This is a genomic window from Cupriavidus sp. GW823-FHT06D04 (assembly GCF_058795055.1).
In genome coordinates this window covers 1-55,873 of sequence record NZ_JBXAHL010000005.1, presented here as the reverse complement: position 1 = coordinate 55,873, position 55,873 = coordinate 1, and the positions used below count along the sequence as shown (strand labels likewise).

The following is a 55,873-nucleotide window of genomic DNA, read 5'->3' as shown; positions in this document are numbered from 1 at the left end:
CATGTGCGAACTTATCCTTCGATGATGGGGATGCGGCCCTGGTAGACAGCGCCACCGGAAACCCGCAGGAAATATTGCAAATTGGGGAGCTGGGTAATCAGGCGCACCGGGATCAGGGGCACTTTCTCCAGCTGCCGGGAACGGGACACCGACCCGCTGAATTCGCCCACGTGGGCCTCACTGCCGGTGCTGGTGGTGCTCGACTGGACGATGTTGGTGATGCCGGTTTCGCCCACCTTGTCGGAGAACCACTGCGCCGTGTCGGTGTCTTCCAATCGTAAGATGATCTGGTTGTTGAGGTTCGCCAAAACCTGCAGCATTTTTGCTGCGTTACCGAGTTTGGCCTCTAAATCGGAACGGCTTTGGAAGGCAACAAAGGCCTTGAAGCCCGCCCCGCGCCCCTTATTTAGGATCTGGATCACCTGCTCGTTGATGGCCTCGGCCACCTCGTCGATGATGAGGACGACACCGGGCGGCTTGTCATAGAAGTTGTAGATCGTGCCGGCGACCGATGCGATATCGGACAGGATCATCGAGGCGATGGCCTTGGCGACGATGCTGTTGGACATGGAATCGAGCCCGACGCACAGCACGGCCTTCTGCTTGATGATCTTGTCGATGTCCCAGATCTCGCGGTCATCCTCGAAGTCATCGGCCTTGGGCGCGAGCATCAGGCCGGTCTCGCCGGTGGCCAGCATCTGCAATAGCGGCAGTGCGGAGGCGATGATCCGCATGTAGTGATCACGGTCATGCGTGAACGTCGAGACAAGGCCGTCGATCGATTCGTGACCGCGCCCGACGTTGACGAAGCGCTGCAGGTAGAGCTGCACCATGCCGTCGAGGAGCGTCGCGCCGCTCTTCTGGCCGAGCTTCTGCATGAAGCCGTTGACTTCGTCCTCCCAGTCCGCCATGCCGGATTCGGGGAAGAAACGCTTGAGGCAGCGCTCCAGAAGGCTGTTGATGCCGGACTGCGCATAGTTCAGGATCGAGCGCAGGTTGGGCTTGTCGCCGACATACAGTTCGCCCTTGACCGCCCGGTCAATGAAGAGGAAGGCGAAGTCGCGGAATGGCCCTTCTTCCATCAGTTGGGCGATGCGGCTCGGAATTTCCGAAGGCTGCGACCAGTTCTCCAGCGGGTTCAGGCGGATCGACTCGGAGGGCGCGGCTTGCTTCCAGTACAGAAATTTGCGCCCCGTACGCTCGCATTCCTTCTTGACCCGATCTTTGAGGTCGCGATCATTCTTGGGGTCAATGATGATCAGCACGTCTTCGGCGTTGTGAATCACCTGCGTCGCGATGATCTCGTAGGTACGAGTTTTGCCCGCGCCGGTGGTACCGCCCACGGCCGTATGGCCGCCCAGCGCCTTGTAGTGCAAGGGCACCGGTGCCTTCTTCGGCTCCATGCCGTGGATCCACGACTGGCCTTGTGGGGTGTGGTCGCGAATGCTCTCGGGAGGCGCAAACCGCGCTTCGACGGCCCGTGCAATCTTCGTCGGCAGCCAGCGCGGCAGGCCGGGGATCTCGGAGGCCGGCATCCGCAGAATGTCGTGCGCGATCTGGCAGTGCTTCTGCGTCCATTCGAAGCCGGTGCCGAGGTACATGGCATCGTCGCTTTCGCGCAGCGTGGCGCTCGCGGTGAGCAACCGGTCGATGCGGATCTTGGCGAGCCACTTGGTCGAGATCGCTATGCGAAAGGCCAGCGCCCGCCATACCTGTGTGCCACGTAGCAGAAGCATGCCAACGCAGAGAGCGGCGAAGTAGCCGGCGTGCGGCATCCCTGAGGTGGCGATCAGCATCAGGGCCAGCGCCCAGCCGGCGGCGGCGCGGGCCTCGAACATCGGGCGAAAGTGATTGATGTACTTGACCATAGGTTCAGGCCGGGGTGTTCGGGCGGGGCAGAATCAGCGTGCCAATACGCTCCGCCAGGATCAGGTCAGTGCCCTGCATGGCGTACAGGAGCGAGAGCTTGCGCAGGTTCTCGATCAGCGTGTCGCTGGCGATGCCATAGTTGCCAAGCATCTTCTTGGGCAGTGCGAGCCCCTTCTCGGCCCACACCACCTTGATCTTGCCGGCGGTTACGTCCTGGGCGAGCGCGCGGAAGAACTCGCTCATCATGCGCGAGCCGCCCAGCAGCGCCATGAATGGATCCGCCGCGTCGCGGCGTGCCCGGCCAATGGCGGCGGCATCGATGGCCGCGGGTGCGGGGGTAGCCGGCGCCAGTGGCGTCGCAGTCTCCGCATGAGTGGCGAGAGCCGTGGCCACAACAGGTTCGGCCGGGGCGACGGGGGCCTGGAAAAGCGCCGCTGCACCTGCGGCCGCGCTGGGTGTCGGTGCAACCGGTTCAGGCACCGGTGCGGCCGGTCTGCGCGTGCCGCTGGCCGCCGGTACGCCTGGGGTCGCCGCCGCGGCAAGCTGTTCGGCCGAGGGCGGCACGATGGTATCCGGGGCGAACACCGCGCGCCGCGCCTTCTGTTCGTAGTCGCGGGCCGCGGCAACCGCCTGACGCACGTTCTTGTGCAGTTGTGCTTCGAAGCCGGTGGGCATTGGGGCAGGATTGATCGCGCCAAACAGCTCCGACAACACCGGGCCGTCCAGCCACGACAGCGATTCGGCGCCAAGGATCGAGCGCGCCAGCAGGGCGCTGCGCATGCGCTCCACTGGCAGCGGCGCCTCCAGCCGGATCACGCGGTAGGCATTACCCGCGAGCCAGGTGTGAAAGGCGCCGTGCGCGGCCGGCAGCCACTGCTCGCCCGTATCCTCCCGCACGAAGTGGAAATGCCGGCAGGGCTCGTCGAGCCACGAACAGCACGCGGCCAGAAACAGCGCATACAGATACTGGGGCTCCAAGCGCCGGCGGCGCTCCGACGGCTGGTCTGCGGCGAATTTCTGGCCGCCAGAGAGGCGCATTGCAAAATAGGCCACCTCGACTGTTGCGCGGAACGCGCCACCCGGCTCAGAGTGCTGGTCCGGCTGTAGCGGCATGGTGGAGAACCAGCTTGCACAGGCGCGCAACACGACTAGCCATTTCGCATCAAAGTCAGCAGGGTTGGCCTCGTTGGCATACTGGCGAATCAGAGCAATGCGCTGCTCGTGGGACGCCAGCAGAGTGGACGCATCTTGCGGAAGGTGCTGATTCATCTTCACTTCCCTCACTTTCCGAGCTTCCACGCACCCTTTGCCAGTCCCATTGCTGCGCCGACAGAGACGCCGCCACCAGTACCGAAGAGCGAGCCGGCAAGCTTTGGAATCTCAATCGAGATCAACAGCACCAGGACGGACAGCGAGGCCGCTTTCCATCCCGCGGCAGCCGTGCTGGTACCAATGTCGGCGACCTTCTGGATGGTTTCGCCTGTTGAGGCCGCGACCAGATTCGCGATGATCGCAGCGGTAACCACATACATGGAGGCTGTGGCCATGAAGTCGAACCACGCCCAGAAGTATTTTCGCGTGTACTCCGAGAATCCAAGAGAGACAGCGATCAGGCCGATCGCAAGCCCAACAGCGGCCTGAAGCTGACCGATCATCACGAAGTATGTGTAAACGATGGACGCGGCGGCGGTCAGGGCAAAGGCGATGAGCAGCCCGAGGCAGGAGAAGATTACGTCGAGCTTGTCATACCAGGCGGCTACCCGAAACGCCTTGAAGAAGGAATCGAGGAACTTGCCGGCGGTGTACGCCAACAGCGAGCCGGTGTCGTAGGTCCCTCCACTCATGCTGCGCGCAAGCTGATCGAACCACTTGAAGATTCCAGTGCCGAAGCTATCGAAGCTGAGGTACATCGCGGCGAAGATGCCAAGAACCGTGAGCGATTCAATGAACTCCACCCACGCGCCAACGGGATTGCGATGCGCTGTGAATCGAAAGCCGGCGATCACCAGGGTGAGGACGGTGAGGGCCCACGCGAACTTACCGGCTTCAGGAGCCGTGGTTCGGCTAATGGCGATCCCGCCGTCGAGGAGCCCATCACGCAGTGAAAGCAACTCCCTGACCGTCGAAGACAGAGCCTCTCCCGTTGAACCGGCAGCCGGCGTCAGGGTTGAAGCGATATTCGGAGTCTCGTCGCTCGGTTGTGCCGTCGCTGGCCCAGAAACCAGGGAAAGTGCGGCAAGAATGGCGCACAGCAGAAGCCGCAGGGGCGCGAGGTATGTCATCTCACTTCCCCGACAGGGTGCCGCGGTTGAAGACCTGTTGGCGCAGCTTCTGAAGCTCGTCTGCCTGCTGTCGAGCCAGTTGCTCGGCCGCAGCCGTTTTCTCGGCAGTATCCGCGTTCACCTTCTGGTCTTTCACCGCATCCGCCTGGGTCTTCGCACCGATCAGTTGCAAGAGGTCGGCGTTCTGCCCGGCCATCACGTCCAGCATCTGGTTGGTGAGCTGGGCGGTGGCCTGCGCGGTTTGGTTCATGTTCAGATCCTGCTGCAGATCGCGGCGGCGCTGGGCGAGCTTCTCATTGTTCTTGGTCACGTCCTGACCAAGCCCAAAAAGGCGCTTGGCGGTCTTGTCGCCGGTTTCGAGCAAGGTACGCTGGTCGCGGAACCACTGGTCGGGTGTCTTGCCCGATGACGCCACCAGACCCTGTACGTTTGAGAGAAAGTCGGCGTTATTGGCGAGGCTACCGTACAGCTCCTGCATCGCCTGCCCGTAGCGCTGGTGCTTCTGAATGTCTTCCTGGATGCCCATAGCCTGCGTGGCCATGGCGACGGAATCCAGTCCCACCGCCTGCTGGAGCTGATTGAGCATCATCTTGTTCTGGTAGACGATGTTCGTGTTCTCGTAGATCTCGGTCTTGAGCGCCTGGGCGGCGGTCATGGTGTTCTTGATGAAGTTGGCCGCATCGAACACCGGCCAGCCGCTGGCATGGGCCAGGGACGAAGCGGTCAATGCTGCCGAAGCCAGCACGCCTGCGAGGACGTTTTTCATGGGAAGGTTCCTGAGTGTGTGATGGGGAACTCGGGGCGCTATCTACTAGCCGCGCGTCAGCACTTCGCGCACGTACCGGTCTTGCCAGTCCGGTAGCCCGGACGCGTGGTGGCGGTCGAGCACTTCCTGCGCATAGCCGTCGGAGCGCAGCATCGCGACCATTTCCTTGCTGAACGCTGTCTGCAGCATTCGGCTCTGGGTCTTGGTGGTCCAGTAGTAGTCGCGGTTGGGCACCGCCTCGGTAATCATCTTCACTTGATCGAGCGTGAGGCCGAACACATCGCAGTACAGCTCCTTGCTCGTAATGGCTTGGCTGTTGGGCAGGTAGATGATGTTGGCGATGTTGTCCTTTAGGATCTCGAAGTCCGCCACCCGGGCAACCTGCTGGAGTGACTGCGTCGCCATCCAGATCGCGCCGTTGAGCTTTCGGATAGTCACAATCCACGTTTCCAGTCGGGCGTAGAACCGCGGGTTGGTGAAGAAGAAGCCAGCTTCCTCCACCTCGATGATGGTGTAGCGGGTTCCCATGGACTGGCTAATGCGGTAGAACGCATAGTCCATGAAGAGGGCCGCAGCGCGCGGGAAATTGGTGAACAGGTCGCCCATCTCGATCGACAGGTCGTCGCTCACCTCGAAGGCATCCTCGACGTGGTCGAAGAAGTGGCCATATTGCCCGCCCTTCACCCAGATCTGCAGGCGCTCACGCAGCGTGGCGTGCAGTTGCGTGCAGAGGTTGGACAGCGTCCACCGCTCGCGCGGAAAGCGCGCGAGGATCTGCACGGCCTGAAAGAGGTCGGTGCGCTGCTGCGGCGTGCAACGGAAGTTATCGTCCTCGATCGCTAGCACCAACCAGTCCGTGACGTACGCGAAGTTGGCGGCATCCGTGAGCAAGGACAGCGGATTGGTCTGCGTGGCCGCCTGGAAGCGCCCGGTCACATCGACAAACTTGCCACCGGCGAGCAGCGTAGGGATTCGGGTCGAGCGGTCTTTGTCGAAGCGGATGCGGCGCGCGCGCTGGCGGCTCGCCTGCGCGACAAGGAAGTTGAGCATGACCGACTTGCCGGCCCCGATGGGGCCGAGCACCAGCAGGTGGCCATTGCCGCCCGGCTGGTGCATGTCCACGCGTTGCGCGGTACGGTGGCGGGTTGGCAGGTAAGTGAGCGGCGGGGTCTCCACGCCAGACAGGTTGGTGAGCCAGTTGTTGCGGGTCGGCCCGGGGCGCACCGAACGCAGCGGGGCAATGTCGGACACCGCCGGCGTTTCGACGAATTGGAGGCGGCGCTGCTTGTCCCAACGGCCAGGCAGGGTGCTGTTCCAGGCCGGCAGCAGGTTGGCCTTCTCCCGGATCGGGCCGAAACCCGCGTTGGTGATGGCACCCACCACCTCGCTCACGGCATCCTCGCATTCGGCCTTGGTGTCGCCGTAGACGATCACCGAAATATTGACGAAGCCGTGCTGCTGCCCCTCGGCGGTCAGGCGGCGCAGCGCGTCGCCTGCTTCGGCTGCCAGTTGCTCGCGGCCTTCGTCGTTCTGCGTTTCCTCCTTGGCCGCCATCTGCTTGACGATCGACCAGAGGTTGAAGCTCGCCATCTTGTAGAAACGGCGGATCTTCTCGATGTAGTGGGTGGCCTTGTGGGTGTCGAGGAATCGATAGAGGATGCAGATGTCCAGTTCCGCGTCGATCTGCGTGAGCACGTCGAGCGCGGCTTCCTGAAAGCCCATCCATTCCTTGATGGCCACCACGGCGGCGAAGCGTTTGCCGTGGGCCGATTCGAAGAACAGCTTGTCGGCGCCGCTGGTCACTTCCGACTCGGTGAGATGCGTATCCAGCAGCGTGACGGGAAAGCGGACGCGGCGCGGCGGCACGGTCGGATTGGCCGTCTGATGCAGCGCAGCCAGGCTGTCCTGCATCGACAGGCGGGTGAGGCCGAGCTTGCTCACACCACCCGTGAAGGCGTCCAGCATCGACTCGAAGCGCTTGGCGTCGGCCTCGGTGCGTTGCAAGTCGAAGGCGAAGGCATTGCGGGCCAGCAGCACGTCCTTGGCGGTTTCGAAGGCGGCGATGGCGAAGTTCTTGCCACCGACCGTCATGTGATAGGCCATGCGCTCGAACACCTTGTCGATGCCGTTCTCCGGCGTGTAGGCAAGCGCGAGCGAATGCGAGTTGCGGAAGTACTTGCCGCTGGTCATGTGCTGCCGATTGAGCGCATCGAGCCGGGCGTCGGACGCGGCGGGGAAGGTGCCGCCGATGTAGTCGCGGGTGCGCCGGTGGCGTAGCCGCCACCATGCGGTCACACGGCTGTCGAAGCTGCGGCAGGCCTGATCGAGCTGGTCGCGGGCGGCCGACACGTCCAGCGTGTTGGGGCTGTCTGCGTCGATGCCATCGAAGTCAAAGGTCGCCAGCAGCGAGCCATCCTTGTTTAGCACCAGGTCGGGGGTAACCAGCGTCATCCACGGTGCAATTTCCTGCATGGGGCGGCGTTTCAGCATGGCAGATCGCTATCAAAGCCGTAGGGGCGGCGAAAGCGGGGGCTGAATTTGCCGTGCCACGGGGCCGACTCGTAGACGTCGCCGTAGTGGTTGTAGACGTTCAGCACGAGGTTCCACCATGGGTCGCTGGTGGTGAGCCAGCGCAGGAACAAGTGGACACACAGGCCAAGCAGGAAGAACCCGGCCACCGTCCAGAAGCCGCCCGTGTAGGTGGCATAGCACAGCAGGGCGGTGATGGTTCCGTTGGCGATGGCGAGCCCGCGCACAGCGCCGCCGAGCATGCGCGGCAGAGAGAGCGAGCGGCTGACGGCGTGCTGGCGCATGATCAGCAGTACTGAGTCAGGCCAAGGTTTTTGGCGATCGGAATGGCGGCAGCCGCGAGCCCGATGCCGACGATGGCCGTCATGACGACCTTTACGATGGTCGACTCGGAGTTGGCGATACCAATTGCGCCCAGAATGATGACCACCACGCCGATCACGAAAATGATGGGGCCGCTCACCAGTGCCTGGATCGAGCAGATCATATTGGTCAGGCCGCTGAAGATCCCGAGGTCGGCTGCCATGGCGCTCTGCGCGCACAGCATCAGTGCCGCGCCCATTACCAAGGCTGTGTGTTGGGAACGGGTCACGGTAGTGTTGGACGGCATCCCCGGTTGCGGGTTGGATCGAAGCATGGTGTGGCGAACTCCCAGTTAGAAAACGCGATTGACGACGTAGTCGTTGTTCTTGAAGCCCTGGATCTCCAGGATTTCCGACACGTGCCGCATCTCGCCGGTACGACGCAGGTGCAGCACGTAGTGGAAGCATTCGGCGATGAGCTTGCGCATGTCATCCAGCTCCCAACGGGAGCCGGCGGGGATGCCGAGCATCGCCAGACTTTCGAGCCGCGACAGGGCGGAGCGGGCGTTGTTGGCGTGTAGCGACGCCATGCCGCCATCGTGGCCGGTGTTGAGCGCCTGCAGCAGGTCGTACGCCTCGCCGCCACGCACTTCGCCAACGAGAATCCGGTCGGGGCGAAAGCGCAGGGACAGGGCGACCAGTTGTTGCGTGGTCACGCGGGTGTCAGCGTTGGACAACAGGCGGACCTTGTTGGGCACCGTCATCTTCAGTTCCATCGTGTCTTCGATGGACAGCACGCGGTCGCTGTGGGGGATCTCGGCCACCAGCGCGTTTAGGAGGGTGGTCTTGCCCGAGGACGTGCCCCCGGCGACGAGGATGTTCTTGCGCTGCACGACCAGTTGGGTGAGCGCTGCCTTTAGCGGTTCATCCTCCACTGGGCCGTCAAAGATCGGTTTGTCGTCGGCGGTGTTGCGGGCCACTCGGGCAGAGAACGCGCCCATCTCGACGTAGTCGGAAAGGGAGAGGTTCTGCTCGCGGTGTCGGCGGATACTGAGCGCGTTTCCGTCGATGGCGGTGGGCTGCATCACGGCGGCAATCCGCATGCCCTGGTAGCCGGCGTTGATGATGCCTTGGTCGGTGCCGCGCACCGCGGACTTCTGCACCGAGGCGGCGAGTGCACGCACTGCACCTTCGAGCATGGCCGGATCGAGCCGGATATCGAGTTTGAGCAACTCGCCGTGGCGCTCAATCCAGACGCTATCAGCGTGGTTGATCATGACCTCGGCAACGTCCGGCACTTCGACATAGGGCTTGATCGGGCCAAGAGCCTCGAAGAACATTGCGACCGCGCTCGCTTCGAGCTGGTCGAATTGCAGGGGGGAGGAGGCGGCAGGTGCAGACATGCCGCTATTGTTCTCGTTCAGCGTCTGCGTGTGCGGCCGAAAGCTATGCGATTTTCGTGAGCTTTCTACGGGGTGGCAAAGTGACGTTGCGCCTATTCGTGAACTGGAAGTTCTCGGCCAGACAGTCTGACCCGATGCGAAATGGCGAGATGAAACGGAGTATCCGGGCGCAGTCCAACCGGTTGGACTGGGATTCTGGGAAAGACGATACAAATGTGTGAGCTTTCTCAGGATTGGCCGGCGGCTAGTTCGGAAGCTTCTCGACCCACGGCGCTGTGTCACTGCGAAAGCTCCCGAGCATCCACGTGCAGGGCTGCGGTCGAAGAACCTGCTTCGTGGGTTGCTATGGTTGAGCGGCACACCAGACTCGCGAGCCGTGGCGCAGATGGAAGGTGCGTTGCGGCACTGTTGCACTCACAGTAGCGTGGGATTCGCGGAAAGCTGTCAATAATCGTATAGCTTTCACATCTCAACCTGGCCTGATTCACTGGTTCAATTAGCGGCATCCAAACGGGTGCCGTATGCCACTGTTCTCACGCCGCAACGATTCCAAGAAGGTCCTCTCGCCAGCGCCCGGCATGTATGCGGGTGAGGACGTCACGCTGTTCCTGTTCGACCGCACGGCGCGCGTGCTGGTCGAGCGCAATCACTGGAAGCTGGCAACGCTCGTCGCAGCGCTGGTGGCCGTAGCGGCTGTGATGACGCGCCAGCCGCCCGAACCAGTCGTGCGCGTGGTGGGGGTGTCGGCCGACGCCAACGGCAAGCCGGTGGCGCGAGAGCTGGAGGCCTACCAGCCAAAGGCGTTGGAAATCCAGGTTGCCTTCAAGGACGTGGTGATGCGCATGTTCACCATCGAGCCGGTGCTCACCGCCGAGATCGAAGACTCGCGCATCTTCCAGAACATCAACAGCGTCAAGAAGCAGATGGTGGGCGCCGCGCGCAAGCAGTTCGAAGACTGGCTGTCCGAAGATGCGCCGTTCCGCGCCATCGCGCAGAGCCCGTCGCTGGTGCGCGAAGTGCAGGTCACCAACATCGCCCTGCTGCCGGACAACACGGTTGCGGTGGAGTTTGTCACCGCAACCCGCGATGAAGGGGCGAAGCCGCGCAAGCAGCGCTACGCCATGACCTTCCGCTACCAGATCGATCCCCCGAAGAGCGACGCGGCACTGACCGCCAACCCATTTGGCATCTACCCCGTGTTCTTCAGCATCCAGAAGTCTGCCGCCTGAGTCGGCCACCTACGCCATGTCCCAATCCCTGCGTTCCCGTTTTTCCGTCGTTGGCCTGACTGCGGCCATGTGCCTGATGCTGTCGGCGGGCCCCGGCTTTTCGGCCGACAAGCCATCGCGCAAGGCGCCGCTGCCCGCACTGGGGATCGGCGACATGGCCGACGCCATGAATCCGATGAACCCGTTCAACGGCGGGGTCGAGCCGGTAGCCTTGCCCAGCGACTCACGCCTGGTGGTGTTCCCCTACAGCGCCGATCAGATTTTCCGCGTGCTGACCGCACCGTTGAAGGTGACCACCATTGAGTTCGCACCCGACGAACAGATTGTGGGCGATCCCGCGTGGGGCGAGAACATCCGCTGGAGCTTCGAGACGGACGGCGCAAACCACCTTTATGTGAAGCCGAGTGGACCCGGGCTGGTCAATACGCTGTCGGTCAATACCAACAAGCGCAGCTACGAATTCACGTTGGTGTCTTCGCCGCTGGGCGGGATCTTCTACCAGAAGGCGCGCTTTCGCGTGCAAGAGCCGTTCGGCGCGAAGGCAAAGGCGCGGGCGGAGCATGGCGCAGGCGCGGCCGAGCGGGAGCCGACAACGTCGGCGCCGGATGCCGTCGCAGTCTCACCGGACAAGCTGAACTTTGACTACCGCGTGGACGGTAGCGCCGCGTTCAAGCCGGAGACGGTGTTCGATGACGGCACCGCCATCTGGATGCGCATCCCCCGCGGCGCGGACTGGCCGGTGGCACTGTACAAGGACGGCAGCGACTTCGTGGTGGCGAACTTCATTCGCCGCGGCGAGTTTCTCGTGATGCAGCGGCTGGCCGACGAGATCGCGCTGCGCTCGGGCGACACGGAAGTCAAAGTGCTACGTGGCAAGCGTCGCTTCCTCGGCCTGTTCTGAGTGAGGCGCACATCGTGAAGCAGCCCGTGACCGACGTATCCGACGCCAAAGAGCATCTGACCAGCGGCAAGGTGCCGCGCAATATCGTCACCACGCTTGGCGTGGTGGCGGCCGTGCTGGTGGGCACGCTTGGGTATTTCTACCAGAGCAACATGGAGTCGGACCTGGCCAAGCAGGCCGAGGAGAAAAAAGCCAAGAAGCTACAAGAGCGCACCAGCACGCCCGACAAGGGCGGATTGGATCAGCTCATTCGCCAGCAGCAGGAGGAAGCGCGCAAACAGGCAGCGTTGCAGGCAGACCAGGCGACCAAGCCGGAGCCGGCCACGGCACCAGTGATGACCGCAAAGGATTTCGTGCAACCCGCGACAGCCGCTGGCGCGTCTGCCGGCGAACTGAAGCAGGCGAACGATCTGGATACCGTCATGACCTCGCCGATCTTCAAATCGGACGGCAAGGCCATGCGGCGCGACGTTAAGCGCCAGCCGGACCTCTCCGGCGTGGTCGATCCCGCGCAGATGCGCGCCCAGCAGCAGGCCGCAGTGGCCGGCATAAATGGGGCGGGTGGCGTGGGTGGCGCTGGCGGCACGCCTGGCATGGGTGAGGGCGGTGACGCATCGAGCGACACGCAATTCCTGCGCGGCGCGGCGGGCACGAGCTTTACCCGTACCGGGTTCGCCGGCAAGCTCGCGCCGTGCACGGTGAGCCAGGGCTTCGTGATTCCCGCCACATTCGTCGGTGGCCTCAATTCGGACAAGCCGGGCGAGTTCCGCGCGACCGTTACCAACGATGTGTACGACACGGTGAATGGCACGTGCAAGGCGATCCCGGCCGGCGCCACCCTGGTTGGCACGTACAGCAGCGACATTGCCATAGGGCAGGAGCGCATCCTCGCCGCGTTCGTGCGCATGCAGTTGCCCAATGGCAAGTGGGTACCGCTGTTAGGCATGGGCGGCGCCGACCCCAATGGCCACGCGGGTATCAGTGGCGACGTCAACAACCATTTCTTCAAGATCTTTGCCGGCGCATTGATCATTGGCGTGCTCGAGCATCGCTTTAACGATACCGCCACCGCCACAACGGTCGGCCCAAATGGCCTGACCACCTACGGCAATACGGCGGGGCAGGTCGCTGCGCAGACCGCGCAGACAATCCTGAACCGCAACCAGAACATTCGCCCGACCATCACCACCAAGCCCGGCCAGAAGCTGCTGGTGCAGGTGAAACACGACATCGTGCTGGAGCCCTATCGTGACTAAGGGGGGGACTAAGTATGCTGTCGCAATCCTGCTGGCACTCGCCGTGGGTGTCGCGGGCGCGCAGACCATCGAAGCGATGGTGAGCCCCACGGCGCTGGTCGTGCGTGACGCGGCGGGTGCGCGCGTGGTGACGATGCCGGGCAAGCCGGTGCTCTACTGCGGGCTGGACTCATTTCTGGGCTGGTCGGCGCGATGGATTGGCGCGACGCTGCGCACGGAAGCCGGCCAGGCCCCTGCCGTGCTGATGCAAGGGAAAGCTGTGCCGCTCGCCGCGCTCTTGGCACGCGACGGCTGGCTGCGCCCGGAACGCCTGGACGATGGCGCACAGGTGGCGCTGGTCGAGCGACGCGGTGGCTGGGCCTGCGCGGCCAAGACCGAGGCCTTCACGCAGATGAGCCAGAAGGTCGAACCCCGCATTCTGGCGGGCATCGCCATGAACGAATCGGCCTATCGCGGCCGTCCATGGCCGTGGACGCTCAACGTTGCCGGCCGCGGCATGTTCTTCGCCACCCGCGAGGATGCGCACGCGACGATTGAACAGCTCCTGGCCGCCAAGCGCTGCGACTTCGACGTCGGAATCATGCAGATCAACTGGTGCTACCACGGCAAGCGCTTCGCGTCGGCGTGGGATGCGCTGAGCCCCGCGACCAATATCCGCGCAGCCGAAGCGATTCTCACGGAAAACCTGCAGCGCAGCGGCTCCCCAATGAAGGCGGTGGCCTGGTACCACAGCGCCGATCCGGCGCGCGGCGGGCCGTACTTCGCCCGATTCATGACTCACTTTCAGCAACTGAAGGCCCCTCAACCATGAAGAAGCCGCTTCTGAGCTCCGTGCTGGCCCTGGCGGTGAGCGGCGCTGCCGTCGCGGCGGATACCGACCCGCTCGATTTTGACTATCAGGTGGTGGCGCGCGCCAGCGAGCGCCCGGCGCTGATCTTCAACGATGGTCAGTCCACCTATATCCAGCCGCGAGCCGGGCAGCCCGTGACGGCCGATGGCGCGCAGCAAAACGGCCCGTATTGGGTCATCGACGGCGTGCCGGACGTGGTGCGCTACAGCGTGAACGGCCAAAGCGTCGTAGCTCGCTGGAAGCGCGCCAACGGGTTCACCGGCGAACCGGCCAATCCGGTGGGCGACCTGCCGGGGAGCCTCGCCGGCTTCTCGGGACGCATCGCCTTGATTGGTCAGCATCGCGACCTCGCGCTGGTGCGCGCCGGGCGGTCGGTGATGCCACTGGCCGCGATGGTGAAGTCGCTCGCACCGGCCGGTTGGTCGGGCTCGGCACAGAAGGACATTGCGCTCACCGAAGACGTATCGCTGCAAAGCGCCGCCGGGGAGAACTGGCTGCAGGCGCTTGGGCGGGTACTCGAGCAACGCAACCTGTACGCCGAAGTGGAATTCGAGCGCCGGCACGTCGCCCTGCGCGCCACCGCGCCCAAGGCATTTGCGGTGGATAGCCGCCGCGGCGCCGATGCTCCGGCCGCCTCGTTGCTGGCCGTGACCGCACCGGTGGCCGCCGAATTGGCACCGACGTCCGTCCGGCCATCGGCTACGGCTGCGTCCGCCACAGTCCCTGCCGCGGCGCCAGCACCGGCCGCTGGCGCTGCCGCCGAGCCGTTGACGCTCGCCAATGCCTTCGACGCCAATGCGATCCGCGATACCAAGGCGGGCCGCATCGAGATTCGCTTCTTCCAGAAGCCGGGGGACCTGCTGTTCCAGGATGCGGCGGGGAAGCGGCTCTCCACCGAGTGGCGCGATGAGGACAAGACGCTATCGCTGGCCACCGTGGACCGCTTCACCGTGCGCGGCGGCGGCAAGGCCGTGGAAGTGGCCCGCGTGCCGGGCATTCACTACCTCTTTGCGCAACAGAACGAGGCGGGTCTCTCGCGCGTGTTCGAGAAGGATGGCGCGACTTATCTGAGCTTTGACAAGTCGATGGGCAGCATTTCAGTCTTCGACGAGAGCCGGCGCGGCACTGGCGAGCACAAGGATCGCTACTACAAGTTCAACGGCATATCGGCGCATCTGACGGTCGTGGCCGATGGCAATGTAGTGCAGGTTGATCGTGTGCCGGAAGTGCGCTTCTACGAACGGGCGGTGACCCAATGATCCAGCGCTTTGCGACCGGTGTCGTCGCCCTCACGCTGTGCGCAGCCACCTCGGCGCTCGTGAGCGGTAACGCCCATGCCGATTGCATGGACGACGCCGCGGCCTATCACCAGCTCAGCGCCTTGCTGCTGCGGACTATCGCCCGACATGAGTCGGGCATGCGCGCCAATGCGGTCAACCGCAACACTAATGGCACCGAGGATATTGGCCTCATGCAGATCAATTCGGTGCATCTGCCGCGCTTGGCCCGCTACGGCATCACGCGCGCCAAGCTCTTCGAGCCGTGTGTGAGCGCCTATGTGGGCGCATGGATCCTGCGCGACTGCCTAGACCGCGTCGGCGCGACCTGGGCGGGTGTGGGTTGCTACAACGCCGGCGCCCACGACAAGCGGATGCGCTACGCGAACCGCATCTACCAGACCCTGCTCAGCACGCAGCCAAAGTAACGACAAGCATCCCGATTCCAGATACGACACATGTTCCAGCCTCTTTCTCCTGCCCGGTTGAGCCGGACCCTCTTCGCGGCGAGCGCTCTGTCCCTGTGTGCCGTGGCGCATGCCGCTGTCCCTGCCAGCACTTCGGCCAGCACCTCGCCGTTTGGCGTTGATGCGGGGGGCCATTTCGAGCCGACCGCGCCGCTGGCAGGTGCCGGCTGGCAGCTGCTTGCCGCCAATACCAGGCGTGCCGCTGACAAGCCCGCCTCGACACCGCCATCCATGGTGACTGCGAAGCCGGCCACCGAGCTTGCGGCCGCGCCTGTCCCGGCCACCCAGGTTGCCACCGTCGCCGCCACGATCCCGGCCGCCACCCCCGCGCTGCCCGCCGCGTCGAACACGTGGGCGGTGTCGCCGGTCGACGGAAATTTCCGCCAGTTGATCGAAGCCTGGGCGTCGCGCGCCGGCTGGAGCGCTGCGCCGTGGGAGCTGGAAAAGGACGTACCGATCGTTGGCAGCGAGGTGTTCGATGGCAACTTCAAGGCCGCCGTGCGCCGCGTGCTGTCTTCCACCGAGATGACGGACTACATCATCAAGCCGTGCTTCTACTCCAACAACGTCGTCCGGGTCGTGAAGCTGACCACGAAGTGCGACCTCAGCCAGTGAGCCGATATCCCATGAAATTGACCCGACTCTTTTGCCCGACCGCTGGTGCTGTGCTGGTGTGCTCGACCCTGGCCGGTTGCGTGTCGCCACAGCTGCAGCGGGACACACGCCAGGCCGCCGACGACGCACGCGCCGAACAGATGGCCCGCACCGAGAGCCTGTACGCACAGATGCGCCGCGATCGCACTGCTGTCGAAGCTGAACAGGAAGTCTTGAAGCCGTACCTCGTTGGGAAGCCCGTGCCAACTGCCCGCAACGTAACCCTGCCGGTCGCGCTGCGCAACAATGTCGATACCTGGATCATGTTCCCCGAGCGCGTGATGCCGCTGGCCGTCGCTGCGCAGCGCATCACGATGGCGACCGGTATCCCAGTCAAGATCGAGTCCGACGTGTATCTGCCTGCCAATCTGCTGATGCCGCGCAGCCTGATGACGCAGGCGGGCGGCCAGTTGCGCAGTCAGAGCCAGAACGGCGCCGCAGGCGCCCATCCGCTTACTGCGATGGGCCTGGGCCCAGCGCCGGCCACGAACGGCCCGCTGCCCGGGGCGCTGCTTGCCGGCGGCGCGAGCCCGGCTGCCGCCAATCAGGCCACTCCGCTGATTGAGACGGCGCTCAACGTCGAGTTCAAGAACAGCGAGAAGATGCCGCTGGCGAATATGCTCGACCTGATTGCGACGCGCCTGGGGATCAATTGGGAGTACAACGCCGCCAAGGGCGTGATTCGCTTCTACCGGCTCACCACCAAGATGTGGCAGCTGCCGATGAAGGCGGGTACCAGTTCGTTCACCACCGAGTTCAAGCAGAGCGCACAGGGCAGCAGCAACGCCAACGTGGGCGGCGGCGGGCAGGCCACGCAGATAGATGCAGCCGTGAAGTCCGAGGCCAAGGAGCTGGACGACATGGACGGCATCCGCAAGAGCATCGAGCCTGCACTGACCATGGTCGGCCGCGCCGAGCTGAACCCGGCCACCGGTATCCTGACCCTCAAGGACACCAAGGAAGCGGTCGAGGCGGCCGACGAGATCGTACGCAAGCAGATTGCCATCTACTCGCGCATGGTGTACGTGAAGTTCCAGACCATCGACTTTACGGTGACTGACAATGGTGAAGCCGGAGCGGACTGGAACGCGGTGCTCACCAAGGCGCTGGAGCACATTCCGAGCTTCACATTCACGGCGCTCTCGCCCGCGTCGCTTGTTTCCTCCAACGCCGGCAGTTTCGGCCTGGGGATCACATCGGGCGGATGGAATGGCACGCAGGCGATCGTCAATGCGCTCAAGCAGTACGGCACGGTCACCACCTCCGTCACGATCCCCATGGCGCTGCGCAATCGCCACGGCGCTCAATACAACAACCGCAGGCAATTCACCTATGTGTCGTCGACGACGCCAGCCTCGACGACGGTCGGGGGCACCGGCGGCATTCCCGGCATCACCACGTCGACCGGCACGGTCGGCTTCAAGCTGACCCTGTTTCCAGACGCGACCACCCGCGACGACGTGAACCTCACGCTCGCCTTTGACCAGTCGGCGCTGGATGGTCCGATCGAGACCTTTACCTCTGGCTCGGGCAGCAACCAGCAGTCGGTGCAGGTGCCGAAGATTGTGGCGAAGGGGATCCCTGCACAGGACCTGATCGTACGCAACGGCCAGACCGTGATTGTGACGGCATTTGATCAGACCGATTCGCAGTTCTCGCACCGCACGCTCGGCGAATACTTGCCGACCATCCTTGGCGGGTCGCTGACTGCCAGCAAGTCGCGCACGTTCACGCTGGTGCTGGCGACCGTGATGGTGCAAGACCAGGGCGAAGCGCAATGATTCTCGACATCCAGGGCAAGAAGCTCGTCTTCGGCATGCAGTGGCGCACGCTGACGGGCAGCGATGCCCCGTCGGCGCTCGCGGCGAACATTGCCCGCGAGGTGCGGGCCGCACGCATCTGGCACGATGACCAGGCGCTGCACATGGGCTATCTGGACACGGCCGACGCCCAGGCGAAGATCAAGGACAAACTGTACTCCGGCGCGGCGGCCATCGCTCGCCTGCCGGAGTTGGTGCCCAATGCGTTGTTCGTGTTCCGGCTGGAAGCACCGGGCCAGGCACCGGTGTACCTGGTCTGCGGCATTGTGAAGGGCCGCCCGCGGGTGGGCTTTGACCAGGTCGTGCGCGACGAGAAGACGCTCGCCCAACTGGCGGCGGACTTCCCGGCCAAGTGCGACGGCGAGTTCAAGTTGGTGGGCAACGCGCCCGAGCTGTTGCCATTGCTGCCGCCGGAACGCCATGTCACGCACGTGCCTTACACGCTGGACATGCTCGTGGCACATGCCGGGCCGGCTGCGCTCCTCAAGAAGCCCCGCGCCACGAGCCAACGAAAGTGGGTCCTTACACTGGCCGTGCTGGCGGCCGCAGCGGCCGTGGGTTGGCCGTATGGCAAGGCTGAGTACGTTGCCTACCAACGCCGTCTGCATCCGCCGCCGCCACAGAAGACACCGGCAGAGCGCTATGCGGACGATCTGGCCGCGCGAGCCGCCGGGCCGGTGGCGCTGGCTCGCGCCGCACTGCCCGCCTGGGCGCAGTGGTTCGCCAACGATGTGCCGATGCAGGTTGGGGGCTGGTCGCTCGCTAGCATCCTGTGCGCGGACGTGGTGACCCCCACGGCCAACTGCACCCTGACCTATGAGATTCGGCAGGGCGCGAAACGCCTCACCAACCAGACCTTCGTGGCCGCGCTGCCGGACGCCTTCGGGGCGCCGGTGTTCCAGGCCAACGACACCAAGGCGGTCGTGAGTGCGCAGGTGCCGGTGGGTGAGGCGCGCAATCTCGGTGCGGTGCTGGAACAGCCGCCGAAGGCGATGGCGCTGCGGGTGGGCTTCGGCTCCCAGTTGCAGACGCTGCGCCCGGTAGCCACCAAGGCGGAGCTGAAGGACCTGTCGATCTTTGGCACGGTGCCGCCCGAAGGGCCGGCCTCGCTCCTTCCCCCGGTGCTGTCGGCCCCGTGGGAGATCTCCGGTCCGCTGCGCAACGTGACCGAGTTCGCGGCTTTCCCGCCGAACGTCACCGTCAAGGCGATCGACCTCATGGTGAATCTGGACGCTGCGCCGGATCTCAAGCAATCGAAATTCATGTTGACGGTCAATGGCGATGCGTTCGCCCGCGACTGATAAGGACTCTCCCATGCGTGCAACCCCGTTCCCGATTCGCGCCGCCGCTGTCGCCGCACTCGCCTTGCTGGTGGCTGGCCTGGCACTCGCCGACGATGACAAGTCCCTCACCCAGAAGCTGATTGATGCCGACGCCAAAGTGGCGCTGCAGAAGCTCCAGCAAGAGCTGGACAAGAATGCGCCGCCCGCCGCGGTGTCGGCCGCTCCGGCTGGTGTGGCAGTCAAGTCCGCGGTCCAGCGCGCTCCGCAGACCATCGCCCTCTATGGCGTGGACGGGCGTGGAGCGGGCGGTGCGATGACGCTGCGCAGCTACGTGCGCTGGGGCGACCAGGTCTACCCGGCCAAGGTGGGCGCCAAATGGCGTGGCTATACCGTGTCGGCCATCACCGAAAACGGTACCACGCTCACGCGCGGCAAGGCCCGTGTATTTGCGCCGGTGGTACAGGAAGATGCGGCAGTGCTGGTGGATATGCTGCAGCCGGGCGGCGCCGGGACTGCACGCTCCGGCCCGCTTCCGACCCAGGGCGCAACTTCAGCGCAAAACACGCCGTCGTTCTTCCCGTTGCCGTCGATGGGCCCGGTGCTGGGCGGCGCCTCCGTGCCCACGCCGCTGCCCACCTTGCCGCCTGCCCTGGTTTCGCCGATGGGTGCGTCGACGGCTTCTGTACCACTTTCGGCCACGGTGGCGCAACACTGAGCGCGGCCATGGGACTCTTCAGCAAACGCGAGAAAGCCGACGGTTTCACGGGCGGCGGCACCGGCGTCACGGTCGTGACAGGCGGCGCGGCAGCGTTCGTGCCCGCGGCGCCCGGCGCACCGTGCGGTCCGGCGGCGGCAACGCCGCTGCCACGGGCTGGCGAAGGCCGCGTCGACGAGATCGCGACGGTCGACGACCTACCGGAGTTTGTGCGGACGCTCTATGACGAACTCGACATGGCGCCGTCGCTGCGCCACGTCATCTGCCCGGTGCTGGTCGAGGCTGCGGCCAGCGCCGACGGCCGGGGCCGGTTCGCCCTGATCCTCACGCGGGATATGGCCAATTCGGACGTCACCGAAGAAATCTTGCGCCAGTTGCGCCTGCGCTTCGACCCGGCTGCGCCCGCTATGTATCTGGCTGCGGCACAGGTGATGGTCGCGCTCTCGCGCGGCAGTGTCGAGCCGACTGGTGGAAGCGACAAACTGGCCGTCGGCGCGGGTCGCCGGCCGGCCAGTGCGCTGTGGCAAAACTTTGATGCGGTCGGCCGCTTCGCGCTGCGCGAGGGGGCTTCTGATTTGCACTGGGAGGTCGAAGACCAGGGCGGCTATTCGCAGGTGCGCCTGGCCATCGACGGCTATCTGGTCGCGCCGCCCGAATTCCGTATGGAGACGGGGGTGATGCTGGATACGCTCTCCCACGTCTGGCAAAAGGGCAAGGGCGGCTCGCAGGGCGTCTTCAGTCGGGTGCTGCCGCAGCAAACCAGCATCCGGGCCAAGATCGACGGCCAGCCGGTGGTGTTCCGCTGGGCCTCGATGCAGAGCGCGATCGGCCACGTGACGGTCATGCGGATGCACCGCGAGGAAGTCGAGACGAAGCGCGTCAACTTCGTGCACGACCTGGGCTACTTCGAGCAACAGGCACAGCTGCTGGACCGCAACACCATGCAACTTGGCGGCGGCACCGTGCTGGTTGGCGTCGTCGGCTCGGGCAAGACCACAACCGCGCACGCGATCATGCAGCGCCTGCCGGCATGGATGAACAAGATGGCGATTGAGGATCCGGTGGAGCTGCTGGCCGAAGGCACGCACCACTTCTCGGTGTCGCGCACGCTGGACGGCACAAACCGCGACGAGGATCCGTTCATTGCCGCCAAGCGCCAAATCAAGCGGATGAACCCGCATTTCGTGATGGTCGGCGAGATGCGCGACCACGAATCGGCGGGGCTCTTCCGCGACGTGGCCGGCGCCGGCCTGCGGGCGCTGACCACGGTTCACGCGCCCAGCGCGCTCACGGCGCCTGACCGGCTCTCGGACGGCGAATTGCGCATCCCGCGAAGCGTGCTCGCCACGCCCGGCTTCGTGAACCTCTACGTCTACCAGGCGCTGCTGCCCAAGACCTGCACCTGCGGCCTGTGCGGCGCGGACATGAAGCGCATGCTTGGCGCCAACAAGCTCAGGCAAATCGAGCGGCTCTTCCAGTTCGATGTGGAAGGCATCCGGCTGCGCAACCCGCAAGGGTGCGACCTGTGCCGCCGGCCCAACCTGCCGGATCTAAACGGGGCACGCGGGCGCACGGTGGTGGCCGAGATGTTTGAACCTGACGAGCTGGACCTGAGCTTCATTCGCGACGCCAAGAACATCGAGCTGGCTGCCTACCAACGCAGCAAACGCAAGTTGGCCTTCGACGTGCCCGACAGCACCGGCAAGACCGTGTTCGAGGTCGCCATGTACAAGGTGTTCGCCGGCATCGTCGATCCGCGCGAAGCGGAGAAGCTCACGTCGCTGGACGCCTATGAGGCCCGGCGTCAACGCGAGCTGGCGCGTGCTTCCAACGCGATGGGGATTCACGCATGACGCAGAACTTGATCAAACGCTTTGCTGGCCTGTTCTCGCGCAAGGTGGGCACGCCCGCCCTGCGCGCCGGCGACCGTGTGTTTGCCGACAAGCTGTTCTGGGCCAAGTACCGGTTCCTCGGCATGAGGGCCACGTATTACTACGACCTCGCCAAGCGCATTCAGCACATGCCCGGCGAGCCGATCGCGAATCATTTCGCCAAGGACGCGGCCCGTCGTGCCGGCGAGCCGTTGGGAATCCTGGCCGCGCACTGGCTCTCGCGCTCCGAGGGCATCGACGGTCAGATGCAACGTTCGCGCCTGACCGAAATCTTCCGGGGCACCGTGCCCGACGAGGACATCCCGATCCTGGCCGTGGCCGAAGACGGCGGCGACATTCGTGAAGGCCTGGAAACGCTGGCACGCAACCTGGCCGCACTCGGCGAGGCGCGGGCGGGGATCGCACTGACCCTCGCGGGCGTAGCGATGACATTGGTCATCCTGCACGCGTATCTGGCGGCCATGGCCTTCCTCGTTGGGCCCAAGGTCGATGAGTCGTTCCGCAGCATGCTGGACGTGAGCCAATACGGGCCGATCGGCAAGACCTTCCACAACACCACGACCTTCCTGCGGCACTGGGGCTGGATGGTCGTCCTCCTCGAAGTCGGAGCCTGCGTGTGGGTGTTGCGGGCGCTCAAGAGCTATGTCGGCCGCCATCGCGCTTGGCTGGATCGGAAAGTGTTGGTGTTCGACTTCTTCCGTCGCTTCCAAAGTGCCCAGTTCCTGGCGGGGCTGTCGGCCGTCACGAAGCGCTTCGGGGGCGATCTGCGCAGCCTGTCGGACGGCCTTACGTTGATGCGAGCCAACGCCTACCCGTACCTGTCACACCACATCGAGCGCATGGAGCTGAACCTCGAATACAACCCCAACGAGGGCGGCAAGGTGTTCGACACGGGACTCTTTGACCGCGACACGAGCTACCGGATTCAGGACATTGCAGAGTACGAGAGCGACCTCTCCAAGATGCTGCATACCGTCGCCGATGACCTGCTGGTGACGACGCCCAAGCTGATGCTACAGCGCGCCGCGCAGTTCAATCGTCGCGCGACGATCGTGCTCATCATCCTGATCACCGGCCTGGCCTTCATGCCTGCCTTCATGGCGCAGGAAATGAAGGTGCGCACTCAACTGGCTGGCATGGCCGGCAAGCGGCCGGCGCAGGCGGCACCGTCTACGCAACCCTGACGTCCATTCCACCCAATCCTGACAACCCCGTATTACTACGATACCTCCTGGAGAACCTGCAATGACCGAAGCAACCAAGACCCTGACCGCCGATCAAGCCGCTCTGCACGCCGCGCCGGCCACCGCTGGCCAGCCAGCCCTGATGAATCCCAAGTCCGCGCCCGCCGGCAAGCGCAACCGCCGCACACGCAAGCAGTGGGGCGGGGGCGTGCTGGACGAATACGGCTTCTACCTGCTGCTGGCCGGTATCGCGCTGGTGGCGATTCTGGTGCTGTTCTCGCGCAACCAGACTGACTCGCAAGTGCAGCAACTGACAACGGAGCTAAACGGCGTGGTTGGTAAGGTGAAGACGAGCTATCGTGGCCAGTACAACAAGGTGAGCGTTGGGGCGCTCATTAGTAACGGCGTGTTCAAAGATCTGACGACCATGACGGTGTCCGGCACGACGGTGCTCCTGCAGCCGGGCGGTGGCACGTTGACGGTGGCGCCAGGCCAGTTGCTGAGCGCCAACGACTCGATTCAATGGACGGTTCCGCAGCAGCCTGACGCCGCCTGCATCTCTATCGTTGCCTCGTACCAGGGAAGCGCCGGCAAGATCGTCGTGAACGGCACCACTATCAAGGCCGTTGGCGGCTCGGTCGATCCGACCAAGGTTTCCTGCTCGGGTGGCAGCAACACGATTGACCTGTACATCGCCTGATGCTGGCCCCCGGCCGAGCGCCGAAGACCTCATAGTTGCGGCTGCCTTCAAAAGAGATAGCAAATTCGTGAGCTTTTGCGATCGGTAGCAGCCTGAATTGAGACAAAGTTCCAGTACAACCCGCGCCTGGCCTCTGGCTGGGCGTTCCCCTATACGGAGGTCACCATGTTCCTGACGGAAGCTGCATTCCAGCTCACAATTGCCGCCGCCGGGATGGCGGTGATGATCCACAACACCAACAGCCTGGTTGATGATGCTCTGGCGATAGGCACGGGCCAGTACATGGCCAACGTAGCCAGCGCGGTCAACACCTATGTGTTCGACAACATGACGGTACTCGCGGGCAGCCCTGCCGGCCCGACGGCGATCACGGCGGGCAGTGCGACGGCGACCGTAGCCAGCCCACTGCATCCGACCATCCAGGACCTGATTAACCTGCAGTTGCTGCCGATCGGTTTCAGCGATGTGAGCCCGCTCGGGTTGTCATTCAAGGTGGATCTGACGCCGACCAATTGCAGCGCAGGGCTGACCAACTGCACGCTACCTGGAGTCATGTACTCCACGACGGCCTACCGGGATTCGTCGGGCAGCGTGCGTACCGACCAGCTGACCGGCGCGATTGCCACCGCCGGCGTCGATTCTGGGATGTCCTATGCCGAAAGTCCGGGCGTGATTACCGGCATGGCAGCGAGCTGGTCTGCGCCGAATCCGCTTCCTGGCAACCAGGCCGGCGTGCTGATGATGCGCGTTGGCAATACTTCGTTGCTCGCGCAGAGCATGAACCAGTTCTACAAGCGTGACGGATCGCTGAATTTGACGGGCCCTATGGATGCCAACAACCAGGCGATGAATCGGGTGGGGAACTTCCAGTCGAACGGTTCTGTATCCGCGGCAGGCAACGTGGGAGCTGGAGGGTCGGTTACCGCGAGTGGAAATGTGTCGGCAGGCGCGAATGTGAGTGGGAGCGGTGTCTACGGAAATTATGTGCAGTCTAACGGGAGCGCATATGTGGCTGGAAATGTGACGGCTGGCGGAGTCTATTCGAATGACGTTAAGTCGTATGGGAACGTGCGTGCAGACGGATCGGTTCTGTCAAGCGGCTATCTCTATGCGGCCGGAGCGGTTGTTCCCTCGACTGGCGGGGGGCAGCAAGTATGGGAGGGCTGGGGCTGCGGCGACCCACAGGGGGCGATTCGCAGCGATCCAAACGGCAAGATCTTGTCGTGCCAGAGCGGCGTTTGGCGAAACTCGTCGGGGGGTGCGGGGGTCGTTGACATACAGTTCGTGAGCAACTGCTACAACAACGACTTTGGCTTGTGGTGGCGTGTAATCTACGCTAACGGATCAACGAAGGATATGTTTTCCCCGTCGGGCGGCTCGTGCTCTGATGGTGGTGGATAATTCGATGCGTGGCAGTAGCTAAAGGAGGAAAACGGCGGGTACTCCCGCCGTCTTTTCTATGCATCTGCTTGATTTACTGACACTGTAGGACGACCACGCCGGTTACATCGCCGCTGGTCGGCGTCGGCATTGCGAAGCCGACTGCCAGGTAGGGCTTACTAGGATCGGTGCCTACCACTTGTACGTGCTGCAATACGCCGGAGGACTGGAACACCCCGTTTGTCGTTGGATAAGGTACGGTGGCCGTAGCGTGACTATCTGCACCGATCTGGGCGTCCAGGGTAAGCGTCTCGATGGTCGCCAGCTTAAGGTTCACTACCGCAGTTGCCGAATTCACCTTGCCGGGCGCGAAGTTGCCGCCCACCGCTGTCGGGCTGGTGCTGGCTGCCAGGGTGCATGCTACCTTCGTCTCAGGAGTCGAAGGATTCAGATCGGCAATCAGCTTGAGTGGCTTGCCAACAGCATAGTGAGCGCCCTGATTCGCGGAAATGCTACCAATGCTGCTCGAACCATCAGTCCAGCGGCCGATTGCAAAGTCCCCATTGCCGGCGACGTCGGCTACCTTGCCTCCATTCAGAGTGATCAGGCTGTTCGCGTCGATGCCAAGCTGGGTGTACGCCCCGGCATTCGGTGCCTTCTGGTACTGCGCGGGGAAGGCATTGGACGCGATCGATTGCAAGACAGATCGGGTGGACGTTTCCGTTTGGGGAACGAACACCACTGCCAGCGGATCGGCGGCCACAGTTAGCGCAGAGCCTTGCACCGAAATAGTCGGCGTTGGCGGCGGCGTCGTGGCCGGCGTACCAGCCGGCGTTTCGTCGCCACCGCCGCCACCACCGCAGGCGGCAAGCGCGAGCAGCGAGGCGAGAGAGACCGCGGACAGACCAAGGTTCAGATTTTTTTTCATTGTTGTGTGTGTGTTTGCTTCGAGGAATTAGGTTGGCGCGCTCACATCGGAGCGAGTTATTTCATCCTACCGGCCCTCCACCAAAGTCAAGGGCGCGGCGCGGACAGGTAGCCAGCTGTTCGCCCAGCCGAAAGCGCGACAATCAAGGCAGACTGAAATAACGGCGGCGCGGCCACCGAACTTGAGGCTATGGTGCCCGGGCCGGTCACTCTGCCTCGTTGGCTGTAGCGCCGCAGGCGCTAGCTGTCATACAGATATGAGCCGCAGTGGTTGCAAAGATGCTGGTCTCGATTGGACAGCAGACCGCCGCGGCGCCAGAGCCGGATACTGCTGGAATTGCAGAAGGCACAAGCCGTGCCGCGCCCGGTGCGGCAATGGGGGTAGTGGGCCAGGTACTGTTGCAGCGAACGCGCCTTCTGACGCGTGACAAAGAGCAGGACCAGCGGCGCGAACAGAAGCAGCGGGTACGCCATCGCGCCCCATAGCCAGGGATTCTTGCCGCGCTTGTGGGCGAGATAGGCCGTAAAGCCCATGCACAGTGCACGGAAACACCAAAATCCGTAGTCCAAGGTACCTCCCCTTTTTCTTGTTTTTGCGTTGGGACAGATCTCGAAGGGCCGCAAGTATGCCGTGCCACTTCGAGGGGGGAGAATAGCTCTATCGCCTAACTCGATTCGCCGCCACGGTTGCGGCGGCGCCAAGGCGCGCTGCTCAACGTGCCGGAACAGGCGGGGCAGGAGTACGATCGACTCAACTCAATACGCGGTGCGCTGTTGGCAATAAGGTAGTCCGTACCGCAACTCCGGCATGCTGCGAGAGACAACTCGGACTCCTCGGCCATCGTTCGCGCCAGATAACTAGCACGGTCCGCAGTGAGCTTAAGGTCCACGTCGAAGGTTTGCTCCGTGACGTTATAGGCCGCGATGAGTGCCTCTGGGACATTAGCCCCCTCGCTCACGCAGATCCGGTAGAGCCAAAGGAAGAGCGTGGACTGGACCCGCGCGGTTGACGACTCAAAATGCCACGCGACGGAGCTTGGCATTTGGCCACACGGCGAGGACGCCCCATGATGTTCCAGATAGAACTTTCTTGCCTTTGCCGGGTTGATCGATAGGAGCGAGGCGACACTGGAGGCTCGGCAGCCCATCGCTGTGAGCATTCGGCAGTAGACGTCAGACTGCAAGCGCTCCAGCCGCAGACGTGTCCAGTCCTGTTTGGCCTCAGCTTTCTCGGCACGCACTTGGGAGAACTGCATGAAATAGTGGCCGAGCAGGTCATAGGACGTCCGGTCCGCGCCGTGCTCGATGAAGAAGACCGGCTCTGCGATGCGCCACCGAAAAACTGGGAACTGAATGCGGCTGACGGCTAGGTCAAGATGATGCTGCGGAAGCTCGCGCAGGTACTGCGCGAGTTCGAGGCTGATCCCAAGAAGAGGGGCCGCCAGGATGCTGGCGTGCAGCAGCTCGACCATGAGCCAGACGTAGGCGCGGTTGTTGTGGTAAAGCAGGATCTTGTCGACACTGTCAAGGACCGGGGTCTGATGCTTGATCTTGTCGACGGCAAGCGTCGTAGTGCGACCAGAGACGAGCGACTTCCAGTCTGCAACGGCTCTGATCGTTGGTACAACGGTCATGAACGGCATGCCCATCACCTTGCGGAAGGCCGGCTCATTCCTGCGCAGAGCTTCGATCTCTTCCTTCCTGATCCCGAAGGTCTGCGCAAATGCAGCGTGTCGGATCAGCGCCTCCTCCATGTAGTCGGTGAGGTGATAGTTCGTTGAGCGAATACGCTCGGCCGACAGCCTGGCTAGTCCCAGCTTGTCGAAGTCGCCGCGCAGAATGTCAAGCTTCATGACAGGGCTTTCCTCGTAGTATTTTGTTGTTGTGTTTCTTGCTTCCGACACGCCGCCCGTGGTTAAGCAGCGTCACCGCGTCTCGACTATCGTGAAACTGCGATAGCGGCGACCAGGTCCGAGTGGTATCGGCCAACGACAGAAGCCATCGTTTCCAGAAGCGGACGGACCTTCGCGCTGTTGTTCTCCATAAGTACTCGGAGTTGTGCGAGGGAGAACTTGGTGACCATGGCCTCAAAATGCGCATGGAAGTCGGTGAGGAGCGCGTGGGTGTTCGCTTCCCTGGTTGCAGCATCGTGTGCGGCTTCCATCTCAGTCAGAGTGTCCTTTAACTCCCGTTGTGCGGCCGCCAATCGTTGATTGACGTCCTCGATTGCGGCTTCAATAGTGACGTAGCCGGCGGGGGGCACCTCGCGTAGGACTTCTTTGGTCTCGACCCTGGCTTTGGCAGTGGCCAGCTGTTCGACGAGACGACCCCGCTCATGGGTCAGGTCATCAATTGCCATTTGGAACTTGCTGACGGAACTGTTGCTTCGAGCAAGATCCACTTGGGCATCAGACAGCGCGGCGCGGTGGGTATCGCGTTCGGCAGCCGTCTGCTGTGCCTGCGCCCGGAGCTGTTTAATTTCGTATTCCATATCGCGCTGCGTGGACACAGCTTGCGCAAGTTCCTCCCTTGTGCCTTCAAGCTTGGCTTCGACCTCCAGCAATTGCTCGTTAGCCTGACGCGACTTACGCAGCAATTGGCGAATTTCCTCCCGGCCGATCTTGTTGTTCTTCTCCTTCTCCTCCATCACCATCAGCAAGTCGTCATCCGAAACTGATGTCCGCACGAGGACTGAGAGCTCACTAATACTGAACAGGTTGAGCGCCTTATTGTTGTCGAGGAAACGGCGGTAGATCTGCATGTGCAGAAAGATGTATGACCGACTCATGCGCAGAACACGCTGGCAATAGGTAGTGAGAAGGCCAGTCGCCTGGCGCCTGGCAAGTTGACGGTTGCCGCATGCTGCCTCGAACTTGCTGAACAGGATGGTGTCGATCTGGGCCAGCCGCGAACCAATGGCAAGCGATTCAGTTTGAATGCGGTCCAGGCTTAGGAATATCTCTTGAGTCGCTTGTACGATGCGGCCAATTGCCGCTGCATCGAGATGCTCCGAGAGAACCACTCTGGCGAGTAGCACCAACTGACGGGCCCGATCATCGAGCGGGCTGTCTGAGGGAAGCGAAGGCAGGTTTTCGTTTTGGTCGGATTGGCTCATACGTTGTAAATGGCTGATGAGTAGGAGTTGCGAAGCGGCAAGTTCACCGTACAGGCAAATTTTCTTGTGAAGGCGAGAATAGCGTCGCCATTCACGGGCTGCGGTCCGGAAAGACGACGAAATGGATGTAGCTTTCACGAGATGACGCTGCCGAAGCGCGCACTTCTTTTACGACGCGACCTTCGATATGTGTAGGTATTTACCCCTATGGTAGGTGTCATCGGCGCGATAATCGCTCGCCCTGGGGGATGTGCGATGCGTTGGGGCAAATGCGGCCGCGGGGCCCCAGTCCAACCGGTTGGACGGGTAGCCGCGAAGAGCTGCATGTTTTTGGTGAGCTTTCCGGGGATTCGTTGACGGGAAACTGGTTTAAGGTCTTACTCACACGCGCGTCCTAGACGCATCGATTTCGACAAGCAGACCGTCACCCTGGGATTGCTTCGTCCTCGCCCCCTTTCCGTCTTAATCTCCCTTGCCCAGCGCCTTTGCTCGATGCATGTGCATCCGGCAAGTGCGTTGGCGCTTCAAGGATTCCTTGCTCTTCTGAGCATCGAATAATCGCCCGGCCTTTCCGCTGGGAAATCCCATTTACTGTTTTCAAGAGAGAAAACCATGGAATCCTTGGCCAATCTGATGCGTGCGCCTGTTCGTCTGTTCTTAACGCTGATGGCGATCTATGTGGCATCGCAATCCACTGTCTGCGGCTTCTTCCTCGGCATCGTCGCGCTGTCGTGGGGGTATCACAAGCTCATCGGTCGACCGCACGTTGTGCCGACGCCACGTGACGTGTCGATGCCCAAGCCGCGAGCTGCCTATCCAGAACCTGAGCAGCCGCAAGCGCCCCAGGCGCCCGTGTATGCCAAGTCCCCGGTCGTTGTGCCATTGAAACGTCAGGAAGCTGCCCGGCGCAGCGCCTGACCTGTACCGCCCTCACTTCGAGGAAGGCCCTATCCACCTGTCGTGGGAACCTCGTTCTCACCGGCAGGTGGCAAGGGGGATCCCGCTTGGAGCAACCTATGGAAATGCAACCCGCCGCCTGGCAACTCGATTTCTTCGGGGAGGCGGCACCCGTCACGGTCGATCCTCCCAAACGCGACCCGCTGCCCGATCCGAAGTACTGGAGCGAGTCCGTGCGCGAGCAGATGATTGACGCCCTGATCACCCTCGCCTGCGACAGCCGTCGCGGCGACAACATTCCCGAGTCGCTAGCCGACTGTGCTGACCTGCTGCGTTCGCGCATGCATGGGAAGGCCGTCGAGAAAGACGACTTCGAGATGACGCTTGGCTGGATCTTCGGCTACTGGGATGGGGCGCTGCCCTATACCTATGTCTGCGCTGTGACCGGCGTCGACCCCGAGGTTCTGCAAGACATTATCCTCCATCACCCCCGCCTCAGGCGCGATCTGGACGACGTTCGCCGGCTGCGCTGCGGCACGCTGCTTTAGGAGTCGCCTGTGAGTTTCATTCAGCGACTCTTCGACACGCTGCAGGACGCCCTAAGGGCGCAGCCCGCCGCACCGGCTGCGTGCAATGCACCGGCCGTCGGTACCGGCTTGCGCAACGAAGTGCAGATCGAGATCGGCGGCGTGCCGAATCTCTTTCGCGACGAGGGCGAGCGCATCGTTCACTTTGTGGCCGACTTCGATGCCCGCCCGACGGCAACGCACTTTGGCCAGAAGCTGTTGCCCGATCCGGTTCCCTACTGGAACGTGGCGGGCGAACATCAGGGGGGGACGCTCTCCAAGGTGATTGCCGCTGCAATCCGCGCCCACGCAGCGCCTTCGGCGCACGCTGCCTTGCAAGGCGACGACGGCGCGGGCCAGTCCGGACGCCAATCTGCCCACAAACCGACCCGCGATAGCCAGCACACTGGCGCAGCGGCCGGCAGAGCGCAGACCCGCCGTGAGCCCGGCGCTTCAGTGCACCACGGCACCATCATTTTCTGGGGCGAAGCGGAGTTCGCCGATCGCAAGCGCATCGGTCGAGCCTACACGTCGTTCGCGCTAAAGCTGGAGACGCTAACAGGCGTTGACACTCTGCAAGGCGAGGGGCTGAAAGAAGCCATCGCCGAAGCCGGTTGCCAACTCGGCGACCGCGTCGAAGTACGGCGTCTGCACAAGGTCAAGGTACAGGCATTCCATCGCAAGTCCGGAACGCCAAAGCTCGACGACGACGGTCAACCCATCATGTGGGACAAATGGATTTGGTCGATTACCCGTTCACATTGATTCAAAAAGGAAAACTCTTCTATGGCATCCGTCAACAAGGTCATCCTCGTCGGCAACCTCGGGGCCGATCCCGAAGTCCGTTACATGCCAAGCGGCGACGCCATCGCCAGCATTCGAGTCGCCACCACCGACCGTTACAAGGACAAGCAGACGGGCGAGATGAAGGAGGCCACTGAGTGGCACCGTATCTCGTTCTTCGGCAAGCTCGCCGAGATCGCCGGCCAGTATCTGAAGAAGGGTTCGTCGGTCTACATCGAGGGCCGCATCCGCACTCGCAAGTGGCAGGACCAGTCCGGCCAGGACAAGTACAGCACCGAGATCGTGGCCGATCAGATGCAGATGCTTGGCAGCCGGCAGATTGGCGGCGCCGGTGATGACGAGGGCTACGGCCAGCAACCTTCCCGCCAGTCGCAAGGCGAGCAGGGCACGCGTCAGCGCCAGAGCGCGCCGCCGCGCCAGCAGCCTGCATCCCAGGCAGGATTCGACGAGGAAGACGATCCGATTCGGTTTTAGTTCGGAACGAACGATCGGACACTTCGACGCCTCTCGCTTCATCTCCACGTTGTTTTGCTGCTGCTGCCGGCTTTCGCCGCCGGCAGTAGCCCCTTCCTCTGTGCGCCCGACACTGGCGCCGTCCATCCTCCATCCCGCAGTGATGCGCCATGCTGAAAAGACCCTCTGGCTCGGCCGGGGTGTCCTTTGAGCGAGCGAGTTTCCCCGCCTGTCTCAGGCATCGACCAACCATTCCGACCGGAGTGAATCCCAATGAAAATGAGTGACATCACGAAGAACTGGACGCCTGCTCAATGGGACGCTCTGGTTTTGCAGTATCTGCCGGAGCGCTTCCTGACCGGCAAGCCTGGCCCATGCCCGATGTGCGGAGGCAATGACCGCTTTACTTACGATAGCAAAAGCGGCCGTGGCGACTGGGTATGCCGCCAGTGTGCCAATGGCAACCCGATGGCGGGCGACGCCATCCTGCTGATTTGCCGGTACACCGGCATGTCCTTCCTCGAGCTTGCCCGTGTGGTGGAGGGTGGGCCGGCACCGGCGATCGTCCGGCCAGCGCATCCCCCTATGCGGCGTCGTGGCATGAGTGACGCGGCCAAGGCCCGTCGTATCGAGCGAGTCTGGTCCAGCGCCACGCCGCTGGTGCCCGGTGACGCCGCGACGCGGTACTTTGCCGCTCGCGTGCCAGGTCTCGTTGCACCGCGCCCGAGCGCTCTGCGGCTGGCGATGATGGACTATCGCCATGAGCATGCAGTGCAGGGGCGCTATCCAACGATCGTGGCGCAGTTCACGCGGCCAGACGGCCGCATGGCCACGGTGCACCGGACCGCGCTTGATCCGGCCAAACCGGCCAAGGCGCACGTCGTGACGGCTGACGGGGTAATCCTGCCGGCCAAGCGCAATGACGTGACGGCGCTGCCCCTCCCTGGCGGTGCCGTACGGCTCATGCCGCCGCGCGATGGCGTGCTGGGCGTGGCCGAAGGGCTGGAAACGGCTTATGCGGCGCACATGCTGTTCGGCGTGCCCACCTGGTGCTGCCTGAATCGTGTGCTGCTCAGCCGCTTCGTCGTGCCGCAAGGGCTTGGCATCCATACGCTGCACGTCTTTGCCGACTTCGATGAAATCGATCCGAAGACACGCAAGTCGCCCGGCATGGCGGATGCGCTGGCCTTGGCCAAGCGCGCCCGCAGCGAAGGTATGACCGTCCACGTGCATCGCCCTTTGGTGCGCGGCACGGACTTTTGCGACCAGTGGCTTACCGCGTATCGGTTGCAAGGCATTGCTGGCCAGCGAGCAGTCTGTGCTTAACCGGTCGTTGTGAATGCCGCCCTCCGGGGCGGTACCTCTTTCTGCCCTGCGGGTTCTGCCTGCGGGGGAGAACCCTTGCGGCAGATCACTACTTGGAGTTCTGATATGTCGTTCAAAGGTTTCAAGGTGATCGTGGGTCGTCTGCAAATCCGTGCTATGCGCCAACTGCCCTCGGGTATCGTCCCCGCGTGCCAATCCGACGCGGAGACATATCATGTCTACCGTCGCAATGCCGACGGATCCACGCAGCTTCAGCACACCGACGTGGATTTTTATTCAGCCTTCACGTATTGCGCCGGCCTGCAACGCCCAACGCGGCACTAAGCGCGCCCATCCCCTTAAACGAGAAGCCCGGCAATTTTGTCGGGCTTCTTTGCTTTGCGCGCCGCGGTCACTGGCGGCGGAAGGCCTGGATCAGTGTGAGCGCAAATTCCCATAGCGCCCAGCCGATACCGAACGTCAGCAGGAATTTGAAAAAGCGGATGATTTCATATTCTGTCATGTTGCTAGACCGCCTTGGTTCATTGCAGTTGGTCCTATTGTAGCTGCCGCAGCACGTAATCAAGGCCGCGGCATATGTGGTCAGAAGAAGCGATCCATGGCCGAATTCATGTCTAAGGCAAATGGCGGCGGTGCGGCACCGAACGGTGCACCCGCAACAACGGCCACGGATGAAGGGGTAGGGGCAGCGTTGCCCGGGGAGGCTGTTTGCTCGTGGGCCAGTGTCACCGGTTGCTGTGCCGGTGGCTCGGGACGCAAGTCTGGCCTTGGCCCTGGTCGTTGTTCGGAACGTGGAGCAGGTCGGTCAGCTCCCTCATGGGATGGCGGCATGGGTACGGCGGGAGCTGCTTGTGCAATGTGGTGCTGGCTCGCGGCGAACGAACCTGACGCACCCATCGCACCCAGTCCAGTCTCGGCGAGACGTCGAAACACTTCTGCACGATGCTTCGGGCTCTGGATTGACTTCAGGTACTGGAGCAGCTCCGGCGACGTGATCGAGTTGATCGTGATCTGTATCGAGATCTTGTCCATCGCCGGCCATCCGTTAAGCTGCGGCGCACTGCTGGCGCGACGAGCCAATGTCATAAAAGCCGCGGACGTTGGCAAAGCAGGGCGAATCCAGAACCTTCATCGGCGTGCGTGGGAATGCGGCGCGGATCGCGTGCGCATAGAGCTCGCTGCCGCCGCCGCTGAGTACGATTGAGCGGATATCTTCGCTGCGACCGACGCGTGTCTGCACTTCCTTGACCGCTGCATGGCAGACCGCACGCGCCTGCTCCAGCAGCGGCTGCAAGTTGATTTCTTTCTGGAAGAAGAGCAGCGTGGTCGCGTCGCGCAGCGCCTGGTCGATCCGCTCGATGCCAGCCACCGGCTCGCCTTCCTGCTCGGCAATGAGGTCCGCGATCTGCTGATAGATGCGAGACGAGCCGCCAGGCACGCCGCCGCTGCGCGTGTCATCCATGGTGAAGCCACGCGCCAGGACCCAGTCTGTTGTGAAATAGCCGACATCGATCACCAGGTGCGCGTTTCTCCCGTCATAGTCCTGTCCGCATTGCCGCATGAAGGTGACGAGTGAACCAAGGGGCTGCGGCAGGCCTGCAACGCTGCGCACCGGAATGTCGCCATGGCCAAAATTGAGCGTTCCTGTGAAGCGGTCGCGTAGATACTGGGCGTACTTCTGCGCGGTATGGACGGGCAGGCCAAGCACGAGTTGGTCGATCTCCGTCGCGCCCGTGTATTGCAGCGCGCCACCAAGCAGGGCGGCGTATTCGGCGGTGGTCGCAAAGTCCTCGGATAACGTGCGGCCGGTCTGGCCGTAGGCCGAACTGATGGAAACCTCGGGGCCGATCTCGTAGTAGGCGCCATCGACCTGGACGGTGATTACGTCACGGGCCTTGAAGAATCCCCCGCCGTATCCCGTGACATTGGCTCGCACGGCGGGGGGCGCGAGTGAGGGAAACATCTGCGTCACCAATTTCCCCCCTTGGGAGAAGGCATACTTGGTGTTGCCATAGCCAACGTCGACGGCGACTGTACTCATTCTCATCTTGCGCTCCTGTGCTTGCGGCATCTGCCGCGTCTGCGATTAGCGGATCTGCTCCAGCCTTCACGCTACTCGTGATTGCCTTCAGCAAGCGGGACATGTGCCACGTAAGACAGACGTAAGTGCCACTTGCTAGCGAGAGCATTCGTGGCGATCATCAAAGTGGCACGTGCGTGCCACGTAAATCGGACTTACGTCCCACTTCCCGGCCGGACACCTGCGACGCTTTTCAGGACGTGGCACCTGTGTGCCACGTAAGTCAGGCATACGTGCCACGTGGACTGGAACCACTTCGAATCTACCGGGAAAGCCGTTAAGTCAAGCCCGCGTAAGCTCGCCAATTTCATGCACGATTCGCAATGCACGAGGGTTGCACGGGTGGGCCAGGCTCGCTATCCTTGACGTACTTCTCGCGTCCCCGACGCATCGACCTCGCCGCCACTTTGGCGGCCATCCCAAGCATCGACACCGCCCGAAAAAGGGTTGTCGGTCGCCTCTATGTACAAGCCGGAATTTGATCCGGTTTTTTTTCAACCAGATCAAGTGGACAGTGTCGGATAGTGAGGACACCGGACACCGCGATACCAAGCCGATTGGCGGTCTGTTTGTGAAAGTGGACCGTAGTGAGGACGATTCCGGAGTCGGACACCCGGACAGTGCTCGATGAATCGCCACACCCATAAGACACGTCCCTACAGCCGCAGGCTGAGCACGGATCACGAAGCCCGACACACAGCGGCGGAGATGATCTGGCTTCGGGGCGGGGAGCTGATTGCGAGTCACGAACGTGGCCGACGCAGGCTTCTGAGAGCATGACGACCCGGGGGGCGCTACCGGTACCAAAACGGCGCAACAGGAATCACCCACCACGGCAGTGACCACGAAGGCGAGGACAGCAAAAGTCCTGGCGAGCGAGGGTCGGCATCGAGATGATGCGCCGGGTGGATGGCCGCGCAGCGGCACGCAAGGCAAAGGCCCGCGTGTTCGCATAGCGGACAGTCAGGACGCATCTGCTTCCATGCTCAGGGCTGATCGGTTGGCATCGCTAAAGGACAGGAAGAAGTGGACTCCGGCAGGGTGGCCGGTTAGCTGGATGTGGTAGTCCGGCACACCAAGAGGTTGAATGTCGTTCGGGGCGGCATCTCACCAAGCAGAGCAAGCTGCCCGCTGGGCGCGCGGCAGGGCATTCGCGATGGCGGATTGCTTCCGCGATTGGAGCAATGACAACGATGAGCAAGGGTATCAATCTGCGCGCGGTGCTGGCCGCGTACAACCTCCCCGAGAACTTCAAAGCCGCGTTCGCGGTGCTGGCGGCGCAGAATCTGCATTTGCCGCACAGCGGTACGCGTGTCAGTGGCCGGTCGCTCTCGCAACTGACGCAACGGCAACGCGCCCAAGCGCTGCTGAAGATGTTCGTGGACCTGCGCAAGGGAGGCTTCGCGCTGATGTCGCCGTACAACCTCAGGCAGAAGCACATCCAATGGCTGGTGCAATCCTGGGTCTTGGAGCAGAGGCTGGATGTCGGATCGGTGGAGCTGCGCCTGACGCACCTGCGAGCGCTGAACGCGTGGATGGGCAAGACGAACATGGTCGGCTCGATCGATGACTATGTGGAGCGGCCAGCGGACTACAAGCGCAGTTACATCGCCCGTGAGGACCGCTCCTGGGAGGGAAATGGCGTGAATGCGCTGGTGAAGGTCGCGGAGATTGCGGGTACCGACCAGCATGTGGCGCTGCAACTCAGGCTGGAGGCGGCTTTTGGACTGCGGGCAAAGGAAAGCTGGCGCCTGCGGCCGCTCCAGGACGTGTTGCCGTCCGGCCATCTGCACGCGGTCGATGGGACCAAAGGTGGGCGGCCGCGTAAGGTGCCGATCGAGTTCACGTGGCAATACGATCTGCTGATTGAGGTCGCCAATCTGGCGTTGCAGACGAACCCGGAGCGCGGCACGCTGATTCCGCGGTCGTACACACAGGCCAGGTGGCGGCGGCATTTCTATGCGGTGTTGGAAAGGCACGGAATCACGAAGAATGGGTGCGGCGTGACGGCCCACGGCTTGCGGCACCAGTATTTCCATCAGATGTATGAGCGCAATGCCGGCCAGGCGGCGGCAATCAAGGGGGGTGGGAAGGTGATCGATCGCCAACGGCATGAAGAGGCGATGCGCAAGATCGTCGAGGCCGCGGGCCACAGCCGGCAGACAAAGGCCAATGCATATCTGTCGACCTACTCGGTGCAGGCTGCGACGTCGCGCCCCGTTATCACCCCGGAGATCGCCGCTCAGGCCGTGAAGGATGCCGACGGTGTGAAATCCAAGGCTGCGCAGGCGCTGGGTATTACACGACAGGCGCTCTACCGGCTACTTGCATGGCTGGCGGACACTAAATGACGCCGGCATGAGCAGCTGGACTATGCGGCCCTGGGCAGGTTGCTGGCGGATTGGCTGCGCAGGGCAGAGGTGAATACTGTGTTGCACGCGTCGCGTCAGCCGGCTGCCTTGCGTTCTGTGGACGAGGAGAGCGGGCTCCACATCTCGCGAGCGAAGCTGCACTAGCGTAGGAACTGGGGCAGGAATGGGTCGTTGTCCCAGTGGCCCGTTGCGCCCCACCAGCAGAAGAACAGGACCAAGGCGATGACGCCCAGAATGTAGAAGCGCGCTTCCCTGCCGGTGCGGAAGGTGTGGATGATCTGCTTGAGGCGTTTCATGCATTTCTCCGATTCAGCAGCGGGCGAAGACTGCGCGGACGGACGGCAGGACGCCAGATTGATGGAGCGCATTCCGAGGTTTCTTGGTATCCACCACGGCGGCGCCATCGGAAAAGCACAGCAGCGGGATGCGGCTGGCCTGGTCGGTGGTGGCGACGCGAGGCCGGCTGTTGGACCCGAAGATGTGCGGACAATCCGTCGCTGGGCCTCTGGCGTAGATGGCGGTGCTGATGGCGGAGCAGACGACGGCGGCGGCAATGGTTGCGGCAGGGATCAGAGGCTTGTGCATGGTTCCTGTTCTGAAATGATGTACCCCTATCTTGCCAAGCCAGTCGCGAAGTCAAGGGCTGGGCGGCTTCCCAAGAGTGGCCGAGATGGGAGTCCCGTTTACATCGGTGCAGTCAAGCACACGCGCGAGGAATTCCTCCAGGATGATCGTGCCGCCGAACAGCTCCTCGTGGACCGACCCTGGCAGGGCATCGATTGGCTCGATATGTACCCAGGGGCGGCCATCAATCTGGATCAGCTTGGCGCGGCGCATGAGTTTGCGGTAGCGGCTGGCATCCCTCAGCAAGGCCTCAGCCGGCATCAGTTCCTGCAGGAAGGGCTCGGGTTGCAATATCTTTTCGGCCATGGCGGCGAAGAGCGGGCCGCGCGTGTCCCAATCGTCTTCGTTGCGGGCAATGAGCGCGAGCACCGTGCCGAGGTCGGAACTGGTGAGTTCCTTGCGTACGATGACGGCGAGCTCATGCTGCTCCGTTGGGCGGGGACGGACTCGGGTGTTCCAGATGCCGCTGAGGATGGCAAAGGCCTGATCGCGGCCAGTGTCAAGGGATTGGGGCGGGGTGGATATGCCGCAGCCGGTGCAGACAATGAGCGCCTCGAAGCGGTTAGCAATGAATCGAGGCTGGCTGTCGCAATGCGCGCAGGAGAGAAGGCCGTCTGACATGGTTGGGGCGGGTTCGCGGGCGTGTGGCGCGCATTATGCCAAGATCTGCGACCCGCCCGGCCGCCGATGCGCCATTGTGACTGCGAATTGGAGTGCATCGTCCGACGAAAGGCGTATGATCTCGCACGTCTTTCGCCGGACGATCGGCAATTTCGCACCAATACCCCCATGAAGGAACTGAACCTCGGTACCCGGCCGCGCGACGAGCAGACCTTCGCCGCCCCGGGCGAGCCGCTGTACCGCGAGCTGGCCACGATCGATGCACTCACCTTCCGGCGCATGCTGGATCGCGTCTTTTGGCATCCGCCCGCAGATGCGCTGCGCTTTGAGGTGCGCGCCATTCCGTCTGAGCTGGGCAGTGAGTACACGGTCACGGCGATCATGGACGGCGTGGGGGAAATCTGGTTCGATGCCGATACCATTCCCGCTCGTTGGGATGCCATTGCCTCGTTCGAGTTGTCGTGGTCGCTGTCGCAGTTGCAAGCCGCGCAGCACAGCTTGGACCCCGTGGGCGTCGAGAAGCCAGGGGGCAAGCCGGGCATCGAGCGCATGCCGGACTATTCGTCCGTCCAGGACCCGGCAGAGGCGGCGCAATACCGCTGGCACGTCGTCAACCGGCTACGTAAGACCGGATTGGACCTGCCGTAGCGTCGGGGGCTTTATCGGTGGCACGCTTTGCGGTATCCTGCGCGCTACTTCCGCGTCTCTGACGCATCGAATCTGCCGATTCTTCGGCACTCTGTTTTTCTCACCCACCGGGGCTTGGTCCCCATGGGCATGGCTCTACCTTTCGTTGGAGCCATCATGTTTATTCACTATCGCGGCACCGCCATGGCTGTTCTGGCCATGATCTTCGACCTGTTCGCCGCACTGGGTTTCACGTTCACCACCGTCGACCCAGGTCTGTTGTCCGTGCAACTGACCTGCTGCGTCATGATCGGCAGTCTGATCGTCTTGGCCTGGTTGGTTGCCTATTCCTCGCATATGCTTGATTTCCTCTCCGGGCTAAACCCCGGAGATTCCTCCAGCGAGCGCCTGAAGTCCCAGGCGGGCAATGTTCCGGGCCGCGTTCGTGTCGCGGTCGTGGACCGACCCGCACGAACAGCACGTCCACTGCCTTATTCCAAGGCCGGCCCTACCTTTCGGACTGCTCGCGGATATGACTCCGCAGCACGAGCACGCTTGGGTTGAAAACGCTTCGTTGACCTCTGCGAACACCACACATTGCCTGATGGCCTTGTACTTGAGTTGTGTCCGGAACGTGGTCCATGCGGCGTCGTGTACGGACTTCGCCATACTCGTTTTTGCCAGCACTTTCGCGTTCACGTTGCCTACGAAGATTCCTGCATGTCTTTTGACCTGCGCCGATGTTTCCTTATGGATGGCGTCCTTGCGCTGGTTTGCGATCTTGGCGTGGATTGCCTTCACGCGGCGCTTCTTGTTCGCTCGTTGAGCGATGCCGAGCGCTTGCTCAGACTCGCGATAGAAGCGCTTAGGCTCGAATTTCTCACCGTCGCTGTGCGTCGCCAAGGTCTTCAGACCAAGATCGATGCCGATCACGTCCGAGCCATCCGGCACGCGTTTTTCTTCGACCTCCACCTTGACAGCGATGTTGACGTACCAACGCCCGCGCGAGTCCTCGTTGAAGCTGCCCGCGCCAAGCTCATACTTCGACAGGCCATACGAGTCCCACAGGCCGATCTGAAGACCATTGAAATGCAGTTGCCCGTTCTTGTACTTGATGCCTTCGCCCTTGAACGGAACCCATCCGAGCGAATACTTCGGCGACTTGCGGTTGCTCACGCGCCAATTGAGCTTCTGGCGCTTGAACTGTTTAAGCCGCGTCGCGAATTCGGCCATCCTGGCCAGAGTATGCAAGGACTTCGAGGCCGAGTTGGTAGAGTTCAACGGCGAGCACGACCACGTCCATCTGCTGGTGAACTACCCGCCGAAGGTCGCCCTATCAGCGCTCGTCGCATCGCTCAAGGGCGTGTCGAGCAGACTGCTGCGGCAGCAGTTCGGGGACTTCCATCCGTGGCTCAAGCGGCGGGGCGTGCTTTGGTCCCCGTCCTACTTCGCGGCGTCGTGCGGCGGGGCTCCACTGGATATCCTGCGCCAGTACATTGAGCAGCAGCAGACCCCTCACTAACCCCCAAATTCCCGGCTTACCCGAGACTGAACTCCGGGGCTTGCACCGGTGCCTTGGTCATCAACCTCATCGCCAGCAAGTTGAAGGCGAAGGGCGTCGAGACGGTGGCGTTTCACGGCGGGATTCCGATTGCGAAGCGCGTGGCCGACAAGGACAAGCGTTTCGTCGGCATAGCGATAGCGGGGCCAGCCCGTTCGTCGCGGGTGCCGGGGCCATGTGCCGGCGGCGCTGTCGTTGTGATGGTCGGCGTAAGCCAACGAAGTCACTGATGTTCGCCCTCCGGTTTTGCTTGGAGGGCGATCTCTTTTTTCCTCTTTGCCGATTCGCGGGGTGCGAGGGCCAATGCAGCCCGGGTGAAGGCGGGCAGGGTAAGGGTATATCCGACGGCTCAGTTCGGCCATCAACAGCCACTGCTCCTTTCGCCCTCAATGGCCGAGCTGCGCCGCCTTTCGGCCGTTAGGCGCTCAAGGCATAGGTTCCCACTCCGAGACACTGGGACTTACCGGTTTGGACGTCGAGGCTCACGCCACCGAAAACCATCGAAGCCTTCATGTGCGGTTGATGGACTCAGATAATTCGCCGCTTTACTGGACGACTCGCCGCACCTAGCTTTATCAGCATCCTCGCCACCGGCCAGCACTACCGCCGTCCGGCCCCTCACAGAAAACATCCGACCCCGCCTGACGTTTATGGCGAAGTGTGGCTCGCCATTCCGCTCACGTTCTCCCCGATCCCACTCCTCGCCATCCCGTCGCATCGACAACAGTACTGTCTTGCACATGACAATGTGGCGTCTCACCGCACGGTAGCCTTCATCCTGACGCTCATACCAGGAAAATAGAAACGAACTGAAGCGTCTTGACGAGACGCAATGGTCAGGGGCGAGTGGCAGACCATTGCTACAAAACATCAGAGGAGACTAGGCACATGAAGTACCATGCATTCATGCACACAGTCCGCAAGGGCTTCGTTCTCGCGATTGGATCGACGGCAATACTTGCTGCATGTGGAGGAGACGGTGATACGGCATCGTCTGCGGCGGCCGCGACGTCGCCAAGTAGCCCGGATACGCCAAGCAAGACTCCAGCCGAGTTGTGTGCGGGTCTTCAGAATCTCGAAATTCCCGCTTCGACGATAGGTCTTCCCACAACTGGCGCATCTGTATCCAGCGCTACGTTGGTAGCGTCAACTGAAACCGGCAACCAGTCGGGCGAATATTGCAAGGTGTTAGGGAAGATTCATCCGGTGGATTTTCAGGCGCCTGACATCCGCTTTGAAGTGGACCTTCCGAGCAACTGGAATGAGAAGTCCGTTCACTTCGGTGGCGGGGGCTTGGACGGGACCATTCCGGCAACTGCCAGTTTCGCTCTCTCCGCGCTCACTCTCATGGAGCGCCCCGGAACTATGACGCCGTTGGCTCGGGGTTTCGTGACCCTCGGCAGTGACAGCGGGCACCAAGGAACTTCTTTTGAAGGCGAGTTCTTGAAGAACGATGAAGCTCTGGCGAACTACGCCGGTGAACACGTGAAGAAGACGCACGACGTCGCAGCGTTTCTGGCACAACGCCGTTATGGCAAATCCTTCCTTCACAGCTACTACATTGGTGGCTCGGGAGGCGGCCGACAAGGCCTGGTGGCCGCCCAGCGATATCCAGCCGACTATGATGGAGTAATTTCAACTTTCCCGGCCTCCGAGCTTCTGGGCCTCTCCTTTGCCATGGGCCGGGTCTCGCAGGCCTCGCTTGCACCTGGAGGATTTATTACATCGGAGAAGGCGACAGTTCTTAAAGCGGCTGTGATGGCCCAATGCGATGCTCTGGACGGCGCAACAGATGGCCTCGTCAGCAACCCGTCGGCCTGCAACTTCGATCCGTCGACATTGCGGTGTCCAGGCGGGGCTGATACGGGCAATACCTGCTTGTCTGACGCACAACTTAATACCGTCAACACCATCGCTACCCCGTTGACGACCACTTTTGATTTTGCTAACGGCATCCATACGATACCCGGCTACAACATCCTCGCCGGGACCGATTTCTGGAACGGCCCGCTTCCGCCTCTGGGTCAGTCCCCAACACAAACGTTATCGGATCCTGCCTCCATCCAGGGATCGTTCTTCTATGCGTTCCCATATGCGCTTGTCAATTTTGCGATTTCTCGCACCCAACTTGTAGACTTTATGTCGTTTAACTTTTCTGATCCCGGCACCCTCACGGCGCGGACGCAGGCCGTCAGTAACATGACGGATTCCACGACCACCGATCTGACCACCTTCAAGGCACGGGGCGGAAAGCTGATTCTTCAGCATGGGCAGTCCGATCAGTTCATCCCTGCGCAGATGTCAGTTGATTACTACAATCGTTTGTTGACGCGATATGGGCAAGCGACCGTGGATGAATTTGTGAAGTTCTATTTGGTGCCAGGGGCGGCGCATGGCTTTGGCGGCCAATTTGGGGGCGCCTATGACGCGCTGACAGTGCTCGATGACTGGGTAACACGCGGGAATCCCCCCAACAAACTCGTCATCACAGACATATATGAGCCAACAGCGGGTCGCACGCGCCCGCTTTGCGAATATCCCACGTGGCCGAAGTACGTTAGCGGCGACGTGAATTCTGCAACTAGCTTCACCTGCGCACACTAACGACGAAGCATGGTGACGACGACTCGACTGTACGTTGTTGCGGCGCCGTGATTCATGCCGTCGAAATAGTCACCTATTGATTGCTCGAGGTCTCCAGACCTTTGTCGCCTGGCACTAGGAGTAGTGCCAGGCATTTTTTCTTGCAGAGGTGTAAAACAGAAAAAACCGAACATGCTGTGGGCATGTTTCACCGGTGTGCCGGGACAATGCCTGTGTTCCAAAGTGCCGGGCCCACCCTTTCTCGCTCGGTCCAACGCTGTCAGCTTTGCATCCCAAGCCGATACCGCTCGGACTATGTGTGTGGAGACTGCATCCGGTAAGCCGCCAAGTCATGTGTTCCTTCCTCCCAGAGTGCAGAAGGGTTGAACTTGGAAACCTGCGCCACGACCGGCCATGTCATAATGCGGCCGAGATCACTGAACACGCCCCGCGCCGGGTATCGGAAGGACGGTCGCATGGAAGAATTATTGAGTCGTCCTCGTGTCCGCATTCGCCGTCGAGGAGCTGATAAGCATCCCCTGATACTTAAGGCCGCTCGGGAATTGGTCGCACAATTCGGCTTCCGCGAGGCGCAAATGACGGCGATTGCGGACGCCGCGGGTATTGCCATCGGTACGCTCTATCGGTACTTTCCGTCCAAGACCGAACTCATGGTCGAGGTCGTCAGGTCGACGGCGCAACGCGAGGTAGACGTGGTTGCCGGCATTGCTATGCGCGATGGGTCCGCTTGCGAGAAGCTCGGCGCCGCTGCGTGGACTTTCGCCAGCCGCGCGCTACGTGGCCAAAGGCTTGCGCATGCGCTCGTCGCTGAACCTGTCGAGCCGGACGTAGAGTCTGCCCGTCTGACTTATCACCGCGCGCTCTCCCGTGTTTTCAAGACGATCATAGAACAGGGCGTGGAAAACAAAGAGTTCCCGCCCCAGAATGCCGCCGCATCGGCAGATTGCATCGTCGGATGTCTGTTTGAAGGTTTGGTTGCCCCATTGAGTAACGGTGGCGCTGATGATGCGTCCGCGTCTCTAAGTTCGCATGCCACGGCGATCATTACGTTTTGCCTTCGCGGCGTCGCCGGACGCCTGGTCACCTTCCCCCCAACGCCCTGAGCCTAGCTCGGCCTTCGAAATGTCATCTATCCTGCGGCCAAAGCAGAATTGCCATTTCACTTAAGACTGTACACCCGAGCAAATTTTCGATTCAGCGGCACTTCTCTTCTGCCCCGCCGCGCACACATCCTAGTACTTTCCCTGTGGCCACAAGGCTTGACAGGCGAGCACTACCGTCTTAGCCTTAAATGAAATCATGATTCACTTAAGGCCGGCAACTAGACCGAAGCCACTCGCGTAGGGAGAGACACTTATGAGGACATTAAGGCTCACGTCCGAACTCGAACACCGGGTTGCCGAGCTGGTTTTGGAGTACTCCGCGCCGTCGGCGTGTCTCGCTTGGCTGCTATGCGACCGCCATCCTGCAGATAGTGTGGCCTATGACGTTGTCGACACTCGATGGGGCGCAGAGCGCCTGACTTATGGCGAACTGAAACGACGGTCCGAGGCTTTTGCGGCCGGGCTCGATAGCATTGGCGTCCGCCCTGGAGATCGAGTCGCGACGCTGGCGGGAAAGAGCGCGGAATACCTGATTGGTCTCGTCGGCATCTGGCGCCTCGGCGCGGTTCACGTCCCGCTATTTACAGCGTTTGCGCCGCCCGCCATTGCACAGCGGCTCGCCGGCAGCAAGGCAAAAGTCGTGATTTGCGACGCCTCCCAGGTTGGCAAGCTCGGCGCAGCCGGGAACTCCGAGCCCATCGCTGTGAGCGACCTGATCCTCATTGGTGGCGATGGCGCCGCTTCTGGCGACTGGCAGATCCATAAATTCGACGATCTCGCAGCCGAGGGACGTCCGAACGTACCTGCCGCGGTCCTGGGCGGAGACGCTCCGTTCATTCATATCTACACGTCTGGAACCACGGGTAAGCCCAAGGGGGTGATTGTTCCCATCCGCGCCATTGCCGCGTTCAGAGCGTACATCGAGTTCGGCATTGGACTGCTGCCAAGCGATGTGTACTGGTGCGCGGCCGATCCGGGCTGGGCCTATGGCCTGTACTTCGGCGTCCTGGGCTCGCTAAGTACAGGGGTCCATAGCCTCCTTCTCAAAGGCGCCTTCGACGCTGCGGCCACTTACCGCATTCTCTCAGAGCGCAACGTCACGAATTTCGCAGCCGCTCCGACCGTCTACCGGTCACTCATGTGTTCAGAGGTCGCACCGCCACAGGACCTGAAGCTGCGCTGCGCTTCCAGTGCTGGCGAGCCGCTCACGCCGGATGTGAATGAATGGGCCAAGTCTGCCTTGGGGACGCTCGTCTTTGACCACTACGGCCAGACCGAGGCGGGCATGCTCATCAACAACCACCACGATCCTCGCCTTGCACTGGAGATCCGACCTGGATCGATGGGTATCGCCATGCCTGGGTGGAAGGCTGTGGTGCTGGACCGCAGCGAAGATGTCGAACTACCGACTGGCGAAGTCGGACGTCTCGCCTTCAATGTCGCGGAGAGTCCGCTTGCGTGGTTCCACGGGTATGACGCGGCCCCGGAAAAGAGCGCGGAGAAGTTTTCCGCAGATCGCAGATATTACCTTTCCGGAGACCTTGGCAAGATGGACGCCGAAGGTAGCTTCTATTTTTCCGCGCGCGAGGACGACGTCATCATCATGGCCGGCTATCGCATCGGACCATTTGAGGTCGAGTCTGTGATTGCCACTCACCCCGCGGTCGCGGAATGCGCCGTCATTGCCGCCCCCGACAAGATCCGGGGAGAAGTGATCGAGGCATTTGTCGTACTGCGACCGGCGTTCGCTCCGAGCTCGGCAATGGCCGAGGAGATCCAGCAGTGGGTCAAGACTCGCTATGCCGCCCACGCCTATCCTCGGCAAGTGCATTTTGCAACCGAGCTTCCCAAGACCCCAAGCGGGAAGATCCAGCGATTCGTTTTGCGTGCCGCACGGAACGACGGACTCGTCACCGCGCCTGGCACAAAAGAAAGCTGACACCCGTATAGACGCAATCGACGCACGCAGTCGGTCAGATTTGAAAGCAGATCGTGACAACTGACCCGAGCGGCAACCGAAGAGATTTACACATGCAATCGCTATCCCACGACGTCAGGAGCCAGGTCACCCTCCGACCGCCGGCCTCTGAGCGCATTTCGCGTTCGACGCTGGCGTCATTCTTCGAGCGTTCCGCCTGGTTCGACCATCTCACCCCTCAGGAGAAAACGCGCGTCATGGCCGATTCTTTTGAGAAGCACTTCGTCGCAGGTGGCACCGCTTGCCATCGAGGTGCGCCAGCCGACCATTGGCTCGGTGTGGTCGAAGGCATCGTCAAGGTAGATACGGCATCCGCATGCGGGAGAGCGATTACCTTCGCAGGCGTTCCCGCAGGCGCTTGGTTCGGCGAGGGTGCGGTACTGAAGAACGAACCGCGGCAGTATTCCGTTGTGGCGCTGAAGGATAGCCGCGTTGCTTATGTTCCGAAGGACACCTTCCTTTGGCTGCTGGAGCACAACCATAACTTTAGCCGCTATGTCATCGATCAACTCAACGCACGTTGCGGCTACTATGTCGGACTGGTGCATAACCTGAGGCTTCACGAAGCCGCAGGCCGCGTGGCGTTCTGCCTTGCCGAGCTGTTCCATCGCCAGCTCTATCCCGCCACCGACCGGACCTTGGGGCTGTCCCAGGAAGAAATTGGACGCCTCTCCGGCCTGTCGCGTCAGAACACGAATCGAGCCCTCCGCGAACTCGCGGATGCCGGCATGATCGCGATGGAATACGGCGCAATCCATATCCTGAGCCTCGAAGGACTCCGACAGTTCGCTCACATGGGCGATTGACGCAGCGATTGCCGCCAGCCTGGCCGTATTGCATCCGGGCAAGGTGGATGCAATGCGGCTTTCCCCTTTTACACCATTTCGACCGCGACGGCGGTGGCTTCGCCACCGCCGATGCACAGGCTTGCCACTCCTCGGCGGCCACCGGTCTTGCGAAGTGCACCGATAAGCGTGACCAGGATTCGTGCACCCGATGCGCCAATGGGATGGCCCAGCGCACATGCCCCGCCGTGAATGTTGACCTTCGTCTGATCTAGCTGCAGGTCTTGCACGGCGGCCATGGCAACGACGGCAAACGCCTCGTTAATTTCCCAAAGATCGACCTCGGATGCGGCCCATCCCAATCCGTCGAGAAGCTTGCGGATTGCGCCAATCGGCGCGGTAGTGAACGTCGCCGGAGTCTGTGCGTGCGTGGCATGGCCCATGATCCTGGCAACCGGCTGAAGTTGCATCTTGTCGGCAATGGACTGCCGGGTAAGGACCATCGCCGCCGCACCATCCGAGATCGAACTCGAGTTGGCAGCCGTCACGGTCCCGTCCTTCTTGAAGGCCGGCTTCAAGGTCGGCACACGATTCAGATCAGCCTTCAACGGCTGTTCATCACGCGTTACCGATACCGGTCCCTTCCGGGTATCGACGGTAAGCGGCGCCGTCTCCCACGCAAAACTTCCCGCGTCGATCGCGGCCTGCGCTCGTAGCGTCGACATCACCGCCCATTCGTCCTGCGCCTCCCGCGTAAACCCATACGTCGCGGCGCAATCTTCGGCAAACGCGCCCATCAGGCGCCCACGCGTGTCGTCGCAGTAGTGGTCCTCAAGACCGTCCAGGAACATGTGGTCCATGACCTTGCCATGGCCGAGCCGATACCCGGCTCTCGCTTTCGGCAGCAGGTACGGCGCGTTCGACATGGATTCCATGCCGCCGGCGATCATGATGTCGTTACTTTGTGCCAGCATCAGATCATGGGCTAGCATGACCGCCTTCATCCCGGATCCGCAAACCTTGCTGATGGTGGTGCAAGGCGTGGCAAGCTCCAGGCCACCCCGAATAGCGGCCTGGCGCGTGGGCGCCTGCCCGACGCCTGCCGGCAGGACGCATCCCATCAGCAGTTCCTGAATGCAGGACGGTGTCAGCCCAGCCCGTTCCACGGCTGCACGGATGGCCGCCCCACCCATCTCCGGAGCCGTCAAGGATGACAGCTCGCCCTGGAACCCACCGATGGGCGTGCGCGCCGCCGAAAGGACGACGATTGGATCGTTTGTCGAGTTCAAGATAAGTACCTCACTTCGCTGCCATACGGATGGCACCATCGAGTCGAATCACCTCACCGTTGAGGTAAGCATTGCCGATCACGTGCTGCACGAGATCCGCAAACTCCTGCGGCCTGCCCATGCGCTGGGGAAACGGCACGGAAGCCCCAAGCGACTTCTGCACCTCGTCAGGCATCGCGAGCAACATGGGGGTTGCCATGATCCCCGGCGCGATCGTAACTACCCGCACGCCAAAGCGCGCGAGTTCGCGCGCCAGCGGCAGCGTCATTGCCACGACTGCGCCCTTCGAGGCGGCATACGCGCTTTGGCCGACCTGGCCGTCGAAGGCTGCCACTGATGCGGTGTTGACGATAACGCCCCGCTCGCCGTCCACCGAAGGCTGCTGTTCCGCCATCAGTGCCGCCCCGAGGCGGAGGACATTGAACGTCCCGGCGACGTTGATCTGAAGCGTGCGGCTGAACGATGCCAGGGCATGCACGCCGTTCTTGCCAATGACCTTTTCAGCAGGAGCAACGCCAGCACAGTTGATGAGGCCGCGCAAAGGTCCGAGCGCAGCAGCGAAGTCGAACATCTCCTTCACGCTGTCTTCGTTCGTGACGTCGGCCCTGACAAAGACGCCGCCAGTCTTGCGTGCGACTTCCTGTCCGGTATTCGAATCGAGGTCGACGATAACGACCTTCGCGCCCTGCTCAGCAAGTGCTGTTGCAGTGGCAGCACCGAGGCCAGAGCCGGCCCCGGTCACCACAAATACGTTGTCCTGAATCTGCATGTCTACGGAAGTACTTGTTTAGCGGTTGGTGGATGCGTGCACGTCGAGCGAGGAAAGTGAAGCTTGCTGCGGTGGTTGCACGGATGCGCTTTGGCGGTGATCGATGAGCATGACCGCCATGGTTCCGACCAAGCCGGCAACGCCGATGGCCAGGAAATTCTGTTCAAGTGGCAGCTTCATTGCCACGAGCGCGCCGATGAGCACAGGCGCCACGATGGCGCCGAGCCGGCCGATGCCCGAGGCGAAGCCCACACCGGTCGAACGAATGGCGCCCGGATAGAACTCGCCTGCATAGGCATAAGCGAGCAACTGCGTGCCGAGTGTCGAAGCGCCGACAACGAACACGAGCACGAACAACAGTTCGGTCACCTTCGTGTACCCCATCAGCGAAAGCGACACAGCACCCGTGGCGTAGAACGCGACCAGCACATGCTTGATATTGAAACGATCCCCCAGCCAGCCGCCGCCGATCGCGCCGCATACAGCACCAATATTGAACACCAGGACAAAATTCAGAGCCGAACCGAGGCTGTAGCCGGACATCGCCATGAGCTTCGTCAACCAAGAACTGAGCGAGTAGACCATAAAGAGTCCTGTGAAGAATGCCACCCAGATCATCAGCGTGCTCATGGCGCGCCCCCGGGCGAAAAGCGCAGCGACGGGCGCATTGGACGCCATTGCCTCCTGGGGTACAACGAGACGATCACCCGGCGCAATCTGCAGTTCAGGAGCGAGCTTGCGAACCACTGCGCGAAGCGCTACGTCTCGCTGCTTCCTTGCCAGAAACGCCATGGATTCCGGCATGGTCCACAAGATGAAGGGAATGAAAAACACCGGCAGCCCGGCAACGAAGAACACCGCCTGCCAACCGTATGCCTCGATCAGACCTTTGCCGGTCAGCGCAACCAGAATCCCGCCGATCGAATATCCGGCAAACACGATGGTGACGAGTCGAGCCCGGATCTTGCTGGGCGCAAACTCGCCCATCTGCGCCGTCACGACAGGCAGCACGCCGCCGATACCGAGGCCTGCCAGGAAACGCGTCACACTGAAACTTATCGGGTCAGTCGTCAGGCCAGCGGCTGCGGTAAAGACGCTGAAGAGAGCGACGCACACGCAGATGGACAACTTGCGGCCAATCTTGTCGGCGAGCGTGCCGAGGTAGATCGCACCAAACATCATGCCGAACAGCGCAGAACTCGCCATGAAGCCCGCCTTCGTTGCATCGACCCCCATCTGCTTCATGATCGACGGTAGCGCTGCACCCACTACCGCCAGATCATAGCCATCCAGCACGAGGATCATCACACACCAGAAAAGAATCATCCGGTGGAAGCCGGAGAATCTGGCCGTGTCGGCTACCTTTTGAACGTCAATTTCTTTTGTCATCGTCTCCTCCATTCTTGATGGGTCAAATAATCTTTAAACTGCGGTCATTCCTTGTGAAACGTCGTAAAGTTCGAGGCGGGTTCGCGCTCTGATGCCAATGAGTTCTCGATGCGCGCCTCATCCGCATATCCGAGACTCATCCCAACCACGAACTTCTCCTCGGCACCCAGTGCCAGCTCCTGTTCGATTATCCGGTGGTACTTCATGAACGCAGCCTGTGGGCAAGTACTCAGACCGTAGGTGCGCGCCACGACCATGATGTTTTGGAGGAACATTCCGTAGTCCAGGAGGCTCCCCTCGTTCATCACTCGGTCCACCGTGAAAATGAGGCCGACGGGCGCATCAAAGAACTGGTAATTGCGGCCATGCTGGGTGTGCATGCGCGCCTTATCGCCCTTCTCGATGCCAAGCAGGCTGTAGAGCTTCCAGCCCACCTCGCGACGGCGATCGAGATAAGGGGACGTCCATTGGAGTGGGTAATACGTCCACTCGTCGCCGTGCTCTGCGGCAAGCGCTGGATCATCATTCACGTTCCGAATCGCCGTACAGACCCGGTCTTTGGCGGCACCCATCAGCACGTGCACCGTCCAGGGCTGCATATTCACGCCGCTTGCGGCGAACCGCGCAGTATTCAGGACCGCCTCGACGACATCGGCAGGAACGGGCTCCGGGAGGAACGCGCGGACGCTACGGCGCGTCGTAATCGCCCATTCGACCGCGCGACGCACGGCAGGAAGCTCATCAGGAGGGGGACTCAATCTGTTCAGGTTCAGGTTCACGCTAACGCTCTCAACTGAAAATGGCTGCATCAGCCGTTCGGGTAAGAGACTAGGTTTCGCGTTGAATGCGTACTGTCACATAGCCGACAATTCCGGGTTACTCCTGTTCTCGACGTCGAACGTGTCAACACTGTCCTGTGCAAGACAGTGTCCCAAGGGGAATCGGCTTACTGTCCGGGTTCCATTTGTGCGCATAGCGCAGTACTCAAAAAACTCGGTAGGAGACAGTCGTGAGCAACAACATTTACGAAGTAGGGCTGGAGCGCAACAACGCCAATCACGTGGCGTTGACCCCACTGCACTTCTTGGATCGCTGCGCCGAGCAGTACCCGGACAGGGACGCCATTGTTCATGGCGACCTCCGCCAGTCGTGGAGCACGACCAGGGAACGCTGCCGACGCCTGGCGAGCGCCCTCATCAAGCTCGGCATCGGAAAAGGCGACACCGTGTCGATCCTCGCGCCGAATACCCCGGCAATGGTGGAAGCCCATCATGGCATTCCACTGAGCGGCTCCGTACTGAACGCCATCAACTGCCGGCTTGATGCCGACGGCGTTCGTTTCATCCTGAAGCACGGCGAAGCCAAGGTCCTGCTGGTGGACCGGGAATTTTCCGCCTTGGCAGCGGCCGCACTCGAGGGACTCGACAATCCTCCGCTGGTCATCGATGTCATCGATACGTTGGCGCCGGAAGGCGCCCTCATCGGCGAACTCGAATATGAACGGTTCCTCCGACAAGGTGATGCAGATTTCCCGGGCATCTATCCGAAGGACGAGTGGGATGCAATCGCGCTTAACTACACCTCCGGAACAACCTCCGACCCCAAGGGGGTTGTCCCGAGCCATCGCGGCGCGTATCTGATGAGCTTGCTGCAGCTCACAGACTGGGGCATGCCCCGCGGCCCGAAGTACCTGTGGACGTTGCCGCTCTTCCATGCCAATGGCTGGTGCTTCGCGTGGGCCATCACCGCTGCTGCCGGCACGCACGTATGTCTGCGCAAGGTGACGGCGGCAAACATATTCCAGGCAATCGACGCGCACGGCGTGGACCATTTCTGCGCGGCACCCATTGTGCTGGCCTCTCTCGCCACCGCAAAAGAGGGAGAGCGCAGAGCGTTGTCGCATCCCGTTCGCATTCGTACAGCCGGCTCGCCTCCTCCTGCCGCGGTACTCAAGGCCGTGAGCGCGATGGGCTTCGACGTCGAGCACGTGTATGGGATTACGGAGGCCTCCGGCACACCGGTCAGTTCGTACGCCAACCCCGCCTGGAACGCCATGTTGCCGGACGCCAAGGCTCGACTGATGGCTAGGCAGGGCAATCGTGCCGCCGCGCTGGAGGGGCTCTATGTCGCGGATCCCGACACCATGTGCGCGGTACCGTGGGATGGCCGGACACAAGGCGAACTCCTGCTGCGCGGCAACATCGTCATGAAGGGTTACTTGAAGAACCCCGAAGCCACCGAGCAGGCCTTCGCAGGCGGATGGTTCCACACCGGCGACGTCGCCGTGGTCCACCCTGACGGGTACATCCAGATTACCGACCGATCCAAGGACGTGATCATCTCAGGCGGGGAGAACATCTCTTCCGTGGAAGTGGAGGATGTCCTCCACCAGCACCCGGCAGTCCTGATCGCGGCGGTCGTAGCCCAGCCCCATCCGAAATGGGGCGAATCGCCCTGCGCCTTCATCGAGCTCAAGGATGGCTACGCCGCACCTTCCGAGGCAGAAGTCATTGCCTTCTGTCGGGATCGCCTGGCGCACTACAAGTGCCCGGTTCGCGTTGTCTATGGCCCGCTACCGAAAACCGGCACCGGAAAGATCCAGAAATTCCGGCTGCGCGAAATGGCCGGCAGCCGCCAGGCCATCACCGACCTGGCCAGCTCACGCTAACCCCATCTCCAGCACTGAACATGATTGATTGCATTATTGATGGGCATACCGCACTGGTATCGCTCAAGCGCCCGCCGGTCAACGCCTTCAATATCGAGAGCCTTGCCGCGCTGGAGGCGCTAATCGGCCGACTAAACGCCAATGCCGAAGTGCGGGCGATTGTGATCACTGGCGAAGGGAAGTTCTTCAGCGCTGGCGCCGACCTCAAAGAGATTGCCAATGGCGATCCCGATCATCCTCGACGCGTCGCCCAGCATTTTGGGCGCGCCTTCGAAGCGCTCCAGAACGCCAGACCAGTGGTCATTGCCGCGATCAATGGGTATGCCCTGGGAGGCGGTCTGGAATGTGCGTTGTCATGTGACATTCGCATCGCCGAAGCACACGTCCAGATGGCGTTGCCCGAAAACGCGGTCGGGCTTCTGCCTGCCGAATGCGGAACCCAGACCTTGCCTGCACTTGTGGGCGAAGGCTGGGCGAAGCGCATGATCCTGTGCAATGAGCGCGTGGACGGCGAGACAGCGTTGAGGATCGGTTTGGTTGAAGAACTTGTGCCAACCGGAACCAGCCTGGAGACGGCGATGGCACTGGCGCAGCGAGCGTCCTCGGTTAGTCCTACCGCAGCCGCGGCGAGCAAGAAGCTGATCCAGTTGGCGCGGGAGGGCGTACCGAGAAACGCTGCCCTGGCCGTCGAGCGCGAGCAGTTCCTTCGCCTCTTTGATGGAGAGGACCACAAGGAAGGTGTGGCCGCCTTCCTCGAAAAACGATCGCCATGCTGGCTCGGTCGGTAGACATGGCCTAACACCTCGGGGAGTGACCTTCCAAGTAGCCACATAAATCTTTGTGGCTCGTCGGGCGCGATTTGGATTGAGGCGATTGCGAGTGACAGAGGAAAAACTAAGCTTCTTGTAGGTAGCATCGAAAGCGTTCTGGGCCTGCTCGTATTAGAGCGACGGAATTCGCTATGTGATGCACATGACGACCTTCCCGAGTTGTCTTCGTTCCCACACATTTTTTCCTGACGATCCTAGTTCTTACGTCAAGCTCTTTGACTTCTATGGACCGTGATTCCGCGAAGTAGCGCGATGTCCGCTCATGAGCCGGTTTCTGCCGCTGGACCTCTCGGCTCTGAACGGCAGCGATGGGTCGCGAACAGCCGACCGGCGCTGGCTCTCGCAACACGCGTGCTGGGCAAGGCCCGCCCTCGCTACCCCGGTGCGCGAGGGATGCCCTGCATGGGCTCGGCGACCGGGCCCATGAGGACCCAGCGATGCAATCCGAGTGGCCAGCGCTTGACATCTCGGCCGGCGCGAACTTTGCTTGCGATAGGAAGCGGCTCTCCAGTTTTCGCCCATGCCCTTGCAGACGCCCCCTTCGCCCTCCGCCCGTACCTGGGCCCTCCACTGCACGCTCTTTCGCGGGCAGACTCCGCCGCGCGCATGCCTGTACGTGCTCGCGGACCTGCGCCGAGGCGTCGCGCTGTCGGCCATACTGGCCGAACAGCCGCTGGGTGGTGCCTTGGCCGCATGGCTGGAGGCGGCCGCGATCGGCAGGCCCCCGCCACGGGCGCTGCAGTCGGCCGAGCTGCCCTCGGAGCAAGACCGGCGTGCTCTTTGCGCGTGGATTGCAGCCTACGACGTTGTTCTAGAGCCGCAGACTCTGGGTGGGCGTTTCTGGAAGCCTGTAGATCAACTCTTGCAGTCGGCGTGGGAGAGCCTTGGTCTGGCGCCCGGCGCAGTCGGCGAGATGCCGACCTGGTCCGGCGCGCAGCAGGGGCTGGACCGCTGGTTTCGCGAACATTGCCAGCACCTCAGCGGGGTGTGACACCGCGTGCGGGGGCGTCTGCGATATTGGCTACCCGGTGGTGGGAACGGCGGTAGCCGCTGCAGGTCCTGAGCACCCGGCGGGGGCCCCATCCGCTGGAAGCAGCAGTGGTGAAAGAGATGTTCAAGGAAGCGCGGGTGCGCAACATGTGGGCAGAGACCGGCCAGTTTCCGACACTCGCCGGCGTACGCGCGCGGACACTCGAACGGCCGCTCCGCTTTGGCAACGGACCTTCCAAACCGAACACGGTTGAGGGAGGCACACTGCACTCGCGGCGACCACGTTGAGCCGCGATGGGAGTTCATTGAGACTAATGCGCTCCCACCTAGTCAAACTCGGCTCGGATACGACTGTTGTTGTGTAGGAAACCGGAGTTAGCTGGACTACAGACCAGTTTGCTGGACTGGAAATCCGGAATTAGCTGGAACTGGCGTGCAATCCCGTGACGCTGAGCCAGGACCTGACGGTCTTCTGGTCGAAATGGCGGCATGGGTGTTGTTGGACCAGCGCGGACTCATCTCGCTACCCTTTCGCATTCAGAAGCCGGACGGATGGTGCCATGAGTCGGAGCTACTAGGCGCCCAGCGGAAGGCACACTGCCATTGAGGTGAGGCCGTCGTCCGATTTTGCTTGAATGGTCCCATTGTGCGACGCAACGATGGAACGGCATATGGCCAACCCCAGGCCCATCCCGTCAGATTTTGTACTGAAGAACGGCTCGAATATCCTCGAAAG

Annotated in this window: 53 protein-coding genes and 1 pseudogene (1 of these 54 cut by a window edge); 31 read left to right on the top strand and 23 right to left on the bottom strand. The window is 62.1% G+C overall.

Features of this window, described 5'->3' with window-relative positions:
• The 9 genes in view from AC1Q7H_RS09720 to AC1Q7H_RS09680 are tightly spaced (at most 45 nt apart) and all read right to left on the bottom strand, a layout consistent with a single transcriptional unit that may run on beyond the window.
• A protein-coding gene (locus AC1Q7H_RS09720) for a hypothetical protein (protein ID WP_492381183.1) crosses the window boundary here: on the bottom strand, positions 1-3 show its start. The gene continues 504 nt to the left of window position 1, outside the view; 3 of the gene's 507 nt are visible here — the first part of the coding sequence; it begins with the start codon at positions 1-3; the stop codon falls past the left edge of the window.
• Positions 4-11: 8 nt separating this feature from the next.
• Positions 12-1,868 carry a conjugative transfer system coupling protein TraD gene (traD, locus tag AC1Q7H_RS09715; protein ID WP_492381182.1) on the bottom strand — a complete coding sequence of 619 codons (1,857 nt, stop codon included), beginning with the start codon at positions 1,866-1,868 and terminating at the stop codon, positions 12-14.
• Between the two features lie 4 nt (positions 1,869-1,872).
• Complete coding sequence (locus AC1Q7H_RS09710) at positions 1,873-3,138, bottom strand: TraI domain-containing protein (RefSeq protein ID WP_492381181.1); 1,266 nt, start codon at positions 3,136-3,138, stop codon at positions 1,873-1,875.
• A gap of 11 nt (positions 3,139-3,149) precedes the next feature.
• On the bottom strand, positions 3,150-4,151 hold the full coding sequence (locus AC1Q7H_RS09705; protein ID WP_492381180.1) for a type IV secretion system protein: 1,002 nt from the start codon (positions 4,149-4,151) through the stop codon (positions 3,150-3,152).
• Between the two features lies 1 nt (position 4,152).
• Positions 4,153-4,917 carry a conjugal transfer protein TrbJ gene (locus tag AC1Q7H_RS09700; protein WP_492381179.1) on the bottom strand — a complete coding sequence of 255 codons (765 nt, stop codon included), beginning with the start codon at positions 4,915-4,917 and terminating at the stop codon, positions 4,153-4,155.
• 45 nt (positions 4,918-4,962) lie between these two features.
• The gene (locus AC1Q7H_RS09695; RefSeq protein WP_492381178.1) at positions 4,963-7,407 is read right to left on the bottom strand and encodes a VirB4 family type IV secretion system protein; all 2,445 of its coding nucleotides are present in this window, start codon (positions 7,405-7,407) and stop codon (positions 4,963-4,965) included.
• Positions 7,401-7,730, bottom strand: coding sequence for a protein TrbD (locus AC1Q7H_RS09690; protein ID WP_013954473.1), 330 nt, complete (start codon positions 7,728-7,730; stop codon positions 7,401-7,403). Before AC1Q7H_RS09690 ends, AC1Q7H_RS09695 begins: the two co-directional genes overlap by 7 nt.
• 2 nt (positions 7,731-7,732) lie before the next feature.
• Positions 7,733-8,056 (bottom strand): TrbC/VirB2 family protein, encoded by a 324-nt coding sequence (locus tag AC1Q7H_RS09685; RefSeq protein ID WP_276522664.1) that lies wholly within the window; start codon positions 8,054-8,056, stop codon positions 7,733-7,735.
• A 45-nt stretch (positions 8,057-8,101) separates the two neighbouring features.
• The gene (locus tag AC1Q7H_RS09680; RefSeq protein WP_492381177.1) at positions 8,102-9,151 is read right to left on the bottom strand and encodes a TadA family conjugal transfer-associated ATPase; all 1,050 of its coding nucleotides are present in this window, start codon (positions 9,149-9,151) and stop codon (positions 8,102-8,104) included.
• A gap of 521 nt (positions 9,152-9,672) precedes the next feature.
• Here AC1Q7H_RS09680 and AC1Q7H_RS09675 point away from each other — a divergent pair.
• From AC1Q7H_RS09675 to AC1Q7H_RS09610, 14 genes are all read left to right on the top strand, one after another.
• The gene (locus AC1Q7H_RS09675; protein ID WP_211982679.1) at positions 9,673-10,380 is read left to right on the top strand and encodes a VirB8 family type IV secretion system protein; all 708 of its coding nucleotides are present in this window, start codon (positions 9,673-9,675) and stop codon (positions 10,378-10,380) included.
• A gap of 16 nt (positions 10,381-10,396) precedes the next feature.
• The gene (locus AC1Q7H_RS09670) at positions 10,397-11,281 is read left to right on the top strand and encodes a TrbG/VirB9 family P-type conjugative transfer protein (protein WP_153956134.1); all 885 of its coding nucleotides are present in this window, start codon (positions 10,397-10,399) and stop codon (positions 11,279-11,281) included.
• Positions 11,282-11,295: 14 nt separating this feature from the next.
• On the top strand, positions 11,296-12,537 hold the full coding sequence (locus AC1Q7H_RS09665) for a TraB/TrbI/VirB10 family type IV secretion system protein (protein ID WP_492381176.1): 1,242 nt from the start codon (positions 11,296-11,298) through the stop codon (positions 12,535-12,537).
• 76 nt (positions 12,538-12,613) lie between these two features.
• Positions 12,614-13,348, top strand: a complete 735-nt coding sequence (locus AC1Q7H_RS09660) for a transglycosylase SLT domain-containing protein (protein WP_228772671.1) — start codon at positions 12,614-12,616, stop codon at positions 13,346-13,348.
• Positions 13,345-14,646 (top strand): TrbG/VirB9 family P-type conjugative transfer protein, encoded by a 1,302-nt coding sequence (locus AC1Q7H_RS09655; protein WP_492381175.1) that lies wholly within the window; start codon positions 13,345-13,347, stop codon positions 14,644-14,646. The genes AC1Q7H_RS09660 and AC1Q7H_RS09655 overlap by 4 nt, the downstream gene beginning before the upstream one ends.
• On the top strand, positions 14,643-15,092 hold the full coding sequence (locus tag AC1Q7H_RS09650) for a lytic transglycosylase domain-containing protein (RefSeq protein WP_153956131.1): 450 nt from the start codon (positions 14,643-14,645) through the stop codon (positions 15,090-15,092). The genes AC1Q7H_RS09655 and AC1Q7H_RS09650 overlap by 4 nt, the downstream gene beginning before the upstream one ends.
• Before the next feature lie 30 nt (positions 15,093-15,122).
• Positions 15,123-15,746, top strand: coding sequence for a toxin co-regulated pilus biosynthesis Q family protein (locus AC1Q7H_RS09645; RefSeq protein ID WP_211982685.1), 624 nt, complete (start codon positions 15,123-15,125; stop codon positions 15,744-15,746).
• A 140-nt stretch (positions 15,747-15,886) separates the two neighbouring features.
• On the top strand, positions 15,887-17,566 hold the full coding sequence (locus AC1Q7H_RS09640) for a protein PilN (protein WP_492381174.1): 1,680 nt from the start codon (positions 15,887-15,889) through the stop codon (positions 17,564-17,566).
• A complete protein-coding gene (locus tag AC1Q7H_RS09635) occupies positions 17,563-18,906 on the top strand; it encodes an ATPase (RefSeq protein WP_492381173.1) in 1,344 nt (447 codons plus the stop codon). Before AC1Q7H_RS09640 ends, AC1Q7H_RS09635 begins: the two co-directional genes overlap by 4 nt.
• Positions 18,907-18,919: 13 nt before the next feature.
• Positions 18,920-19,603, top strand: coding sequence for a hypothetical protein (locus AC1Q7H_RS09630; protein ID WP_492381172.1), 684 nt, complete (start codon positions 18,920-18,922; stop codon positions 19,601-19,603).
• An 8-nt stretch (positions 19,604-19,611) separates the two neighbouring features.
• The gene (locus tag AC1Q7H_RS09625) at positions 19,612-21,456 is read left to right on the top strand and encodes an ATPase, T2SS/T4P/T4SS family (protein WP_492381171.1); all 1,845 of its coding nucleotides are present in this window, start codon (positions 19,612-19,614) and stop codon (positions 21,454-21,456) included.
• The gene (locus AC1Q7H_RS09620; RefSeq protein ID WP_492381170.1) at positions 21,453-22,679 is read left to right on the top strand and encodes a type II secretion system F family protein; all 1,227 of its coding nucleotides are present in this window, start codon (positions 21,453-21,455) and stop codon (positions 22,677-22,679) included. The genes AC1Q7H_RS09625 and AC1Q7H_RS09620 overlap by 4 nt, the downstream gene beginning before the upstream one ends.
• Before the next feature lie 61 nt (positions 22,680-22,740).
• A complete protein-coding gene (locus tag AC1Q7H_RS09615; protein WP_492381169.1) occupies positions 22,741-23,379 on the top strand; it encodes a type 4 pilus major pilin in 639 nt (212 codons plus the stop codon).
• Between the two features lie 165 nt (positions 23,380-23,544).
• Positions 23,545-24,780, top strand: coding sequence for an adhesin (locus tag AC1Q7H_RS09610; RefSeq protein WP_492381168.1), 1,236 nt, complete (start codon positions 23,545-23,547; stop codon positions 24,778-24,780).
• A 73-nt stretch (positions 24,781-24,853) separates the two neighbouring features.
• Here AC1Q7H_RS09610 and AC1Q7H_RS09605 read toward each other — a convergent pair whose 3' ends face one another.
• From AC1Q7H_RS09605 to AC1Q7H_RS09590, 4 genes are all read right to left on the bottom strand, one after another.
• Positions 24,854-25,687, bottom strand: a complete 834-nt coding sequence (locus tag AC1Q7H_RS09605; protein ID WP_492381167.1) for a hypothetical protein — start codon at positions 25,685-25,687, stop codon at positions 24,854-24,856.
• A 239-nt stretch (positions 25,688-25,926) separates the two neighbouring features.
• Positions 25,927-26,256: a hypothetical protein gene (locus AC1Q7H_RS09600; RefSeq protein WP_249221385.1), complete on the bottom strand. Its 330-nt coding sequence runs from the start codon at positions 26,254-26,256 to the stop codon at positions 25,927-25,929.
• Between the two features lie 95 nt (positions 26,257-26,351).
• Positions 26,352-27,539, bottom strand: a complete 1,188-nt coding sequence (locus tag AC1Q7H_RS09595; protein WP_492381166.1) for a FlhC family transcriptional regulator — start codon at positions 27,537-27,539, stop codon at positions 26,352-26,354.
• A gap of 86 nt (positions 27,540-27,625) precedes the next feature.
• The gene (locus AC1Q7H_RS09590) at positions 27,626-28,801 is read right to left on the bottom strand and encodes a hypothetical protein (RefSeq protein ID WP_492381165.1); all 1,176 of its coding nucleotides are present in this window, start codon (positions 28,799-28,801) and stop codon (positions 27,626-27,628) included.
• Between the two features lie 612 nt (positions 28,802-29,413).
• Here AC1Q7H_RS09590 and AC1Q7H_RS09585 point away from each other — a divergent pair.
• From AC1Q7H_RS09585 to AC1Q7H_RS09560, 6 genes are all read left to right on the top strand, one after another.
• On the top strand, positions 29,414-29,719 hold the full coding sequence (locus tag AC1Q7H_RS09585) for a hypothetical protein (RefSeq protein WP_492381164.1): 306 nt from the start codon (positions 29,414-29,416) through the stop codon (positions 29,717-29,719).
• 98 nt (positions 29,720-29,817) lie between these two features.
• Positions 29,818-30,246 carry a hypothetical protein gene (locus AC1Q7H_RS09580; RefSeq protein WP_492381163.1) on the top strand — a complete coding sequence of 143 codons (429 nt, stop codon included), beginning with the start codon at positions 29,818-29,820 and terminating at the stop codon, positions 30,244-30,246.
• Positions 30,247-30,255: 9 nt separating this feature from the next.
• Positions 30,256-31,029 (top strand): hypothetical protein, encoded by a 774-nt coding sequence (locus AC1Q7H_RS09575; RefSeq protein ID WP_492381162.1) that lies wholly within the window; start codon positions 30,256-30,258, stop codon positions 31,027-31,029.
• Between the two features lie 21 nt (positions 31,030-31,050).
• The gene (locus AC1Q7H_RS09570) at positions 31,051-31,542 is read left to right on the top strand and encodes a single-stranded DNA-binding protein (protein WP_492381161.1); all 492 of its coding nucleotides are present in this window, start codon (positions 31,051-31,053) and stop codon (positions 31,540-31,542) included.
• Positions 31,543-31,794: 252 nt separating this feature from the next.
• Positions 31,795-32,847 (top strand): primase-helicase zinc-binding domain-containing protein, encoded by a 1,053-nt coding sequence (locus AC1Q7H_RS09565; RefSeq protein ID WP_492381160.1) that lies wholly within the window; start codon positions 31,795-31,797, stop codon positions 32,845-32,847.
• 105 nt (positions 32,848-32,952) lie between these two features.
• On the top strand, positions 32,953-33,171 hold the full coding sequence (locus tag AC1Q7H_RS09560; protein WP_492381159.1) for a hypothetical protein: 219 nt from the start codon (positions 32,953-32,955) through the stop codon (positions 33,169-33,171).
• A 721-nt stretch (positions 33,172-33,892) separates the two neighbouring features.
• On the opposite strand, the gene AC1Q7H_RS09555 is transcribed toward AC1Q7H_RS09560, so the two are convergent.
• On the bottom strand, positions 33,893-34,894 hold the full coding sequence (locus AC1Q7H_RS09555; protein ID WP_492381298.1) for a PRTRC system protein D: 1,002 nt from the start codon (positions 34,892-34,894) through the stop codon (positions 33,893-33,895).
• Between the two features lie 1,226 nt (positions 34,895-36,120).
• On the opposite strand from AC1Q7H_RS09555, the gene AC1Q7H_RS09550 reads away from it, so the two are divergent.
• Positions 36,121-37,278 carry an integrase domain-containing protein gene (locus AC1Q7H_RS09550; protein ID WP_492381158.1) on the top strand — a complete coding sequence of 386 codons (1,158 nt, stop codon included), beginning with the start codon at positions 36,121-36,123 and terminating at the stop codon, positions 37,276-37,278.
• Between the two features lie 161 nt (positions 37,279-37,439).
• On the opposite strand, the gene AC1Q7H_RS09545 is transcribed toward AC1Q7H_RS09550, so the two are convergent.
• Genes AC1Q7H_RS09545 through AC1Q7H_RS09535 form a run of 3 tightly spaced genes read right to left on the bottom strand, consistent with a single transcriptional unit; the run spans position 37,440 to position 38,544 of the window.
• On the bottom strand, positions 37,440-37,595 hold the full coding sequence (locus tag AC1Q7H_RS09545) for a hypothetical protein (RefSeq protein ID WP_194946915.1): 156 nt from the start codon (positions 37,593-37,595) through the stop codon (positions 37,440-37,442).
• Positions 37,596-37,608: 13 nt separating this feature from the next.
• A complete protein-coding gene (locus AC1Q7H_RS09540) occupies positions 37,609-37,884 on the bottom strand; it encodes a hypothetical protein (RefSeq protein WP_492381157.1) in 276 nt (91 codons plus the stop codon).
• Positions 37,885-37,935: 51 nt separating this feature from the next.
• On the bottom strand, positions 37,936-38,544 hold the full coding sequence (locus tag AC1Q7H_RS09535) for a hypothetical protein (protein ID WP_492381156.1): 609 nt from the start codon (positions 38,542-38,544) through the stop codon (positions 37,936-37,938).
• Between the two features lie 168 nt (positions 38,545-38,712).
• Here AC1Q7H_RS09535 and AC1Q7H_RS09530 point away from each other — a divergent pair, with 168 nt between their 5' ends.
• Positions 38,713-39,192, top strand: a complete 480-nt coding sequence (locus AC1Q7H_RS09530) for a hypothetical protein (protein WP_492381155.1) — start codon at positions 38,713-38,715, stop codon at positions 39,190-39,192.
• A gap of 357 nt (positions 39,193-39,549) precedes the next feature.
• Here the strand turns inward: AC1Q7H_RS09530 and AC1Q7H_RS09525 are convergent, their stop codons facing one another.
• Positions 39,550-40,404: an RNA-guided endonuclease InsQ/TnpB family protein gene (locus AC1Q7H_RS09525; protein ID WP_492381154.1), complete on the bottom strand. Its 855-nt coding sequence runs from the start codon at positions 40,402-40,404 to the stop codon at positions 39,550-39,552.
• On the opposite strand from AC1Q7H_RS09525, the pseudogene tnpA reads away from it, so the two are divergent.
• The 6 genes and pseudogenes from tnpA to AC1Q7H_RS09495 form a co-directional block, all read left to right on the top strand.
• Positions 40,403-40,693: pseudogene (tnpA, locus tag AC1Q7H_RS09520) on the top strand (IS200/IS605 family transposase); the annotation flags it as partial. The gene AC1Q7H_RS09525 and the pseudogene tnpA overlap by 2 nt on opposite strands.
• A 53-nt stretch (positions 40,694-40,746) precedes the next feature.
• The gene (locus AC1Q7H_RS09515; protein WP_492381153.1) at positions 40,747-40,962 is read left to right on the top strand and encodes a hypothetical protein; all 216 of its coding nucleotides are present in this window, start codon (positions 40,747-40,749) and stop codon (positions 40,960-40,962) included.
• 658 nt (positions 40,963-41,620) lie between these two features.
• Positions 41,621-43,336 carry a tannase/feruloyl esterase family alpha/beta hydrolase gene (locus AC1Q7H_RS09510; RefSeq protein ID WP_492381152.1) on the top strand — a complete coding sequence of 572 codons (1,716 nt, stop codon included), beginning with the start codon at positions 41,621-41,623 and terminating at the stop codon, positions 43,334-43,336.
• 455 nt (positions 43,337-43,791) lie between these two features.
• The gene (locus tag AC1Q7H_RS09505) at positions 43,792-44,439 is read left to right on the top strand and encodes a TetR/AcrR family transcriptional regulator (protein WP_492381151.1); all 648 of its coding nucleotides are present in this window, start codon (positions 43,792-43,794) and stop codon (positions 44,437-44,439) included.
• Between the two features lie 373 nt (positions 44,440-44,812).
• The gene (locus AC1Q7H_RS09500; protein ID WP_492381150.1) at positions 44,813-46,378 is read left to right on the top strand and encodes an AMP-binding protein; all 1,566 of its coding nucleotides are present in this window, start codon (positions 44,813-44,815) and stop codon (positions 46,376-46,378) included.
• Between the two features lie 92 nt (positions 46,379-46,470).
• Positions 46,471-47,223 carry a Crp/Fnr family transcriptional regulator gene (locus AC1Q7H_RS09495; protein ID WP_492381149.1) on the top strand — a complete coding sequence of 251 codons (753 nt, stop codon included), beginning with the start codon at positions 46,471-46,473 and terminating at the stop codon, positions 47,221-47,223.
• A gap of 68 nt (positions 47,224-47,291) precedes the next feature.
• Here AC1Q7H_RS09495 and AC1Q7H_RS09490 read toward each other — a convergent pair whose 3' ends face one another.
• Genes AC1Q7H_RS09490 through AC1Q7H_RS09475 form a run of 4 tightly spaced genes read right to left on the bottom strand, consistent with a single transcriptional unit; the run spans position 47,292 to position 51,458 of the window.
• Positions 47,292-48,530 carry an acetyl-CoA C-acyltransferase gene (locus AC1Q7H_RS09490; protein WP_492381148.1) on the bottom strand — a complete coding sequence of 413 codons (1,239 nt, stop codon included), beginning with the start codon at positions 48,528-48,530 and terminating at the stop codon, positions 47,292-47,294.
• Positions 48,502-49,260 (bottom strand): SDR family NAD(P)-dependent oxidoreductase, encoded by a 759-nt coding sequence (locus AC1Q7H_RS09485; RefSeq protein WP_492381147.1) that lies wholly within the window; start codon positions 49,258-49,260, stop codon positions 48,502-48,504. The genes AC1Q7H_RS09490 and AC1Q7H_RS09485 overlap by 29 nt, the downstream gene beginning before the upstream one ends.
• Positions 49,261-49,278: 18 nt before the next feature.
• Positions 49,279-50,649 carry an MFS transporter gene (locus tag AC1Q7H_RS09480; protein WP_492381146.1) on the bottom strand — a complete coding sequence of 457 codons (1,371 nt, stop codon included), beginning with the start codon at positions 50,647-50,649 and terminating at the stop codon, positions 49,279-49,281.
• Positions 50,650-50,693: 44 nt separating this feature from the next.
• Positions 50,694-51,458 carry a nitroreductase gene (locus tag AC1Q7H_RS09475; protein WP_492381145.1) on the bottom strand — a complete coding sequence of 255 codons (765 nt, stop codon included), beginning with the start codon at positions 51,456-51,458 and terminating at the stop codon, positions 50,694-50,696.
• A 200-nt stretch (positions 51,459-51,658) separates the two neighbouring features.
• Between AC1Q7H_RS09475 and AC1Q7H_RS09470 the strand changes: the two genes are divergently transcribed.
• The 3 genes from AC1Q7H_RS09470 (at position 51,659) to AC1Q7H_RS09460 (ending at position 55,138) form a co-directional block, all read left to right on the top strand.
• Complete coding sequence (locus AC1Q7H_RS09470) at positions 51,659-53,317, top strand: AMP-binding protein (RefSeq protein WP_492381144.1); 1,659 nt, start codon at positions 51,659-51,661, stop codon at positions 53,315-53,317.
• A gap of 20 nt (positions 53,318-53,337) precedes the next feature.
• Positions 53,338-54,105 (top strand): enoyl-CoA hydratase, encoded by a 768-nt coding sequence (locus tag AC1Q7H_RS09465; RefSeq protein ID WP_492381143.1) that lies wholly within the window; start codon positions 53,338-53,340, stop codon positions 54,103-54,105.
• Between the two features lie 658 nt (positions 54,106-54,763).
• Positions 54,764-55,138, top strand: coding sequence for a hypothetical protein (locus tag AC1Q7H_RS09460; protein WP_226798020.1), 375 nt, complete (start codon positions 54,764-54,766; stop codon positions 55,136-55,138).
• A gap of 573 nt (positions 55,139-55,711) precedes the next feature.
• Here AC1Q7H_RS09460 and AC1Q7H_RS09455 read toward each other — a convergent pair.
• Positions 55,712-55,864, bottom strand: a complete 153-nt coding sequence (locus AC1Q7H_RS09455) for an ATP-binding protein (protein WP_492381297.1) — start codon at positions 55,862-55,864, stop codon at positions 55,712-55,714.
• Between the last annotated feature and the right edge of the window lie 9 nt (positions 55,865-55,873).

Coding starts and splice junctions, on each gene's coding strand:
- traD (WP_492381182.1), bottom strand. CDS start 1,868: ATGGTCAAGTACATCAATCACTTTCGCCCGATGTTCGAGGCCCGCGCC.
- AC1Q7H_RS09710 (WP_492381181.1), bottom strand. CDS start 3,138: ATGAATCAGCACCTTCCGCAAGATGCGTCCACTCTGCTGGCGTCCCAC.
- AC1Q7H_RS09705 (WP_492381180.1), bottom strand. CDS start 4,151: ATGACATACCTCGCGCCCCTGCGGCTTCTGCTGTGCGCCATTCTTGCC.
- AC1Q7H_RS09700 (WP_492381179.1), bottom strand. CDS start 4,917: ATGAAAAACGTCCTCGCAGGCGTGCTGGCTTCGGCAGCATTGACCGCT.
- AC1Q7H_RS09695 (WP_492381178.1), bottom strand. CDS start 7,407: ATGCTGAAACGCCGCCCCATGCAGGAAATTGCACCGTGGATGACGCTG.
- AC1Q7H_RS09690 (WP_013954473.1), bottom strand. CDS start 7,730: ATGCGCCAGCACGCCGTCAGCCGCTCGCTCTCTCTGCCGCGCATGCTC.
- AC1Q7H_RS09685 (WP_276522664.1), bottom strand. CDS start 8,056: ATGCCGTCCAACACTACCGTGACCCGTTCCCAACACACAGCCTTGGTA.
- AC1Q7H_RS09680 (WP_492381177.1), bottom strand. CDS start 9,151: ATGTCTGCACCTGCCGCCTCCTCCCCCCTGCAATTCGACCAGCTCGAA.
- AC1Q7H_RS09675 (WP_211982679.1), top strand. CDS start 9,673: ATGCCACTGTTCTCACGCCGCAACGATTCCAAGAAGGTCCTCTCGCCA.
- AC1Q7H_RS09670 (WP_153956134.1), top strand. CDS start 10,397: ATGTCCCAATCCCTGCGTTCCCGTTTTTCCGTCGTTGGCCTGACTGCG.
- AC1Q7H_RS09660 (WP_228772671.1), top strand. CDS start 12,614: ATGGTGAGCCCCACGGCGCTGGTCGTGCGTGACGCGGCGGGTGCGCGC.
- AC1Q7H_RS09655 (WP_492381175.1), top strand. CDS start 13,345: ATGAAGAAGCCGCTTCTGAGCTCCGTGCTGGCCCTGGCGGTGAGCGGC.
- AC1Q7H_RS09650 (WP_153956131.1), top strand. CDS start 14,643: ATGATCCAGCGCTTTGCGACCGGTGTCGTCGCCCTCACGCTGTGCGCA.
- AC1Q7H_RS09645 (WP_211982685.1), top strand. CDS start 15,123: ATGTTCCAGCCTCTTTCTCCTGCCCGGTTGAGCCGGACCCTCTTCGCG.
- AC1Q7H_RS09640 (WP_492381174.1), top strand. CDS start 15,887: ATGGCCCGCACCGAGAGCCTGTACGCACAGATGCGCCGCGATCGCACT.
- AC1Q7H_RS09635 (WP_492381173.1), top strand. CDS start 17,563: ATGATTCTCGACATCCAGGGCAAGAAGCTCGTCTTCGGCATGCAGTGG.
- AC1Q7H_RS09630 (WP_492381172.1), top strand. CDS start 18,920: ATGCGTGCAACCCCGTTCCCGATTCGCGCCGCCGCTGTCGCCGCACTC.
- AC1Q7H_RS09625 (WP_492381171.1), top strand. CDS start 19,612: ATGGGACTCTTCAGCAAACGCGAGAAAGCCGACGGTTTCACGGGCGGC.
- AC1Q7H_RS09620 (WP_492381170.1), top strand. CDS start 21,453: ATGACGCAGAACTTGATCAAACGCTTTGCTGGCCTGTTCTCGCGCAAG.
- AC1Q7H_RS09615 (WP_492381169.1), top strand. CDS start 22,741: ATGACCGAAGCAACCAAGACCCTGACCGCCGATCAAGCCGCTCTGCAC.
- AC1Q7H_RS09610 (WP_492381168.1), top strand. CDS start 23,545: ATGTTCCTGACGGAAGCTGCATTCCAGCTCACAATTGCCGCCGCCGGG.
- AC1Q7H_RS09605 (WP_492381167.1), bottom strand. CDS start 25,687: ATGAAAAAAAATCTGAACCTTGGTCTGTCCGCGGTCTCTCTCGCCTCG.
- AC1Q7H_RS09595 (WP_492381166.1), bottom strand. CDS start 27,539: ATGAAGCTTGACATTCTGCGCGGCGACTTCGACAAGCTGGGACTAGCC.
- AC1Q7H_RS09590 (WP_492381165.1), bottom strand. CDS start 28,801: ATGAGCCAATCCGACCAAAACGAAAACCTGCCTTCGCTTCCCTCAGAC.
- AC1Q7H_RS09585 (WP_492381164.1), top strand. CDS start 29,414: ATGGAATCCTTGGCCAATCTGATGCGTGCGCCTGTTCGTCTGTTCTTA.
- AC1Q7H_RS09580 (WP_492381163.1), top strand. CDS start 29,818: ATGGAAATGCAACCCGCCGCCTGGCAACTCGATTTCTTCGGGGAGGCG.
- AC1Q7H_RS09570 (WP_492381161.1), top strand. CDS start 31,051: ATGGCATCCGTCAACAAGGTCATCCTCGTCGGCAACCTCGGGGCCGAT.
- AC1Q7H_RS09565 (WP_492381160.1), top strand. CDS start 31,795: ATGAAAATGAGTGACATCACGAAGAACTGGACGCCTGCTCAATGGGAC.
- AC1Q7H_RS09560 (WP_492381159.1), top strand. CDS start 32,953: ATGTCGTTCAAAGGTTTCAAGGTGATCGTGGGTCGTCTGCAAATCCGT.
- AC1Q7H_RS09555 (WP_492381298.1), bottom strand. CDS start 34,894: ATGAGAATGAGTACAGTCGCCGTCGACGTTGGCTATGGCAACACCAAG.
- AC1Q7H_RS09550 (WP_492381158.1), top strand. CDS start 36,121: ATGAGCAAGGGTATCAATCTGCGCGCGGTGCTGGCCGCGTACAACCTC.
- AC1Q7H_RS09545 (WP_194946915.1), bottom strand. CDS start 37,595: ATGAAACGCCTCAAGCAGATCATCCACACCTTCCGCACCGGCAGGGAA.
- AC1Q7H_RS09540 (WP_492381157.1), bottom strand. CDS start 37,884: ATGCACAAGCCTCTGATCCCTGCCGCAACCATTGCCGCCGCCGTCGTC.
- AC1Q7H_RS09535 (WP_492381156.1), bottom strand. CDS start 38,544: ATGTCAGACGGCCTTCTCTCCTGCGCGCATTGCGACAGCCAGCCTCGA.
- AC1Q7H_RS09530 (WP_492381155.1), top strand. CDS start 38,713: ATGAAGGAACTGAACCTCGGTACCCGGCCGCGCGACGAGCAGACCTTC.
- AC1Q7H_RS09525 (WP_492381154.1), bottom strand. CDS start 40,404: ATGGCCGAATTCGCGACGCGGCTTAAACAGTTCAAGCGCCAGAAGCTC.
- AC1Q7H_RS09510 (WP_492381152.1), top strand. CDS start 41,621: ATGAAGTACCATGCATTCATGCACACAGTCCGCAAGGGCTTCGTTCTC.
- AC1Q7H_RS09505 (WP_492381151.1), top strand. CDS start 43,792: ATGGAAGAATTATTGAGTCGTCCTCGTGTCCGCATTCGCCGTCGAGGA.
- AC1Q7H_RS09495 (WP_492381149.1), top strand. CDS start 46,471: ATGCAATCGCTATCCCACGACGTCAGGAGCCAGGTCACCCTCCGACCG.
- AC1Q7H_RS09490 (WP_492381148.1), bottom strand. CDS start 48,530: ATGGTGCCATCCGTATGGCAGCGAAGTGAGGTACTTATCTTGAACTCG.
- AC1Q7H_RS09485 (WP_492381147.1), bottom strand. CDS start 49,260: ATGCAGATTCAGGACAACGTATTTGTGGTGACCGGGGCCGGCTCTGGC.
- AC1Q7H_RS09480 (WP_492381146.1), bottom strand. CDS start 50,649: ATGACAAAAGAAATTGACGTTCAAAAGGTAGCCGACACGGCCAGATTC.
- AC1Q7H_RS09475 (WP_492381145.1), bottom strand. CDS start 51,458: ATGCAGCCATTTTCAGTTGAGAGCGTTAGCGTGAACCTGAACCTGAAC.
- AC1Q7H_RS09465 (WP_492381143.1), top strand. CDS start 53,338: ATGATTGATTGCATTATTGATGGGCATACCGCACTGGTATCGCTCAAG.